Origin of the sequence: Streptomyces sp. NPDC093586, assembly GCF_044764905.1 — a bacterium.
In the GTDB taxonomy this organism is placed as follows: Bacteria; Actinomycetota; Actinomycetes; order Streptomycetales; family Streptomycetaceae; genus Streptomyces.
In genome coordinates, this window is the sequence record NZ_JBIWJA010000030.1 from 1 (window position 1) to 57671 (window position 57671).

Sequence of the window (57671 nt, forward strand, 5' to 3'; positions counted from 1 at the left end):
GGGACGACCGTCGCGATGACCGCGGTGGGGACCGTCCTCCCTTCCGCCGCGACGACCGCCGTGACGACCGCGGTGGCTTCGGCCGGCGGGACGACGACCGTGGTGGTTACCGTCGCGACGACAGCCGTGGCGGTGACCGCGGTGGGTTCCGTGGGCGCGACGACCGTGGAGGTCGCGGGCCCCGTCGCGACGACCGCGGTGGGCGTCCGGGTGGCTTCCGTGGGCGCGACGACCGGCAGGGCGGCGGTGGCCGTTTCCGCGAGGAGCGCGACCGCGACCGGGAGCCGATCAAGCGGCTGCCGATCCCCGAGGACGTCACCGGCGACGAGATCGACAAGGACGTCAAGCAGGAGCTGCAGAGCCTGCCCAAGACGCTCGCGGAGGACGTCGCCAGGAACCTGGTGATGGTCGCCCGGCTCATCGACGAGGACCCCGAGGCCGCGTACGGCTACTCCAAGGTGGCCCTGCGACTGGCGTCGCGCGTCGCTGCCGTGCGGGAGGCGGGCGGGTTCGCCGCGTACGCCAACCAGAAGTACGCGGAGGCGCTCGCCGAGTTCCGGGCCGCCCGGCGAATGACCGGTTCCGTGGAGCTGTGGCCGGTCATGGCCGACTGCGAGCGCGGTCTCGGCCGGCCGGAGAAGGCGCTGGACATGGCCGGTGCCCCCGAGGTGCAGAAGCTGGACAAGGCCGGACAGGTCGAGATGCGGCTCGTGGCGGCCGGCGCCCGGCGTGACATGGGGCAGCTGGACGCGGCCATCGTGACGCTGCAGAGTCCCGAGCTGGCCTCCCACTCCGTGCAGCCCTGGACCGCGCGGCTGCGGTACGCCTACGCCGACGCGCTGCTGGCCGCCGGCCGGGAGCAGGAGGCGCGGGAGTGGTTCGCCAAGGCCGTGGAGTCCGACCGGGACGGCAGCACGAACGCCTCCGACCGGCTCGCCGAGCTGGACGGGGTGGAGTTCGTGGACGCCCTTGACGAGCGCGAGGACGACGGCGTGCGCGAGAGCGACGTGGACGGCGAGAACGCAGAGGAAGCCAAGGAAGCCAAGGAAGCCAAGGGCTCCGAGGACGGCGAGAAGGACTGACGTCCATCCAACATGAGGAAGGGGCGGGACCGTGTACACGGTCCCGCCCCTTCCTCATGCCCGGTCACAGGTCCAGCGCGCGCAGCACCAGGCCCGAGGCCGGCTTCGGGCCGAACGACGTCGACTTGCGGGGCATCGTGACGCCCTGCCGGGCCAGGTCGCGGACGACCTCCTCGCGCACGGGGTGCATCAGGACGGCCGTACCGCCGTCGCGTTCCGCCTTCTCGACCGTGGCCGCCGCGTCGTGGATGTACGAGATGTGTGCCGCCGAGTCCTCGGGGATGTGCCAGACGTGGGTGAGGAGGGTTGCGTGCAGCACGGTGGCGTCCAGGGTGCGCCAGGCCTCGGGGCGGTCGGTGGGGACCGTGCGGGCCAGCAGGCCGGTGTCCGGCCGGTCGACGAGGTGGAAGGCGCCGTCGCCGGCGAGCAGGAAGGCGTTGCCCGCACCGGCCGCCTCCGCCAGGGCGGCCATGGCCTCGGGCAGGGACGCCTCCAGGCGCCGGACGCGGAAATGGCCGTCCAGGGCCGCCACCGCGTCGCTCACCGGCAGTCCGTGCAGCAGGCGGTGGATGGCGCGGACCCGCAGCGGATAGCGGGCCGTGTCGACCAGGAGGACGAGGCCGTGGTCCCAGGGGCTGGGGGAAGGGTGCTCCGCGCGGAGCCTGCGGTAGGTCGCCCAGCGGTGGTGGCCGTCGGCGATCAGGGCCTGGTGCTCCGCGAGCTCGGCCCGGACGCGGGCCACGTCGTCGGGATCGGTGAGCGACCACAGGCGGTGGCGGAAGCCGTCCTCCGTGGTCGTCGACAGGAGCGGCGGCCGTCCGGCGGCGCGTTCCACGACGGTGGTCGTCGCGGCCGTCGCGCCGTTGCCCCGGTAGGTCAGCAGGAGCGGCTCGAGGTTCGCAGAGGTGGCCCGCATCAGTGCCGCGCGGTCGGCGACGATGTGCGGCATGACGTCCTCGTGCGGCAGCACCACCCGGTCCGACGGGTCGGACACCCGCAGGGCCCCGATGATGCCGCGTTGCAGCAGGCCGGCGTCGCCGCGTTGCTCGTACACGTACAGGCCCGGATCCGCGTCGGCGGTGAGGACGCCCTCGGAGCGCCAATGGCGCAGCGTGTCGGCGGCCTGCGCGTTGCGGGCCTCCGGTGTGGCGGCCTGGGGCAGGATCAGCCGGACGATGTTGTACGGATCGGCGGACTCGAGGTGGAGCAGTCCGTCGGGGCGGACCACGACGTCGTACGGAGGGGACGTCACGGCGGCCAGGCTGCCGACCCGGTCGGGATCGTAACGGAGGCCGCGGAACGGGGTCAGTTCCAGGCCCCGGCGCGCCGTTGCTTCCGGGTGACCGGCAGTGTTCATCCCGGCATCGTACGTCTGTCGGTGGCATGGGGGATGATCGGGGGAAAGACGTCTGATGAGGAGCGATGTGCAATGAGCCGGAGCGTCAGGACGAGGCCCGACGGCAGTGGGCGGGACCTGAGCGAGGCGTACGACACGGCGCTGCTCGACCTGGACGGCGTGGTGTACGCCGGGGGGAACGCGATCGCGCACGCGGTGGAGTCCCTCGCCGCGGCCAGGTCGGGCGGGATGCACCTGGCGTACGTCACGAACAACGCGCTCCGGACGCCCCACGCGGTCGCCGAGCACCTGACCGAGCTGGGCATACCGACGGACGCGGACGACGTCATCACCTCGGCGCAGGCGGTGGCGCGGCTGATCGCCGATCAGGTGCCGTCGGGCTCGCGGGTGCTGGTGATCGGCGGGGAGGGGCTGCGCGTCGCGCTGCGCGAGCGGGGGCTCGTGCCGGTCGACTCGGCGGAGGACGACCCGGCGGCCGTGGTGCAGGGCTTCGGCGGGCCCGAGCTGCAGTGGGGGCGCTTCGCCGAGGCGTGCTACGCGATCGCGCGCGGTGTGCCGTGGTACGCCTCCAACACCGACCTGACGATCCCGGGCGCCCGGGGGATCGCGCCGGGCAACGGGGCGGCGGTGGAGGTCGTGCGGATCGCCACCGGGGCCGAGCCGCAGGTCGCGGGGAAGCCGTTGCCCCCCATGCACCGGGAGACGATCCTGCGGACCGGGGCGAAGCGGCCCCTGGTGGTCGGGGACCGGCTGGACACGGACATCGAGGGCGCGTTCAACGGGGACGTCGACTCGCTGCTCGTCCTGACCGGGGTGACGGACGGCGCCCAGTTGCTGGCCGCGCCCCCGCAGCACCGGCCGACGTACGTCGACGCCGATCTGCGCGGACTGCTCACCGGGCAGCCGGAGGTCACGGGAGACGAGGACGGCGGGTTCCGCTGCGGCGGCTGGACGGCGACCGCGGGCGCCGAGCGGCTGGAGCTGGAGGGCGAGGGCGAGGCGCTGGACGGTCTGCGCGCCCTGTGCGCGGCGGCCTGGACGGCGGGCGGGGAGAGCGCGTGCGCGCTGGACACGGGGAAGGCGCTGGCCCGGCTGGGGCTGTGAGCCGGAGGACCGGCCGGGGTCGGGCGACGGAGGACGGGGAAGGAGCGCAGCCGGGCATCGCCGTGGTGGCGTCCCGGGGATCGTGATCGAATGGCAGGGTAGGCTAACCTAACCGCGTGTTGGTCGACAGTCCCCCCGAACAGCGCGCGGAGACCGCTCCCGCGCCCCCGAGGCGCCGTGCGCTCCGCGCCGTCGGGCTGCCCGTCTCCGCGGCGATCCTGGTGCTGATCGCGATGACGAGCATCGCGGTCGGAGCCAAGGACCTGTCGCTGGCGCAGGTCTGGCACGGCCTGTTCCACGACTCGGGCACCTACGGCGACGTCGTGGTGGGCGAGCGGCTGTCGCGGACCGTGCTCGGTCTGCTGGCCGGCGCCGCGCTCGGCCTCGCCGGAGCCGTGCTCCAGGCGCTCACCCGCAATCCGCTGGCCGATCCCGGCCTGCTCGGCATCAACGCGGGGGCCTCGGCGGCCGTCGTCACGGCCATCACCTTCTTCGGCGTCACCTCGCTGACCGGCTACGTCTGGTTCGCCTTCCTCGGCGCGGCCGGCGTCGGCGCGCTGGTCTGGTTCCTGGGCGGCAGCCGGGGGGCCACGCCGGTGCGGCTGGTGCTGGCCGGCACCGCGATCAGCGCCGCGCTTTTCGGCTACCTCCAGGCCGTCATGATCATGGATGACGCGGCGCTGGGCCGGATGCGCTTCTGGACGGTCGGTTCGCTGTCCTCGGCGACGAACGGGACCATCAAGGAGGTCCTGCCGTTCTTCGCCGTCGGCACGGTCCTCGCCCTCGCCCTCGCCCGGTCGCTCAACGCCATGGAGATGGGCGACGACACCGCCAAGGCGCTCGGCGCCGACCTGAACCGCACGCGGGCGCTGTCCATGCTCGCCGCCACCGTGCTGTGCGGGGCCGCGACCGCCGCCTGCGGGCCGATCGTCTTCGTCGGCCTGATGGTCCCGCACATCGTGCGTTCCTTCACCGGACCGGACCTGCGGTGGATCCTGCCGTACGCCGCGATCCTGTCGCCCGTGCTGCTGCTCGGCGCGGACGTCCTCGGCCGGATCGCCGCGCGGCCCGCGGAGCTCCAGGTCGGCATCGTCACCGCGGTCCTCGGCGGACCGGTCTTCATCTTTCTCGTACGACGGCGGAGGACGGCCCAGCTGTGAAGACCCAACGCGCTGTACGCGGCCCGGGAGGGCTCTCGCTGCGCCTCGACGTCCGGGCTCTGGTCGTCGTGGTCCTGCTGCTGGTCGTCGCGCTCGCCGCGAGCGTCCTGCTGATCGGGACCGGCGACTTCGAGATACCGGCCGGGGACGTGCTGAAGACTCTGGTCGGCGACGGGAACCCCGGCCAGGAGTTCATCGTCAACGAACTGCGCCTGCCGCGGGTCCTGGTCGGGCTGCTGGTCGGCGCCGCGCTCGGACTGGGCGGCGCGCTGTTCCAGGCCATCTCCCGCAACCCGCTGGGCAGTCCGGACGTGCTCGGTCTCGGCCAGGGGGCGACGGCCGGCGCCCTCGTGATGATCGTCCTGTTCTCCGGGACCGCCACCCAGGTCACCCTCGGTGCGCTCGCGGGCGGCCTGGTGACCGGCGCCGGCATCTATGTGCTCGCCTGGAAGCGGGGTGTGCACGGCTACCGACTGGTCCTGGTCGGCATCGGCATGTCCGCGATCGTCACGGCGGTCAACGGTTATCTGATGACCCGCGCCGACATCGTCGACGCCGCCCGTGCCGTCGTCTGGATGACCGGGTCCCTCGACGGCCGTGACTGGGCCCAGGTCTGGCCCCTGCTGGCGCTGTGCGCGGTGCTCGTGCCGCTCGTCCTCGCCAACGGCCGGGCGCTCAGGCTGATGGAGATGGGCGACGACGTCTCGTACGCCCTCGGGGTGCGCGTCGAGCGTGTGCGGATGCTGCTGATGGTGGCCGCCGTGCTGCTCACCGCCGCCGCGACCGCCGCCGCCGGACCGGTCAGCTTCGTCGCGCTCACCGCGCCGCAGCTCGCCCGGCGCCTGACCCGCTCGCCCGGCCCCAACCTGCTGCCGTCGCTGTGCATGGGCGCCGCCCTGCTCGTCGGCGCCGACTGGGTCTCGCAGCGGGCCTTCGGCGCCGGTCAGCTGCCCGTGGGCGTGGTCACCGGCGTCCTCGGCGGCGTCTACCTGCTGTGGCTGCTGGTCACCGAGCGCAGGGCGGGCCGGATATGAGCGCCGGCGCCCACGCCACCAGCGGGCCGAACAACCGAAGGAGCACCGTGAACCGTCTGTCCGCCGAGAACGTCACCCTCGCCTACGACCAGCGGGTCATCGCCGAGCAGCTGTCGGTGGAGATACCCGACAACTCCTTCACGGTGATCGTCGGCCCCAACGCCTGCGGCAAGTCCACCCTGCTGCGCGCCCTGTCGCGGATGCTCAGGCCCACCCGGGGCCGGGTGCTGCTCGACGGGTCGGTCATCCAGTCGATGCCCGCCAAGCAGGTCGCGCGGACCCTCGGCCTGCTGCCGCAGTCGTCCATCGCGCCCGACGGCATCACCGTCGGCGACCTGGTGGGCCGCGGCCGCTACCCGCACCAGGGCCTGCTGCGCCAGTGGTCGGCCGAGGACGAGCGGGTCGTCCAGGAGTCCATGGCCCAGACCGGTGTCGCCGAACTCGCCGACCGCTATGTCGACGAACTCTCCGGCGGCCAGCGCCAGCGCGTGTGGATCGCCATGGCGCTCGCCCAGCAGACCCCGCTGCTGCTGCTCGACGAGCCGACGACGTACCTGGACATCCAGCACCAGATCGACGTCCTGGACCTGTGCGCGGAGCTCCACGAGACCCAGGGCCGCACCCTGGTGGCCGTCCTGCACGACCTCAACCACGCCGCCCGGTACGCCACCCACCTCATCGCCCTGCGCGGCGGGAAGGTCATCGCCGAGGGCGCGCCGAACGACATCGTCACGGCGGAACTGGTCGAGGAGGTCTTCGGACTGCGGTGCCAGGTCATCGACGACCCCGAGACGGGCACGCCGCTGGTGGTGCCGGCCGCCCGCAAGGCACGCGTGACCGGCGGCGCCGCGCGCGAGAAGGTGTCGGCGGCGGAAGCCCCCTGAGGGCGGCTACAGAAGCTTCCTGAGGCGGAACAGGTCGCGCAGCCCCGCCTCCAGCCTCACCCGGCCCGAGCCCCAGGCCTTGGCGAAGTTCAGCTCGCCGTCGACCAGGGCCACCAGGTCGTCGCCGGTCATCGCCAGCCTGATCTCGGCCTTCTCACGCGGCGGCCCCTGGCGGGTCTCGCGCACATCGATCCGGCCGTCCGCCATGCGGCCCGCGAAGGTGACGTCCAGGTCGGTGATGTGGCAGCTCACCGAGCGGTCCAGCGCGGTCGCCGACCGCACGTCCCCTTCGGCGCCGCGCATGTTGTCCGAGAGCTTGTCGAGTGCGGCACGGCACTCCTCAGTCGTCGCCATCGGGACAGACCGTACCGCAGCGGTTCGCGGTAGCGTCGACGCATGAGCGACGCAGTCCTGCAGACGGGGTTCCAGGAGGCCGGCGAGGCCGCCGTCGGCGCCGCGGCCGGGCACCAGGAGGCGGCCGACGCGCACGACCCGGCCGCCCCCGCCCCGCTGGGCGTCCCCCGCGCCCCCACCGGCGACGCCGAGGTGGACGCCGCGCTGCGGCGCCTGGCCGACGCCGACCACCTCGCCACGGACCGGCACGTCGAGGTGTACGAGGATGTACACCGGGGGCTGCGCGACGCGCTCACCGCGCTCGACGCCCGCCCGGGTCCCCCGGCGCCCCCATCCACGTACATCCCTAGGAGCTGAACCGAACGTGGCAGGAGTCGCACGCCGCCGTCTCGACGCGGAACTGGTCCGCCGCAAGCTGGCGCGCTCGCGCGAACACGCCAGCCAGCTGATCGCCGCCGGCCGGGTGAGCGTCGGCAAGACCGTCGCGACCAAGCCCGCCACCCAGGTGGAGACCGCCGCGGCCATCGTCGTCACCCAGGACGACAGCGACCCCGACTACGTCTCGCGCGGCGGTCACAAGCTCGCCGGCGCCCTGGCGGCGTTCGTGCCGCAGGGTCTCGTCGTCGAGGGGCGGCGCGCGCTCGACGCCGGCGCCTCCACCGGTGGCTTCACCGACGTCCTGCTGCGGGCGGGCGCCGCGCACGTCGTCGCGGTGGACGTCGGATACGGGCAACTCGCGTGGTCTCTCCGGCAGGATGAACGCGTCACCGTCAAGGACCGTACGAACGTACGTGAGTTGACGCTGGAGGCGATCGATGGAGAGCCCGTGGACCTGGTCGTGGGGGATCTGTCCTTCATCCCGCTCGGGCTGGTGCTGCCCGCCCTGGTGCGGTGCACGCGGCCGGACGCCGACCTGGTGATGATGGTGAAGCCGCAGTTCGAGGTGGGCAAGGAGCGGCTGGGCAGCGGGGGAGTGGTACGCAGTGCGCAGCTGCGGGCCGAGGCCGTACGGGGGGTCGCCCACCGGGCCTGGGAGCTGGGGCTCGGTGTGAAGGGGGTCACCGCCAGTCCGCTGCCCGGTCCCTCCGGGAACGTCGAGTACTTTCTGTGGCTGCGGGCCGGGGCGGGGGAACTGGATCCGGCCGACGTTGACCGTGCAGTGGCGGAGGGGCCGCGTTGACACAGAACCGAGCTCGTACTGTTTTCCTGCTCGCCCACACCGGGCGGCCCGCGGCCGTCCGCAGCGCCGAGCTGGTGGTCAAGGGGCTGCTGCTGGCCGGCATCGGTGTGCGGGTCCTGGAGGCCGAGGCGCGCGACCTGCCGCTGCCGGGCGAGGTGGAGCTGGTCGGGGAGGCCACCCCGCAGTGCCTCGACGGGTGTGAGCTGCTCATCGTGCTGGGCGGTGACGGGACGCTGCTGCGCGGCGCCGAGTTCGCCCGCGCCTCCGGGGTGCCGATGCTCGGCGTCAACCTCGGCCGGGTCGGCTTCCTCGCGGAGGCCGAGCGGGACGACCTCGACAAGGTCGTCGACCGGGTGGTGAACCGGGCCTACGAGGTCGAGGAGCGGATGACCGTCGACGTCGTCGTGCACCGCAACGGCGACATCGTGCACACCGACTGGGCACTGAACGAGGCCGCCGTGCAGAAGGCCGGCGCCGAGAAGCTGCTCGAGGTCGTGCTGGAGATCGACGGCCGGCCGGTGACGGGGTTCGGCTGCGACGGCATCGTGCTGTCGACGCCGACCGGATCGACGGCGTACGCCTTCTCGGCCGGCGGACCGGTGGTGTGGCCCGAGGTCGAGGCGCTGCTGATGGTGCCGATCAGCGCGCACGCGCTGTTCGCGAAGCCGCTGGTGACCTCGCCGGACTCGGTGCTCGCGGTGGAGGTGCTGCCGCACATCCCGCCGGGCGTGCTGTGGTGCGACGGGCGGCGGACGGTGGAGCTGCCGCCCGGGGCGCGGGTGGAGGTGCGGCGGGGGGCGGTACCGGTGCGGCTGGCCCGGCTGCACCACGCGTCGTTCACGGACCGGCTGGTGGCGAAGTTCGCGCTGCCGGTCTCCGGGTGGCGCGGGGCGCCGCACTAGTGCCGCGGCAGGCGACGTTCGCCCGGTGAGGAGCGGCGTCCGGTGCGTGCTCCGGGGGTCCCCCGGCCGGAGGCTGGGGGAGTGCCGGCCGGAAGCCCTCGTACTGTGGACGTACTCGGGCTTTCGGCAGGTGCGGCGAGTGGGGGCACCCCTCCGGGGGAGCATGCCGGGCGTCGCGACGGGACGCGCGTCTCCTGTCGCGACACCAGGCAGCGCCCCGATCCCCGCGGTGGCGGGGAGCACCGTGTCCGGAACTCTTCCCGTACGGACACGGCCGGATCATCCCCGCCGCAGCGGGGAACATCCGTTCTGCGGGTGGCTCGCCGAGAGGTCACGGCCTGCGGTGGCCCCGGTCGGGTGGGGCGACGTCGCACAGCAGGGCCGAAACCTCGTATGGTCGGGTGCGTGTTGGAGGAGATGCGGATACGGTCGCTCGGGGTCATCGACGACGCCGTTGTCGAGCTGTCGCCCGGGTTCACCGCTGTCACCGGTGAGACGGGCGCGGGCAAGACCATGGTGGTCACCAGTCTGGGGCTGCTGCTGGGTGGGCGCGCGGACGCGGCGCTGGTGCGGATCGGGGCCAAGAACGCGGTCGTCGAGGGGCGGATCGCCGTGCCCGAGGACGCCGCGGCGGTCGTGCGGGCCGAGGAGGCCGGGGCCGAGCTGGACGACGGAGCCCTGCTGATCAGCCGTACCGTTTCCGCCGAAGGGCGTTCGCGGGCGCATCTGGGCGGGCGGTCCGTGCCCGTGGGGATGCTCGCCGAGCTCGCCGACGAGCTGGTGGCCGTGCACGGGCAGACCGACCAGCAAGGGCTGCTCAAGCCGAACCGGCAGCGGCAGGCGCTGGACCGGTACGCGGGTGACGCGGTCGCCGTGCCGCTCGCCAAGTACGCCGGGGCCTACCGTCGGCTGCGGGCGGTCGTGTCGGAGCTGGAGGAGATCACCACGCGGGCGCGCGAGCGCGCCCAGGAGGCCGATCTGCTGCGCTACGGCCTCGACGAGGTGGCGGCCGTCGAACCGCGGGCCGGCGAGGACGTGGAGCTGGCGGAGGAGGCGGAGCGGCTGGGGCACGCCGAGGCGCTGGCGTCGGCCGCGACGGTCGCGCACGCCGCGCTGGCGGGTGATCCCGAGGATCCCGAGGGCGTGGACGCGGCGACGCTCGTCGCGGGCGCGCAGCGGGCCCTGGACGCCGTGCGGTCGCACGACCCGGCGCTCGCCGCGCTCGCCGAGCGGATCGGCGAGGTCGGGATCCTGCTGCGGGACGTGGCCGGGGACCTGGCGGGGTACGCCGGCGACCTGGACGCCGATCCGCTGCGGCTGGCGGCGGTCGAGGAGCGGCGGGCCGCGCTCACCGCGCTGACCAGGAAGTACGGCGAGGACATCGCCGCCGTGCTGGCCTGGGCCGAGCGGAGCGCCGCGCGGCTGACCGAGCTGGACGGCGACGACGAGCGGATCGCCGAGCTGACCGCCGAGCGGGACGCCCTCCGGGCGGAACTGGGCGGACTGGCGCAGGCGCTGACCGACGCGCGCACGGAGGCCGCCGAGCGGTTCGCCGCCGCGGTGACCGCCGAGCTGGCCTCGCTCGCCATGCCGCACGCGCGCGTGTCGTTCGCCGTCCGGCAGACCGAGGACCCCGAGGGCGTGGAGGTCGGCGGACGCACGGTCGCGTACGGGCCGTCGGGCGCCGACGAGGTGGAGCTGCTGCTCGCCCCGCACCCGGGCGCGCCGGCGCGGCCCATTGCCAAGGGCGCCTCCGGCGGTGAGCTGTCGCGGGTGATGCTGGCGGTGGAGGTCGTGTTCGCGGGGACCGACCCGGTGCCGACGTACCTCTTCGACGAGGTCGACGCCGGGGTCGGTGGCAAGGCGGCGGTGGAGATCGGGCGGCGCCTGGCGCGGCTCGCGAAGACCGCGCAGGTCGTCGTGGTCACGCATCTGCCGCAGGTGGCCGCGTTCGCCGACCGGCAGCTACTGGTGGAGAAGACGAACGACGGCTCGGTGACCCGCTCCGGCGTGAAGGTCCTCGAGGGCGAGGAGCGGATCCGGGAGCTGTCCCGGATGCTCGCCGGCCAGGAGGACTCGGAGACGGCCCGCGCCCACGCGGAGGAGCTGCTCGCGACCGCACGGGACGACGCGTAGGGGGCGTCGTCCCGCTGACGCCGGTGCGGTGGTCGGCATCGTGCCGGAGGAGTTGCCGGACACGGTGGCCGTCGGGTCGCCCGCTCTTCGCGGGGGCCGCTCCGTGCGCGGGTGTCGCGTCGGCAGGCCTGCTGGACGGCAGGCGACCGTCACCACGCCGGCGCACGGCGCATGGCGGCCGTCGGCCGCCCGGATTTCGCAGCGGGTGACTCCGTGCGCGGTGCTTCGGGCACGGACGACCGTAGGCGGGCGGAGCTTCACGGGTGCCGGCCCGGCGGGTTCCGTGCCGCCCAGTGCCCGCGGGCGTTCGGCGGGAGACGCCCATAGGGGGTCACGTAGGGTGGCCGGATGATCAACTCCAGCCGCCGGACCGGTGCCTCCTTCGCCCTCGCCGCAGCCGTGGCCCGGACCGGCCTGACCGCGCTGCGTGCCACGGCGCCGGGCGGCCGGGCCCGCTGGGAGCGGACGAACCACGCAGGGAGGGCCGTCGGGCTGTACGCCGGGCCAGCGTCCGCCGTGGCGGCGGCCGTGGGGGCGGGACGGGTGGGGCCCGCCGCCGGTCTGGCCGTGCTCGCCGCCGGGGCCTGCGGGGCCTACGACGACGTGGTGGGGGCCCAGGACCCCAGGCGCGGGTTTCGGGCGCATCTGACGGCGCTGCGGGAGGGTGAGGTCACCAGCGGGGCGGTGAAGCTGTTCGGGATCTGCGCGGCCGGGCTCGCCGCGGGGTCGGTGATGAAGGAACGGCCGCTGGACAAGGTGCTCGCGGGTGTCGTGATCGCCGGCGCCGCCCACTTCGTCAACCTCGTGGACGTACGCCCCGGCAGGGCCGCCGCGGTGGTCCTCGCGCTCGGGGCGCCGGGGCTGCTGAAGCAGGGTCCCGGAGCGGAGACGGCCGCCGCCGCGATGGGGGCCGCCGCGGCCGTCCTGCCCGACGACCTCACCGGGCGCACGATGCTCGGCGACACGGGGGCGCACGCGCTGGGCGCGGCCCTGGGCGCCGCCGTCGTGCACGGCAACGGCAGGGCGGGCCTCGCCGCGCACGCCGTCGCGCTGGTGGCCGCGACGGTGTGCGGGGACCGGGTGAGCGAACTGGCGCGTCACTCGTGTGAGTGAATCGACCCTGTTCCGTTGCCCCCGTGGTCGCGTGCGCGCGGGGTTCGTCGTTCCCGGAACACCCGTGCGTGCTGGCATCCTTGACGGCGCACCGCGCAGGAAACCGCGCGGCACGCCCCGACCGCACCATCCTTCTGTACGTTCTTCGTGACCGTCCCCGCCGAACCAGGAGTCTCGGGACACGTGACCCCCGTGAGCAGCCACTCACCGCTCGGCCGGCCGCCGCTGCGCACCGTGCAGGTGCTGGGCGGAGGCAATGCCGGCAGCAGCGCGCACGTGCGCTCGCTGGCCGCGGGGCTCGTCGCGCGGGGCGTGGAGGTCACGGTGTGCGCCCCCGCCGAGGCGGAACGCACCTACGACTTCACCGGCACCGGAGCCGACCACGTGCACGTGCCGCGCAGCAGCGACCCCGTCTCCGTGGCGGCGCTGCGAGCGGTGTGCGCCGACGCCGACGTGGTGCACGCGCACGGGCTGCACGCCTCCTTCCGTTCCGTGCTGGCCCTCGGCGGGCGCCGGGTCCGTACCCCGTTCGTCGTCACCTGGCACGACCGGGCCCACGCCGAAGGGGCGCGCGCCCATCTGCTGCGGGTACTGGAGCGGCGTGTGATGCGGACCGCCACCGTGGTGCTCGGCGCCACCTCGGACCTGGTCGACCGGGCTCGGCTGACCGGCGCGCGGGACGCCCGGCTCGGGCCCGTCGCCCTGCCCGGCCGGCCCCGGCGGACCGCCGGGCCGGCGGACCCCGACCGGACGCGCCCGAAGGTTCGGGCCGAACTCGGCGCCGTCGGGCGCCCGTTGCTCATCGCGGTCGGCTCCCTGGAACCGCACCGGGGATACGACGTCCTGCTCGACGCCGCGCGCGCGTGGCGTCGGCTCGACCCCGTGCCCCTGGTCGTCGTCGCCGGGGAGGGCCCGCTGCGCGGGGAGTTGCAGCGGCGGGTCGAGGACGAGCAACTGCCGGTGGTGCTCCTCGGCCGCCGTGACGACGTCCCCGACCTGCTGGCGGCGGCCGACCTCGCGCTGCTGCCGCACCACCGGGGGGCGGGACGTTCCGTTCTCGCCCAGGAGGCCCTCCACGCGGGGCTGCCGCTCGTCGCCGGCGCCGCCGACGGCATCCCCGAACTCGTCGGCGACGCCGCCGAACTCGTTCCGCCCGGGGACGCCGGGGCACTCGCCGGCACCGTCGCCGGGCTGCTCGGCGACGCCGCGCGCCGGGAGGCGCTGCGCGAGGCGGGCGTACGGCAGGCGGCGACCTGGCCGACCGAGGACGAGACGGTCGCCCAGGTCCTGAGCGTCTACGACGAACTGACCCGGCCCATGCCGCTGCGCTAGCCGCCCTCTCCTACGGCACGTGCCGGCGCGCCCGCAGGGCCAGACTCAACGCCAGGACGGTCTGCGGGTCGTCGAGGTCCGTGCCCAGCAACTCCCCGATCCGCGCCAGCCGGTTGTACAACGTCTGCCGGTTCAGGTGGAGTTCGCGCGCCGTCTCCGCCTTGCGGCCCGCGTGCGCCAGGTACGTCTGGAGGGTGGGCAGCAGGGGAGGCTTGGAGCGGTCGTCGTGGTCCAGGAGGGGGCCGATCGCCCGGCCGACGAACGCCGCCAGGTCCGGGTGGTCGCGCAGCCGCCACAGCAGCAGGTCGATGTCGAGGCGCCGGGCGTCGTACCACGGCCGGTCGTCCAGGCCCTGGGCCGCGGCCGCCGTCTCCGCCGCGTGCCGCAGACCGGCCGACGCCGCCGCCCAGCCGCCGGCTACCCCGACGACCACGACCGGCGGATGCGCGCCCGGACGCCGCATCCCGGCCCGCTCGACGCCCGCCCGCAGCGCCGCCGCGACCCGGTCGGCGACCGCCGTCCGCTCCGACTCCGCGCGCAGTCCCAGCAGCAGCGGCACCCGGCCCTCCACCGGCCGTACGCCCAGCAGCACCGGCACGCCGACCGCCGCCAGCTCCTCGGCGACCGCGCGCGCCAGCACCGCCCAGCCGCCGCCGGCCGGGGCGAGGGCGTCGCCGAGCCGCATCACCACCGGCAGCAGCGGGCTGTCGCCCGGCTTGAAACCGAGGACGCGGGCCTGCGCCGGGGCGTCCTCCGGGGTGATCCGGCCCTCGGCGAGGTCGGTGAGGAAGTCGCCCCGCCCGCGCGCCGCCAGCTCCTCCTCCTGCCGTGCCTGCATCAGCACCACGGCGAGGATGCCGGCCGCCCGCTCCGCTGCCATCCGGTGCACCGGCGCCAGCGGGGACCGTACGGGCAGCAGGACCAGCCGGGCGCGCACCGAACCGGCGCCGGGGCCGCCGCCGGGCACGTCCACCAGGACCGAGCCCGTCGGGGGCGGGGTCCGCTTGTGCCGGCCCCGCAGCCCCTCCCAGACCTGGAGCGGGTCGGCGCCCTCGGGTCCGGAACCGGCGGCGTACAGCAGGCGGCCGTCGGCCGTCTCCAGGAAGACCGGGTTGTCACCGAACTCGGCGAGGATGCCGAGCACCTGGGGCACCCCGCCGCCGCCCAGGAGGGCCCGGGTGCAGCGGTGGTGCACTTCCTCGGCCCGCTGGAGCAGCGCGTAGTGACCGTTGACGATCTCGGTGTGGATCTCCTCGGTGACCGTCACGAACGGCACCTCGCGGTGCAGCTGGACCAGCGGCAGCCCGGCCGCGCGGGCGGTGTCCACGAGGGTCGCGGGCAGCCGGGTGAAACGCGGGCCCAGCTCCACGACCAGGGCCGCGATGCCGCGCTCGGCGAGCGTGCGGACGAAGGCCCGCTGCTCGGCGGGGCGGGTGCCGAGGCCGTAGCCCGTGGTCAGCAGGAGCTCGCCGCCCTTGAGGAGGGAGGCGATGTTGGGCACCTCGCCCGCGTGCACCCAGCGCACGGTGCGGTGCAGGCGGTCGGCGGCGGCGAGGACCTCCGGGAGGCCGCTGCGGAGGCCGGGGAGTTCCAGGGCGCGCTGCACGGTGATGCCCGTGGGCGGGGGTGCGGCGTGGGCGGTCATGCAGCGGACGGTACTTGGAGGTGCGCCTCGGGCACATCCGCGGTGGCCCGGTGCGGGGTGGGGCGTCCCGGTGACGACGTTGCCGGGGCGCCCGGCGCGGGGACGGGGCGCGCGGCCCGGCGCTGCCGGGGTGCCTCCCCCCGGAGGGGGTGCCCCCAGCGCCCACCCGTGCCGCACTGGGGGTACCTCCCAGGCCGTTCAGGCGTTGGGGGAGGCATGACTGCCCGCAGCTGCACCTGTGTCGTGTGGGTTTCCGGTAACTGACGCCCTGTTAGGTCCTCTGACCTGGGGCTTTCTGATCCATTTCTACCGTTGTGTCGGTGGCTTCGTCCCGTGGCGCTGTCGTTCTCCTCAGAGTGAAGGGATTCGGCGAATTTCGTGGGAGACGGGCCGGCACAGCGCTCCACTTGGCCATTCGGAAACATGGCCGACTCGGCCGGACTCAAGGCCGGGTCAGCCCGGCTTGACCGCCAGCGTCGCAAAATAGTTCGACATGTATTGAGCGGATGCGTTGGATTGGTGCGGCGCTTCCGCGAAGCCGGTGAGGACGAACCCCGCGGCGAGTTGTCCGCCGATCTGGTCAGTGAGGGTGTGGCTGTATTCAAGAGCGGCATCCGCGCCGAACTTCGTGGCGCGTTCCTCGGCGGAGTACTGCGTGACATCGCTGTAGGGCAGCTTGTGCGCGACGACCATCTCGCCGCGCTCGTCGAGCGCCTCGTGGTCGAACAAGTACACATCAGGGTTGAGGAAGCCCGCGAGCAGGGTTCCGCCCGGTCGCAGGACGCGGAAGCACTCACGCCACACCAGTGCCAAGTCTGGTACGAACAGGTTGGAGACCGGATGGAATACGACGTCGAACGTCGCGTCGCCGAAGGCGCTGAGGTCGCGCATGTCGCCTAGAACGGTGCGCAGCTCGAGTCCGTCGCGCGCCGCCACCATCTGGTCCTGGCCGAGCTGGCGGGGTGAGTTGTCGAACACGGTGACCCGCGCCCCTGCGGCGGCGAGGATCGGACCCTGCTGGCCACCGCCGGAGGCCAGGCACAACACGTCCTTGCCGGTCAGGTCCGTCGGCAGCCAGGAGCGGTCGACCGGCTCACGCCCGATGAGAACGATCGACCAGTCGCCCATGCGGGCGCGCTCGACATCCTCGGCACTCACCGGCCTCGTCCACTCGCTGCCCTCTTGGACATACTTGTCCCAGGCTGCCCGATTGTGGGCAACGGGGTCGACAACAATGTCCTGCACGTTTAACTCCCTGCGACAGCCGAGCGGACACCTGCGATACTGACAGTTCGGTGCCGCTAGCCAACACGATTGCAGGGTGCGGGCTCAACTGAATTATCGGGCATCGAGGTTTCCAGGGGTTCGACGGGTGGTCGCGCGGCGGGTGCGTAAGCGCTGGTTTCCGGGGTTGCGGGAATTCGGGCGGCGGCCCGCTGCGCCGCTGCGGTCAGTGAGTAATAGGTGCGTCGGCGTGCGGAACCTGGCCGTTCGGCTCGGGATTCGAGGCGGCTTGTGAGCCAGCCGACTGCTTCCAGGGGATTGAGCTGTTTGTAGGCGGTATGGAATGGAATTCCCGTGGCGGTGTGAATCCGGACTGCGTAAGTTTCCTGGTTGTCGTCAGAAAGTAGGTGGTGTAGGAGGGGCTGCAGAGGCGAAGGGACGCTCAGGTGCCAAATCGGCGTGCCTGGGTGCAGAGTGGTCAGTGCTGCGTGTGCACCATCAATGGTTCTGGCTGCAGTAGTCAGGACATCTCGCCCTGGCATGGGCTCGATGTCGGAGCCGAGGCTGTGACGCATGATTTCCTGGACGCGACTGTCCTTGAGGTGTTGCAAGAGCGTCGTCCCGCGGTCGGTTGGACGCTGGGATCTGTGGCGGCCGGGTCGGTAGAACAGTTGAGCGCCGATGTCGCGTTCCGGTTGGTCGAGCTGGAGAGCGAGAACGGACTGGACGGCGCCCCTCTCCAAAGGCAACGGTGTCGCACGCAGAAGGACGCCATCTCGAACAACCAGTCCCTGCGGTAGCCGGCGAGGAAGCGGACGTTCTCCAGCTCATGAGGATCCGGTTCGCTCCAGACCTCGTAACGCCGCCCGCGGGAGGCGACCGCCGCACGAGTCCACGCGCACGCGAACGCGACCTTCGGCCGTTCCAGTCGATGCCGAGGCTTGACATCCACGAGCACTGGCCCGTCATCGGTCAACAGCGGATAGTCCGGGACGTGCCGCCGCAGCCTGCCCTCCACCACTGCCTTGAGCAGGAAAGGCTGAGCGACGACCTGCCGGACGTCCGGAGCGAAGTCCGCGAACAGCAGCCGTGCCGGCTCCAGCCGCGACTCGTAGATCACGTGGTCGCGTACCGTCGCCGCCCAGTACGTGTCCGAGGGGTGCTGCCGGCCCTTGTACCGGCGAAACGTCCGCCACGGCTGTGCGTGGCGCAGGAGATCGAGCGGCGCGGACGCCCATTCCGAGTCCTCCACCACGCACTCGTCGGCCTGCCGGACACTCACCCGCGCCGACGCAGCCGAATCTGTCGTGCTCACCGGGCCCCCAGCCCTGCGTTCTCCACGGCGGCCTGATCGGCCCGAACGCTGCCGGCATGCCCCGGTCGTCCGCGTTGATGACGACCGGGACGGTCCGGTGCACGAAGAGGGGAACTGCTCGAGTCAGAGGCATGAATCCCGCTCACCTGTCGTATCCGACACGGCTACGACAGCCCCGCGCGGAATCCGACACGGGGAACGGGATCCCACAGTGCGTCAGCCCCCGTAGGCTCCGCTCGCCGTCAGGCGCAGGGCCGTGTCAATCAGGGGCACGTGGCTGAAGGCCTGCGGGAAGTTGCCGACCTGGCGCTGCAGGCGCGGGTCCCACTCCTCGGCGAGCAGGCCCAGGTCGTTGCGCAGGGACAGCAGCTTCTCGAAGAGCTTGCGCGCCTCGTCCACCCGGCCGATCATCGCCAGGTCGTCGGCCATCCAGAACGAGCAGGCGAGGAAGGCGCCCTCGTCACCGGGCAGGCCGTCGACGCCCTCGTCCTTGCCGTCCGTCGGGTAGCGCAGGATGAAGCCGTCCGACGTGGACAGCTCCCGCTGGATGGCCTCGATGGTGCCGATGACCCGCTTGTCGTCCGGCGGCAGGAAGCCCATCTGCGGGATCAGCAGCAGCGAGGCGTCCAGCTCCCGGGAGCCGTAGGACTGCGTGAAGGTGTTGCGCTCCTCGTCGTAGCCCTTCTCGCACACGTCCCGGTGGATGTCGTCGCGCAGCTGCTTCCAGCGCTCCAGCGGGCCGTCCGCGTCGCCGGACTCGATCAGCTTGATGGTGCGGTCGACGGCGACCCAGGCCATCACCTTGGAGTGCACGAAGTGGCGGCGCGGGCCGCGCACCTCCCAGATGCCCTCGTCCGGCTCCTGCCAGTGGTCCTCCAGGTAGCGGATCAGCTTCAGCTGGAGCACGGAGGCGTAGTCGTTGCGGGCCAGTCCCGTCATGTGGGCCAGATGCAGGGCCTCGGTGACCTCGCCGTACACGTCCAGCTGGAGCTGGTGGGCCGCCCCGTTGCCGACCCGGACCGGCGTGGAGTTCTCGTAGCCGGGCAGCCAGTCCAGCTCCGCCTCGCCGAGCTCGCGCTCGCCGGCGATGCCGTACATGATCTGCAGGTTCTCCGGGTCGCCGGCGACCGCGCGCAGCAGCCACTCGCGCCAGGCGCGGGCCTCCTCGCGGTAGCCGGTGCGCAACAGCGAGGACAGGGTGATCGCCGCGTCGCGCAGCCAGGTGTAGCGGTAGTCCCAGTTGCGGACGCCGCCGATCTCCTCGGGCAGGGAGGTGGTCGGCGCGGCGACGATGCCGCCGGTGGGGGCGTACGTCAGCGCCTTCAGCGTGATCAGGGAGCGGATCACGGCCTCGCGGTAGGGACCGTGGTACGTACAGTGCTCGACCCACTCGCGCCAGAAGTCCTCCGTCGCCGTCAGCGACTGCTCGGGCTCCGGCAGCGGTGGCGGCTGCTTGTGCGAGGGCTCCCAGGAGATGGTGAACGCGATCCGGTCACCCGGAGCGACCGTGAAGTCCGCGTACGTGGTCAGCGCCTTGCCGTAGGTCTCGGCCTCCGTGTCGAACCACACGGAGTCGGGGCCCGCGACGGCCACCGTGCGCCCCTCGTGCTTGTGCACCCACGGCACGACCCGGCCGTAGCTGAACCGCATCCGCAGTTCCGAGCGCATCGGCACCCGGCCGGAGACGCCCTCCACGATCCGGATCAGCTGCGGGGCGCCGTCACGCGGCGGCATGAAATCGGTCACGCGGACCGTGCCGCGCGGGGTGTCCCACTCGGATTCCAGGATCAGCGAGTCGCCGCGGTAGCCGCGCCGCGTGGCGGTGGGCGGCTGGGTGCCGGGGGCGTAGGCGGGTCCGAGCCGCCAGAAGCCGTGTTCCCCGGTGCCCAGCAGACCGGCGAAGATGGCATGCGAGTCGAAGCGGGGCAGGCACAGCCAGTCGACTGTGCCGTCCCGGCAGACCAGGGCAGCGGTCTGCATGTCTCCGATGAGTGCGTAGTCTTCGATGCGCCCGGCCACGTGCAACTCCAGTCGAACGGCCACGTCACCCCGCGTGGGGGCGGTCGCTAGTGCGGTCAAGGGGGGTTTGTCATGCGTCGTTGAACCATGAAGCAAAGCAGCCGTCCGGCCGTGAAGCCAAACGCTGCGCCGCAAATGACAATTGTTGCTCAACGAACTGACGAGCTCTCGTTGTTCCGGCGCTGACGGGCGGGGGTGGTGCCGTGTCGCCGGGCGGGCTCGGCAGCGAACGTCCGAGCAGGATACGACGCACGCTGATGATCCGTGTGCCCCTCCGGGCAACGCTCCTGCGCCGAACGGGTGATCGCCGGGTGAGAATCCGGCGGGCCGCGCGTGTCCGTGTCCGTGTGGACGCGGAGCGTGGCCGGAAGCCGTCGCTCTCCGGCGCTGATACGCTGGTAGCCCGTGGACCGGTGGGAGAAAAACCCCGGAACCGCAGCGACGGCGCCGCCGACGACAACCCGGGACGACCGGACCGTACGACGGACGCACCGCACTCCAGATCGCGACCACGGGAGCCCCCTCTTGGCCATGCCGCCCAAATCCTCGACGACCAAGCACATCTTCGTCACCGGGGGTGTCGCCTCCTCGCTCGGCAAGGGACTGACCGCCTCCAGCCTCGGCATGCTGCTCAAGGCACGGGGCCTCAGGGTCGTGATGCAGAAGCTCGACCCGTACCTCAACGTCGACCCTGGCACGATGAACCCGTTCCAGCACGGTGAGGTCTTCGTCACCAACGACGGCGCCGAGACCGACCTGGACATCGGTCACTACGAGCGCTTCCTCGACCGCGACCTGGACGGCTCCGCCAACGTCACCACCGGCCAGGTGTACTCGACGGTGATCGCCAAGGAGCGGCGCGGCGAGTACCTGGGCGACACGGTGCAGGTCATCCCGCACATCACCAACGAGATCAAGCACCGCATCCGCCGCATGGCGACGGACGAGGTGGACGTCGTGATCACCGAGGTCGGCGGCACGGTCGGCGACATCGAGTCGCTGCCGTTCCTGGAGACCGTCCGCCAGGTCCGGCACGAGGTCGGCCGCGACAACGTCTTCGTGGTGCACATCTCCCTCCTGCCCTACATCGGCCCCTCGGGCGAGCTGAAGACCAAGCCCACCCAGCACAGCGTGGCCGCCCTGCGCAACATCGGTATCCAGCCGGACGCGATCGTCCTGCGCTGCGACCGTGAGGTACCCACGGCGATCAAGCGCAAGATCTCCCTGATGTGCGACGTCGACGAGGCGGCCGTGGTGGCCTGCCCCGACGCCCGCTCGATCTACGACATCCCCAAGGTGGTCCACACCGAGGGCCTGGACGCCTACGTCGTCCGCAAGCTGGACCTGCCGTTCCGCGACGTGGACTGGTCGACCTGGGACGACCTGCTCGACCGCGTACACAACCCCGAGCACGAGATCGTCATGGCCCTGGTCGGCAAGTACATCGACCTGCCCGACGCCTATCTCTCGGTCACCGAGGCGCTGCGCGCGGGCGGCTTCGCCAACCGGGCCCGCGTGAAGATCAAGTGGGTCACGTCCGACGACTGCAAGACCCCGGCCGGCGCCAAGGCGCAGCTCGGCGACGTCGACGCCATCTGCATCCCAGGCGGTTTCGGCGACCGCGGCGTGCTCGGCAAGGTCGGCGCGATCAAGTACGCCCGCGAGAACAGGATCCCGCTGCTCGGCCTGTGCCTGGGCCTGCAGTGCATCGTGGTCGAGGCCGCGCGCAACCTGGCCGGCATCACCGACGCCAACTCCACCGAGTTCGACCCCGCCACCGCCCACCCGGTCATCTCCACGATGGCCGAGCAGCTGGACATCGTGGCCGGCGAGGGCGACATGGGCGGCACGATGCGGCTCGGCATGTACCCGGCCAAGCTGGCCGAGGGCTCCATCGTGCGCGAGGTGTACGACGGCAAGGAGTACGTCGAGGAGCGCCACCGTCACCGCTACGAGGTGAACAACGCCTACCGCGCGGAACTGGAGAAGAAGGCCGGCATCGTCTTCTCGGGCACCTCTCCGGACGGCAAGCTCGTCGAGTACGTCGAGTACCCGCGCGAGGTCCACCCCTACCTGGTCGCCACCCAGGCGCACCCGGAGCTGCGCTCGCGCCCGACCCGCCCGCACCCGCTGTTCGCCGGGCTGGTCAAGGCCGCGGTCGAGCGGAAGACGGCGAAGTAGCACACCGGTTGTACGGTGGCCGGGACGTGTCCATCCAACAGGGCGCGTCCCGGCTTCTTCTCGTACGTCTGGAAGGACAGGGCATGACGGGCACGACCATCAAGGACACCCCCGAGGAGTGGGAGGTCCGGGCCACGCAGACTCCCTTCCGGGGCAAGAAGACCTCCGTCCGCACGGACGAGGTGGTCATGCCCGACGGTTCCGTGGCGAGCCGCGACTACCAGGTCCACCCCGGCTCCGTGGCCGTCCTCGCCCTGGACGACGAGGGCCGGGCGCTGGTGATCCGCCAGTACCGGCACCCGGTGCGCGAGAAGCTCTGGGAGATCCCGGCCGGCCTGCTCGACGTGCCCGGCGAGAACCCGCTGCACGCCGCCCAGCGCGAGCTGTACGAGGAGGCGCACGTCAAGGCCGAGGACTGGCGGGTGCTGACCGACGTCTACACCACCCCCGGCGGCTGCGACGAGGCCGTGCGGATCTTCCTCGCCCGGAACCTGTCCGAGGCCGACGGCGAGCGCTTCGAGGTCGAGGACGAAGAGGCCGACATGGAGCTGGAGCGGGTGCCCGTCGCGGACCTGGTCCGGGGGGTGCTCGCGGGCGACCTGCACAACAACTGCCTCGTCGTGGGCGTGCTCTCGCTGGTCGCGGCGGAACACGGCGACGGGCTGGACGCGCTGCGCCCGGCCGAGGCACCGTGGCCGGCCCGCCCGTTCGAGGCCTGACGGCGGGTTCCGGGCCCCGGGTGGCGCCCGCGCGCCCCCGAACGGCCCTGAGTGGCGCTCGCACAGCCCCTTGCGGTGTGACGATCGGTTGATCCGATCAGGGGATGCGTCCGCCGTGCTCCACCCGGTACGTAGCACAGCGTGAACTAGGCTCGGGAAACGCCCGAACCGGAGTTCCGGCGGGCGCCGGCGTGCGGTGGGATCGGGAGCGTGGCCCGTGACGGATCAGGCGGTGGACACGGACGGTGTACGGCTGTCGGGCGGCCCTGCCGAGGAGACTCGGTTCCTGGGCCGCACCCGCGAGCTGAAGCAGCTGCGGGCCGACATCGAGCGAGCGGGCCTGGACACCCTCTCCGGCCGCAAAGCCCCCCGCGCGCGCGTGCTGCTCATCGCGGGCAGGCCCGGTTCCGGCCGCACCGCGCTCGCCGAGGAGCTCGTCGCCCAGGTCGCCGACCGTTACCCCGACGGGGTGCTGCGGGCCCGGCTGACCGAGCCGGACGGCAGGCGCGTGCCGGTCGCGCGCCTCGCCCGTGACCTGCTCACCGAACTGGACCGCCCCACCCCGCCCGGCGCCTGCGCGGACGACCTCACCGCCGCCCTGCGCGAGGCGCTCACCGACCGCCGGGTCCTGCTGCTGCTCGACGACGCCGCCGACGCGGAGCAGGTCGACGCCCTGCTCCCGGACAGTCCGGACTGTCTGGCCGTCGCCGTCTCCGGGGGTCCGCTGACCGGCATCGCGGACGTCCGCCCGTGCACGCTGGGGGGTCTGGACACCAAGTCGGCCGTGGAGCTGCTGTCCCGGTTCACCGGCTCGGTCCGCATCACCGTCGACCCCCGGGCCGCCGAGCAGCTGGCCGAGGTCTGCCAGGCACAGCCCGCCGCCCTCGTCCTGGCCGGCGGCTGGCTCGCCGCCCGGCCCAAGGCGGCCGTCGCCGACCTCGCCCGGCAGGTGCACGCCGAGGACGACCGGGGAACGCCGCTCGGCCGCGTCTTCCGCCTCGTCCACGCGTCGCTGCCCGGCCCCGCCGCCCGGATACTGCGCCTGCTCTGCCTCGCCCCGGCCGGCCTGGTCGACCCGCACACCGCGTCCGCGCTCGCCGGCTGCTCCGTGGGCGACGCGCGCGCCGTCCTCGACGAGTTCGTCGCCCTCGGCCTGCTGCACCCGGTCGGCTCCGCGCTGCCGCAGTACGAGGTCCCCGGCTGCCTGCACCCCCTGCTGAAGGCCCTCGCCGACCGGCACGACCGGCCCGCCGAGCTCCAGCTGGCCCGCGCCCGGATGCTGGAGCGGACGGTGCGGTTGCTGCAGTCGTGCCGGGCGATCACCGAGACCGACAGCGCGCAGGCCCGCGAGAGGCTCGACGGCATGCCGCGGGCCCTGCGCTTCCCCACCCCGAGGGCCGCCGCCGACTGGCTGCGCGCCCGTCGGCCCGCCCTGCTCGCCGCGGCCCGCCTCGCGGTCGCCGACGGGGAGCTGGACACCCTCGCCCGCAGGCTGATGTCCCAGCTGGTGCGGGCCATGGTGGCCCACTTCGGCACCCAGGCGGCGGCGCCCGACCTGTACGACGTCCACCGGCTCGTCCTCGACGTGGCCGAGCGCCGCGACCTGCCCCGGGAGAAGGCGGCGGCCCTGCTGAACCTGGGCGACCTGGACGCCCGCACCGGCCGCACCGCCGAGGCGCTGGTGCGCTACCGGGCCGCGCTGGACTCCGGGCGCGTGGCGGACGACCCGTACGCGACCGGCCGCGCGATGGAATCCGTAGGCGGCGCCCACCTGGAGCTCGGGGACTACGACCGGGCCGCCGACTGGTTCGGCCGGGCCCTCGCCCAGCGGCTCGCCCGGGACGAGCGCGCCGACGCCGCCCGGATCTACGGCCGCATCGCCACCGCCCACACCTACGCCGGCCGCTACGGCGAGGCGGTGCGCTCCTGGCGTGCCGCGGTCGCCGGGTACCGCAGGACCGGCGATCTCCCGGCCCACGCACGGGCGTTGAGCGAGCTCGCCCGGGTCCAGGAGTACGCCGGGCGGCCCGAGGAGTCGCTGCGCACCTGCCAGGAGGCCGTCGAGTGGGCGCGCCGGGCCGAGGACGTCCGGCTCCAGGCCGCGCTGCACCTCAGGCTCGCCGACACGCTCGACCGCCTCGGTGATCCCACGGCTGCGGGCCTGTACCGGGACACGGCCGAGCGCATGTTGAGGGAAGAAGCGGCTGATGCCTGCGAAATCCGTAGCACACCCGATGAAGATTGATGCTTTGAAAGGCTAGACAGCGGGAACACCTTCATTAGACTGGCTCTGCCGCACTTTCTCCTGCGGTCTACCCCGGTGTGCCCGAGCCTGAGCGGGTATGCCTTGTAATAACCCCATTCTCTGAGCCAAGGACCGTGATCCACGTGAAGGTCGGCATTCCCCGCGAGGTCAAGAACAACGAGTTCCGGGTGGCCATCACCCCCGCCGGCGTGCATGAGCTGGTGCGCCACGGTCACCAGGTCTTCGTCGAGCGCGACGCCGGCGTCGGCTCCTCGATCCCCAACGACGAGTACGTCGCCGCCGGCGCGCGGATACTCGACACCGCGGACGAGGTCTGGGCCACCGCCGACCTGCTGCTGAAGGTCAAGGAGCCCGTCGCGGAGGAGTACCACCGCCTCCGCAAGGACCAGACGCTCTTCACCTACCTGCACCTGGCCGCCTCGAAGGAGTGCACGGACGCGCTCATCGAGTCGGGCACCACCGCGATCGCCTACGAGACGGTCGAGCTCCCGAACCGCGCCCTGCCGCTGCTCGCCCCCATGTCCGAGGTCGCGGGCCGCCTGGCCCCGCAGGTCGGCGCCTACCACCTGATGGCCGCCAACGGCGGCCGCGGCGTGCTGCCCGGCGGCGTCCCCGGCGTGCTGGCCGGCAAGGCCGTCGTCATCGGCGGCGGCGTCTCCGGCTGGAACGCCGCGCAGATCGCCATCGGCATGGGCTTCCACGTGACCCTGCTCGACAAGGACATCAACAAGCTCAAGGAAGCCGACAAGATCTTCGGCACGAAGATCCAGACCGTCGTCTCCAACGCCTTCGAGCTGGAGAAGGCCTGCCTGGAGGCCGACCTCGTGATCGGCGCCGTGCTGATCCCGGGCGCCAAGGCCCCGAAGCTGGTCACCAACGAGCTGGTGTCCCGGATGAAGCCCGGAAGTGTCCTTGTCGACATCGCGATCGACCAGGGCGGCTGCTTCGAGGACTCCCACCCGACCACGCACGCCGAGCCGACCTTCCCGGTGCACGGGTCGGTGTTCTACTGCGTCGCCAACATGCCCGGCGCGGTGCCGAACACCTCCACCTACGCGCTGACCAACGCCACGCTGCCGTACATCGTGGAGCTGGCCAACCGCGGCTGGGCCGAGGCGCTGCGCCGCGACCCCGCGCTGGCCAAGGGCCTCAACACCCATGACGGCAAGGTCGTCTACAAGGAGGTCGCCGAGGCCCACGGCCTGGAGCACGTCGAGCTGGACTCGCTGCTCGCCTGAGTCCCGGCACGAACCGCCGGCCGCCGCCGACCACCGTCGGCGGCGGCCGGCGGCCGGTGGAGCGGCCAAGTCGTCGACCGGCAAAGGCGATACGTCAACATCGCCGTCAACCCCACACGCCCGGCCGGACCTTGCCCGACAAGGTCCGGCCGGGTGTGTGTATGGTCACTTTGCGATTCTCGGTCAACTCGCCTCGAACGTAACGCTTCAACCGATTCGCGCACCGGTGAAACCTGCTGTGCGACGGCCGTACGCCCTTGACAGGGGGATGTTTCATTGCCGACACATCGGGCCGGGTCCGGCGGATTGTGTTGCTGCGGACGGCCGACACGCCATAGAGTCGCCGAACGTCGGCATGGTGCCACGCTGACCTGTCTAGAAGTTTCCTGGTCACCAAGGAGGTAAGACGACTTGTGAATGAGTCGACATTTACTCCCGGGGGTGGTCAACCAGGAATGCCTGCACGGGCCCACGGCCCCGGGCGTCTCGAGGCTGTCGGCTCCGTCGCTGTACGCACCTTCGCAGCCGCCCACCAGAGTCCGCAGGCGACTCGGACAGCACACATGAGTATGGATGGCCAACACGTGAACGCCATGGCCGGCGACGGAAGTGGCGCGCCCCACAACCAGTTCGCCGTCTACGACGAACTGCCCGAGGGGCACTTCTACGACCCCGACGCCGAATACGAGCCCGACCCCGAGTACGCGGCCACGCTCGCGCCCGACGCGGCCCGTCAGCGCCGTGAGCGCATCGGTCCGACCGGGCGCCCGCTGCCGTACTTCCCGATCCCGGGTCCGCTGACCGATCACGGCCCGGCGAAGATCATCGCGATGTGCAACCAGAAGGGCGGCGTCGGCAAGACCACGTCGACCATCAACCTGGGTGCCGCGCTCGCCGAGTACGGGCGCCGGGTGCTGCTCGTCGACTTCGACCCGCAGGGCGCGCTGTCGGTGGGTCTCGGTGTCAACCCGATGGAGCTCGACCTCACCGTCTACAACCTGCTCATGGAGCGGGGCATGGCGGCCGACGAGGTGCTGCTGAAGACTGCGGTCCCCAACATGGACCTGCTGCCCAGCAACATCGACCTGTCGGCGGCCGAGGTGCAGCTGGTGAGCGAGGTCGCGCGCGAGTCCACGCTGCAGCGGGCGCTGAAGCCGCTGATGGACGACTACGACTACATCGTCATCGACTGCCAGCCCTCGCTCGGCCTGCTGACGGTCAACGCGCTGACCGCCGCGCACAAGGTGATCGTGCCGCTGGAGTGCGAGTTCTTCGCGCTGCGCGGTGTGGCGCTGCTGACCGAGACCATCGAGAAGGTCCAGGAGCGGCTCAACCCCGACCTGGAGCTCGACGGCATCCTCGCCACGATGTACGACTCGCGCACGGTGCACAGCCGTGAGGTGCTCGCGCGGGTCGTCGAGGCGTTCGACGACCACGTCTACCACACGGTCATCGGGCGCACGGTCCGCTTCCCGGAGACCACGGTCGCCGGTGAGCCGATCACCACGTACGCCTCCAACTCCGTCGGTGCCGCCGCCTACCGCCAGCTCGCCAGGGAGGTGCTCGCCCGGTGTCACGCCGAGTGAGTCTGCCGGGGGCCGACGAACTCTTCCGCACGACAGGGGGAACGGCGCTCCAGGCGTCCACCCCGCGGCGGCCGGCGGGCGGCGACGCCCGGGTACCGGCTCCGGCGGGGGAGAGCGACCGGGCCGCCGAGGACGCGCCGCAGTCGGTGCCCGCCCAGGGCGGCGACGGCGAGGGCGCGGAGCACGCGGCGGCGGGCGTGGACCCGGCCGGTGAGTCGCGCAGCCGGGGCGCGGAGCGCTCGGCGCGGCGCCCCGGCTCCGGGACGGACGCGCAGGAAGGTTCTGCCGCCGCCCAGCCCCGCAAGCGCGGCCGGACCGCCTCGCGGCGTCCCAGCGGCCGTGAACGGCACGACGAGAAGATCACCGTGTACGTCTCCGCCGAGGAGCTCATGGATCTGGAGCACGCCCGGCTGGTGCTGCGGGGCGAGCACGGGCTGGCCGTGGACCGCGGCCGGATCGTCCGCGAGGCGGTCGCCGTGGTCCTCGCCGACCTGGAGAGCCGCGGGGACGCCAGCATCCTCGTACGGCGGCTGCGCGGGCGCTAGCGGTAGCCTGCCGGGGCCATGACCTCGAACGACGCTTCCCGCCCCGGTGCCCCCGCCGGCCGTCGGCGCACCCTGGGAAGGGGACCGGGGACGCCACGGGTGGCCCCGCCCGCGGAGACGACGCCCGGCACCGAGCGGGTGGCCCCCGCCGGGTCCCGTCCCGCGGAGACGGCGTCCGCGGCGGAGCCGGTTCTCGGGGCCCCGGAGACCTCCCGTACGGCAGCCGAGCCGGACGCGGCGCACGCCGGTCGGAAAGCCGCCGCGCAGGAGGACCCGGAAGCGCCGACGAGCGGGCCGCCGGAGGCCACCGGGGTGGAGGACTCGTCGTCGGGCGGGACGGCGTCCCGTGCGGCAGCCGGGCCGGAGGCCGGGACGAGGGCGTCCGCCACCGCTTCGGAGGGTCCCGGGCCGGGCAACGGCCCGAGCCCGTCACCGGAGGCCCGGGAGCCCGTGCACGCGGCCCCGGCGGCCTCGCCGCCGCGCGGGCCCGAGGCGTCGCCGGCACCCGGCGCGGCGCCCCACGGTGCCCCCGAGGACGCGGGCGACGGGGTCTTCAAGGTCCGGCTCGCCAACTTCGAGGGGCCCTTCGACCTGCTCCTCCAGCTCATCGCCAAGCACAAGATGGACGTCACCGAGGTCGCGCTCTCCGAGGTGACCGACGAGTTCATGGCGCACATCCGGGCGATGGACCCGGACTGGGACCTGGACGAGACGACCGAGTTCCTGGTCGTCGCGGCCACCCTGCTCGACCTGAAGGCGGCCCGGCTGCTGCCCGCCGCCGAGGTGGAGGACGAGGCCGACCTGGCGCTGCTGGAGGCCCGCGACCTGCTCTTCGCGCGGCTGTTGCAGTACCGCGCGTACAAACAGATCGCGGAGATCTTCAACGGGCGCCTGGAGGCCGAGGCCCGCCGTCACCCCCGTACCGTCGGCCTGGAACCCCACCACGCCGCGCTGCTGCCCGAGGTCGTCATCAGCATCGGCCCCGAGGGGTTCGCCGAACTCGCCGTGAAGGCGATGCGGCCCAGGCCGCAGCCGCAGGTGTACGTCGAGCACATCCACGCGCCCCTGGTCAGCGTGCAGGAGCAGGCCCGGATCGTCGTGGCCCGGCTGCGGGAGCTGGGCGAGGCGAGCTTCGACGTCCTGGTGGAGGACACCGAGGACACCCTGACCGTCGTGGCCCGTTTCCTGGCCCTGCTGGAGCTGTACCGGGAGAAGGCCGTCGCGCTGGACCAGGAGACCGCGCTCGGCGATCTGCTGGTGCGCTGGACCGGCGGGGACGGCGACGCCGGGCCGGCGGTGACCGACGAGTTCGACCGGCCGCCCGGGGAGAACGGGAAGACCGAGGAGGAGCGGGCATGAGTGACGAGACCACGGCGTTTCCGGACGGGCCGGGTGACGTCGCCGCCCTCGACCTCAGGCCCGCCCTCGAGGCCGTCCTCATGGTCGTCGACGAACCCGTGACCGAGGAGCACCTCGCGAAGGTCCTCCGGCGGCCCCGGCGGCAGATCGCGGACGCGCTGCGCGAGCTGGCCGACGAGTACACCGCCCAGGGCCGCGGCTTCGAGCTCAGGTTCGTCGCGGGCGGCTGGCGCTTCTACACCCGCCCCGAGTACGCCGCGGCCGTCGAGGGCTTCGTCCTGGACGGGCAGCACGCCCGCCTCACCCAGGCCGCGCTGGAGACCCTCGCCGTGGTCGCCTACCGCCAGCCGGTCAGCCGCAGCCGCGTCTCCGCGGTGCGCGGTGTGAACTGCGACGGCGTGATGCGCACCCTCCTGCAGCGGGGTCTGGTGGAGGAGGCGGGCACGGAACCCGAAACAGGTGCGATCCTGTACGTGACGACGAACTACTTCCTGGAGCGGATGGGCCTGCGCGGCCTGGACGAGCTCCCCGAGCTCGCGCCCTTCCTCCCGGAGGCGGCGGCGATCGAGGCCGAGACGCTGGAAGGGGTCCCGTCGTTCGATCCGGACGCCCCGGATTCCGAGGACGCAGACGACAAGACGGAACTTTGATGCGAAGCAGCAGCGGCAGGAACAGCAGCGGAAACAACGGCGGGAGCCGTGGTGGCAACAGCGGCGGCCGCGGCGGGAGCGGCGGTGGCCGCGGCAACTACCGCGGCGCCGGTAACAGCCGCGACGACAGGCAGGGCGGCCGTCCGAAGAGGCCCCGCCCGGAGGAGCGGCGCTACGACGTGGGCCCCGGCGCCACCCAGGACGGCCCGAAGTCGGGACGCGGCCCCGCGGCCCGCGGTGGCGCGAAGGGCGGCCCGAAGAAGCCCCTGCAGCGTGGGCGCAGCGTCCCGGCCACGTCCCGCGAGTACGAGACGCGGGCCGAGGAGCGCAACCGCGAGCGGTACGCGGGCAAGAAGGACGTCAGGCTGCCCAAGACCTTCCCGGGCGCCGAGCAGGAGGGCGAGCGGCTGCAGAAGGTCCTCGCGCGCGCGGGCTACGGCTCCCGGCGGGCCTGCGAGGAGCTGATCGAGCAGGCGCGCGTCGAGGTCAACGGCGAGATCGTGCTGGAGCAGGGCAAGCGGGTCGACCCGGAGAAGGACGAGGTCAAGGTCGACGGCCTGACCGTCGCGACGCAGTCGTACCAGTTCTTCTCGCTCAACAAGCCCGCCGGCGTCGTCTCCACCATGGAGGACCCGGAGGGCCGGCAGTGCCTCGGTGACTACGTCACCAACCGCGAGACCCGTCTCTTCCACGTCGGACGGCTCGACACCGAGACCGAGGGTGTCATCCTGCTCACCAACCACGGCGAGCTGGCGCACCGCCTGACCCACCCGAAGTACGGCGTGAAGAAGACCTACCTCGCGCACATCGTGGGCCCGATCCCGCGCGACCTCGGCAAGCGGCTGAAGGACGGCATCCAGCTGGAGGACGGGTACGCGCGCGCGGACCACTTCCGGGTCGTGGAGCAGACCGGCAAGAACTACCTGGTCGAGGTCACCCTCCACGAGGGCCGCAAGCACATCGTCCGCCGGATGCTGGCGGAGGCGGGCTTCCCCGTGGACAAGCTCGTGCGCACCGCCTTCGGCCCGATCACGCTGGGCGACCAGAAGTCGGGCTGGCTGCGCCGGCTGTCCAACACGGAGGTCGGGATGCTGATGCAGGAGGTCGACCTCTAAGGGATCCGGGGCTTCCAGGGCTTCCAGGGCTTCCAGGGCTTGTGACGGGCGGCCACCCCCTTTTATAGTCTCAGTGACTATTAAGGGGGTGGCCGCCCGTGCTCGGCTACGACAAGCACGCCTTCGAGCCCTTCGCCGTCACCGTCGACCTCGCCGTCCTCACGCTCCGCGCGGGCGCGCTGCACGTGCTGCTCGTCGAGCGGGGACAGGAGCCGTACGCCGGCCGCTGGGCCCTGCCCGGCGGTTTCCTGCTGCCCGAGGAGTCGGCGGAGGCGGCGGCCCGCCGCGAGCTGGCCGAGGAGACGGGCCTCACGGACGTGACCGGGCTGCACCTGGAACAGCTGCGGACCTACAGCGAGCCGGACCGGGACCCCCGGATGCGGGTCGTGTCCGTCGCGTTCACGGCGCTGCTGCCCGACCCTCCCGAGCCGCGCGCCGGCACCGACGCCGCCGAGGCCCGCTGGGTCCCGTACGACAGGGCCCGCGGCCTCGCCTTCGACCACGACCGGATCCTGGCCGACGCCCGCGAACGCGTCGGCGCCAAGCTCGAGTACACCTGCCTGGCCACCGCCTTCTGCCCGGCCGAGTTCACGCTCGGTGAGCTCCAGCAGGTCTACGAGACGGTGTGGGGGACCGCGCTCGACCGGCCCAACTTCCGGCGCAAGGTCCTCGCCACCCCCGGCTTCGTCGAACCGGTCCCCGGCGCCGCCCGCCTGACCGGAGGCCGCGGCAAACCGGCCGCGCTGTACCGCGCCGGCCCGGCCACCGCCCTGCACCCGCCCCTGCTCCGCACCCCTCGGGAAGGACGCCCCGCATGACCACGACCACCGTCACCAAGCGCGCCGCCACCGGCGCGCTCACCGGACTCGCCCTCGGGGACGCGCTGGGCTTCCCCACCGAGTTCAACGACGTCCCGTCGATCCTCGCCAAGTGCGGCCCCTGGCGTCGGATGGAGCTGCCCCGGCCCGCGATCGTCACCGACGACACCCAGATGACGCTGGCGCTGGGCAAGGGGCTGCGGACGGCGATGGACCGGGGACCGCTCGGCCCCAAGCGGATGGAACGGCCGGTGCGCGAGGAGTTCGTCGACTGGTACCAGTCGCCGGAGAACAACCGGGCGCCGGGCAACACCTGCCTCCGGGCCTGCAACCTCCTCAAGAACCCGGACCGCCCCTGGCAGGACGCCAGCCAGATCCACTCCAAGGGCTGCGGCGCCAACATGCGCGTCGCTCCGGTCGGGCTTGCCCCCGGACTGAGCGACGAACAGCGCGCCGGCGCCGCCCAGTTGCAGTCCGCGCTCACCCACGGGCACCCCACCGCGCTCGCCGCCTCCGACCTCACCGCGCACGCCGTACGACTGCTCGCCGAGGGCGCCGAGCCGACCGGGCTGGTCGGGCTGCTGCGGTCGTACGCCTACGACAACCGCACCCGCTACCACGAGCGCTGGCTCGGCGACCTGTGGACCCGCGCCCAGGACCCCACGCCCGAGCACTTCATCGCCCGCGGCTGGGACGAGTGCCTGGCGGTACTCGACCGGCTCCAGCACGCGGTGCGCACCGTCTCGCCGGAGACCGACCCGTGCCTTGCGGTCGGCGAGGGCTGGATCGCCGAGGAGGCCATGGCGGCCGGGCTGCTCTGCTTCCTGCTCTTCGTCGACGAGCCGCTGACCGCCCTGCGCCGCGGCGCCTGCACCTCGGGCGACTCCGACTCCATCGCCTGCCTCGCGGGCGCCTTCGCGGGCGCCCACCTGGGCGCCGACGCGTGGCCGGCCGAGTGGGCCGACCGCATCGAGTACCGGGCCGACCTGCTGGAGCTGGGGATGCTCTGGGACGCCTGAGCCGGAGGACGTCAGCCCCGCCCGGCCCCCTCCAGGGCCGAGGCGCGGCGGGTGCGGACGAGGAAGTCCTCCACGCGGTGCCGGTCCGGTTCCTCGGGCAGCGGGCTGCGGCGGACGGCCTCCTCGCCCTCCTCCGCCAGGCGGGCCATCCGGGACTCCACCTCCGGCCAGGGCACCTCGCCCCGCCTCACGGCGAGCAGCGCCTCGCGCCGGTCGCCGACGTCGACGGTGAGGGTTCCCGTGCGCAGCAGGTCGCGGGCGGACTCCAGCAGCCGCAGCAGGTGCATGGCGTGCTTCCAGCGCGGGGCGCCGTGCGTGCGCACGTCGGCGTCCAGCTCGCGGCGCCGGCCGTGGGCGATGGGGGCACCGCCCGCGCGAGCGAAGCCGAGCGTGGGGGAGGGTGAACGTCGCGTGGACCCGGCGGGACAGGAACGCCCCGCGCAGGGCGAGGAGTTCACGGCCGGTCTCGTCGGCGTACTCCACGAGCGGGGAGTACAGGCACTCCAGGATGTTCGGGTTCGCGCGCAGCGCCAGCTCGCAGAAGCGCTCCAGCTCCCAGCCGAACTGCTCCTCGGCCGGCCCCTCGACGTGGGCCGGCGGCTTCTCGAAGCGCCAGAACAGCGGGGTCGGGGCGAGGAAGACGCCCCGACGGTCCGTTTCGCTGTCCTCCGTCGCCAGGCCGAAGGCGCGCGACCCCATGACACAGGCGTAGATCGTGTGGTCGCGTACCAGCGTCTCGGGATGCATGCCCGGGAGCGTACGTCGGCCTCTCACACCAGGCGGACCGAATTTCCCTCCACGGTGATCCGCTTCTCGGGCAGCGGCTTCGTCGCCGGGCCCCGCTCCACCGCGCCGTCGGTGATGGCGAACCTGCTGCCGTGGCAGGCGCAGTCGATGGTGCCGTCGCGCACCTGGGACACGATGCAGCCCTGGTGGGTGCAGACCGCGGAGAAGGCCTTGAAGTCGCCCTTCTCCGGCTGGGTCACCACGATCTTCTCGGCGTCGAAGATCTTGCCACCGCCGACCGGGATGTCACTCGTCGGGGCCAGCTCCCGCCCCGGCGGGGCGGTCGGGGAGCCGGTGTTCCCGGCTCCGCCCCCGTCCCCACCCCCTCCGCCGCAGCTCACGGCGAGCGTCGCCGCGCCCGTGCAGAGAAGGACCGTACGGCGGGTCGGACTGTGCGTCATGTCGTCGCTCCGGGAGTGAGGGGGATGAGAGGGTGGTGGCCGGGGCCGGGACCAGCGTCTCAGGAGGCGGGCGCCGGGCACCGGCCCGGCACGGGCTGACTACGCTGGACGGACCAAGAGCCGAACGCACGTCAGCAAGGAGCATCGCCGTGGCGGTACGAGCGGTCCGGGGCGCCGTCCAACTGGAACGGGACGAGGCCGGGCACATGAACGAGCGGGTCGCGGCCCTGCTGACCGCTGTCCTGGAGCGCAACGGGCTGACCGGCGACGACCTGATCAGCATCTGGTTCACGGCCACGCCCGACCTGCACAGCGACTTCCCGGCCGCCGCCGCCCGGGGGCTCGGCATCACCGACGTCCCGCTGATCTGTGCCCAGGAACTGGACGTCGAGGGCGCCATGCCGCGCGTCGTCCGGATCCTCGCCCACATCGAGTCCGACCGGCCCCGCGCCGAGATCGCCCACGTCTACCTGGGCGCCGCCGCGGCCCTGCGCAAGGACATCGCCCAGTGAGAACCGCACTCGTCATCGGCACCGGCCTCATCGGCACCTCCGCCGCCCTCGCCCTGACCGCACGGGGCGTCGTCGTGCACCTCGCCGACCGGGACCCCGAGCAGGCCCGTACCGCCGCCGCCCTCGGCGCCGGCACCGACGAGGCCCCCGAAGGGCCCGTCGACCTCGCGATCGTCGCCGCCCCGCCGGCCCTGGTCGCCGACGTGCTCGCCGACGCCATGGGGCGCGGGCTCGCCCGCGGCTACATCGACGTGGCCAGCGTCAAGGGCGGCCCCCGGCGCGAACTGGAGGCGCGCGGGGCCGACCTCTCCGCGTACATCGGCACCCACCCCATGTCCGGCCGTGAGAAGTCCGGCCCGCTGGCCGCCACCGGCGACCTCTTCGAGGGCCGCCCGTGGGTGCTGACCCCGACCCGGGACACCGACACCGAGGTCCTCAACCTCGCGCTGGAACTGGTCTCGCACTGCCGGGCCGTGCCGGTCGTGATGGACGCCGACGCCCACGACCGCGCCGTGGCGCTCGTCTCCCACATGCCCCACCTGGTCTCCAGCATGGTCGCCGCCCGCCTGGAGCACGCCGAGGAGGCCGCCGTACGGCTGTGCGGGCAGGGCATCCGCGACGTGACCCGGATCGCCGCCTCCGACCCCCGGATGTGGATCGACATCCTCTCCGCGAACCCGGGGCCGGTCGCCGACCTGCTCGGCGACGTCGCCGCCGACCTGGAGGAGACGGTGCGGGCCCTGCGCTCCCTGCAGTCCTCCGACGACGACAAGCGCCGCGAGGGCAGCGCCGGCATCGAGGCGGTCCTGCGGCGCGGCAACGCCGGCCAGGTCCGGGTCCCCGGCAAGCACGGCTCCGCGCCGCGCGTCTACGAGACCGTCGTCGTCCTCATCGACGACCAGCCGGGACAGCTCGCCCGCATCTTCGCGGACGCGGGCCGGGCCGGCGTCAACATCGAGGACGTGCGGATCGAGCACGCCACCGGGCAGCAGGCCGGCCTGGTGCAGCTGATGGTGGAGCCGAAGGCCGCCGCCGCGCTGACGGCGGCCCTGAAGGAACGGGGCTGGGCGATCCGGCAGTGACGCACGAGGCCGCGCGGGATCAGGCGCCTGTCGGAGGGGCCCCGCCGACCCAGTAACCTGGTGCGGGACGCGCTCGCGTCCCGCACACCACCCACCGCACCGCACCAGGAAGGTGTCCCCTCGTGGAGAACGGCGCCGCCCCGACCGCCCCGGCCGTGATTGTCGCCATCGACGGCCCCTCCGGCACGGGCAAGTCGAGCACGTCGAAGGCCGTCGCCGCGCGGCTCGGCCTGAGCTACCTGGACACCGGCGCCCAGTACCGGGCGATCACCTGGTGGATGGTGACCAACGGCATCGACATAGCCGACCCGCACGCCGTCGCGGCCGCGGCCGGCAAGCCCGAGATCGTGTCCGGCACCGACCCGGCGGGCCCGACCATCGCGGTCGACGGAGTGGACGTGGCCGGCCCGATCCGCACCCAGGAGATCACCTCCAAGGTGAGCGCGGTCAGCGCCGTCCCCGAGGTGCGGGCCCGGATCACCGAGCTGCAGCGCACCATCGCCGCCGCCGCCGAGCGGGGCATCGTCGTCGAGGGCCGCGACATCGGCACGACCGTGCTGCCCGACGCCGACCTGAAGATCTTCCTGACCGCCTCGCCGGAGGCCCGCGCCGCCCGGCGCAGCGGCGAGCTCAAGGACGCCGACGTGCAGGCCACCCGCGAGGCCCTGATCAAGCGGGACGCGGCCGACTCCAGCCGCAAGACCTCGCCGCTCGCCAAGGCGGACGACGCGGTCGAGGTGGACACCACCGACCTCACCCTCCCGCAGGTCATCGAGTGCGTCGTCACCCTCGTCGAGGAGAAGCGGGCGGGTAAGTGACCTCACCCTCCGTCCCCTCCGAGAAGGGCGCCGAGGTCGGGCGGCGCATCGGCGTCGGCCTGATGTACGGCCTGTGGAAGCCGCGCGTGCTCGGCGCCTGGCGGGTGCCCACGACCGGCCCGCTGATCTTCGCCGTCAACCACGCGCACAACATCGACGGCCCGATGGTCATGGGCGTGGCGCCCCGGCCGACGCACTTCCTGATCAAGAAGGAGGCGTTCGTCGGACCGCTCGGGCAGTTCCTGACCGGCATCGGCCAGCTGAAGGTGGACCGCCACTCCACCGACCGCGCGGCCATCGCCCGGGCGCTCGGCGTGCTGGAGAGCGGCGGCGTGCTGGGCATCTTCCCGGAGGGCACCCGCGGCGAGGGCGACTTCGCGTCGCTGCGCGCCGGCCTCGCCTACTTCGCCCTGCGCGGCGGCGCCCCGATCGTCCCGGTCGCCGTCCTGGGAAGTTCCGAGCGGCCCGGACGGTTGATAAAGGCACTACCGCCCCTGCGCTCCCGCGTCGACGTCGTCTTCGGCGACCCCTTCGACGCGGGCGACGGCAGCGGACGACGCACCCGCAAGGCGCTGGACGAGGCGACCGAACGCATCCAGAAGCAGCTCACCGCGCACCTGGAAAACGCCAGGCGGCTCACCGGCCGCCGGGCGACACTTCAGTAGTGGACCACCGGCACAGGGCCGGCCCACCGATCACCACGATGAACGAGGTACGGACTTCATGAACGACGACATCCACTCCGAGGGTTCGGGCGAGGAGCACGACCACGGGGCGCTTGGCGACGCCGAGTACGCGCAGTTCATGGAGCTCGCCGCGGAAGAGGGCTTCGACCTGGAGGAGGTCGAGGGCGCCATCGAGGCGGCCGGGCACGGCCCGCTGCCCGTCCTCGCCGTCGTCGGCCGTCCCAATGTCGGCAAGTCGACCCTGGTGAACCGCATCATCGGCCGCCGCGAGGCGGTCGTCGAGGACAAGCCCGGTGTCACCCGCGACCGCGTCACCTACGAGGCCGAATGGGCCGGGCGCCGCTTCAAGGTCGTCGACACCGGCGGCTGGGAGCAGGACGTCCTCGGCATCGACGCCTCCGTCGCCGCCCAGGCCGAGTACGCGATCGAGGCCGCCGACGCGGTCGTCTTCGTCGTGGACGCCAAGGTCGGCGCCACCGACACCGACGAGGCGGTCGTACGGCTGCTGCGCAAGGCCGGCAAGCCCGTCGTGCTGTGCGCCAACAAGGTGGACGGCCCGAGCGGCGAGGCGGACGCCTCCTACCTGTGGTCGCTGGGACTGGGAGAGCCCCACCCGGTCTCCGCGCTGCACGGCCGCGGCACCGGCGACATGCTGGACAAGGTCCTGGAGGCCCTGCCCGAGGCTCCGGCCCAGACCTTCGGCACCGCCGTGGGCGGCCCGCGCCGCGTGGCCCTGATCGGCCGGCCCAACGTCGGCAAGTCGTCGCTGCTGAACAAGGTGGCGGGCGAGGAGCGCGTCGTCGTCAACGAACTCGCCGGCACCACCCGCGACCCGGTCGACGAGCTGATCGAGCTCGGCGGCAAGACCTGGAAGTTCGTCGACACGGCGGGCATCCGCAAGCGCGTCCACCTCCAGCAGGGCGCCGACTACTACGCCTCGCTGCGCACCGCGGCCGCCGTCGAGAAGGCGGAGGTGGCCGTCGTCCTCATCGACGCCTCCGAGTCCATCTCGGTACAGGACCAGCGGATCGTCACCATGGCCGTCGAGGCGGGCCGCGCGATCGTCGTCGCCTACAACAAGTGGGACACCCTCGACGAGGAGCGCCGCTACTACCTGGAGCGGGAGATCGAGACCGAGCTCGGCCAGGTCGCGTGGGCGCCGCGGGTGAACGTCTCGGCGCAGACCGGACGGCACATGGAGAAGCTCGTCCCGGCGATCGAGACGGCGCTGGCCGGCTGGGAGACCCGCGTTCCGACGGGCCGGCTGAACGCCTTCCTCGGCGAGCTGGTCGCCGCCCACCCGCACCCGGTGCGGGGCGGCAAGCAGCCGCGCATCCTGTTCGGCACGCAGGCGGGCACCAAGCCCCCGCGGTTCGTGCTCTTCGCCTCGGGCTTCATCGAGGCGGGCTACCGGCGTTTCATCGAGCGCCGGCTGCGGGAGGAGTTCGGCTTCGAGGGGACGCCGATCCACATCTCGGTGCGGGTGCGCGAGAAGCGCGGCGCGAAGAAGAAGTAGCGAAGAAGCCGCGATGAGCGACGAGAAGGGGCGGTCCCGGCCGGGACCGCCCCTTCTCGTCGCTCATCGCGCTCAGGCGCCCCTGCGTGGGGCCGGCGGCAGCGCGGCCGGGACGTGGCGCATCGTCCCGGTGCCGTGCGGTCCCAGCTGGCCGACGCGCTGCCACGGTGACTGCTGGCCGAGCCGGGTGCTCTGGGCGCCCACGCTGTAGGCGTTGTAGCCCCGGCCGCGGGACATGTCCCGGAACCCGGTGAACTCCAGCTCCTCCTCGCCGCTGCGATCCCCCGGCAGCGAGCGGAAGGACCTGACGTACTCGGCGTAGAGCGCGTCGTAGATCGGCGTGGCCGAGGGGCCACCGTGGCGGTGGGAGGAGTCGTATGCGTGCACGTATGTCCAAACGACCCCGGGCCGGAAGGGATGCGGCCCGGGCGGCGGTCACCCGAGGCCGGTGATCAGGTCCCGGCCAGGGGCAACGCGGCGGCGACCAGCCGGCCGTGCGCCGCCGCCCTGTCCAGTGCCTCGCGCAGCAGGTCCTCCCGGGGCTGTCGGCCGATCGTCCCGACCGGCGCCGCGAACATCAGTACCTGCTGCTGCTTGGTGGCCGCCGCGCGCCAGCCCTCGGTGACCTGGAGGGGCTGGTGCGCCTGCCACCAGGCCACCGGTCGGCCGCCGTTCGTCCCCGGCTGGAGCACCGCGTGCAGCTGGCCCATGGCGAGCAGCACCGACCAGCCGTGCAGCACGGCGGGGGCGGTGGACAGCTCGGCGACCGGCATGAAGCCCTGCTCGATGAGCAGCGGCAGGAAGTCGTCGCCGGTACCGGTGGTGCCGGGCCGCACGATGGGGGCGGTCGGCTCGACCACGAGGGCCGGGTGCAGCTCGTCGGTGAGCAGGACGAGCCCGCTGGTGACGCCCAGCACGGCCTGCTCGGGCGCAGCGGTCTCCGGCTGCGGCTGCGGCTGCGGGTGGGCGGAGTCGCTGTTGATGGACCTCACGGCCCCCTGGAGCTGTTCCTCGGTCACCCTGACGACCTGTGAGGGCAGACAGCCGGCGTGGGCGAAGGCGAGAACGGCGGTCTCGTCCCCGACGAAGAGAACGGTGCTGGTGCGCTCCTGCTCACAGTCGCCCGGAGTGCGGCAGGACGTGCAGTCGTAACTGCCCGGGGTGGACTCCCCGACGAGCAGGCGGTCGGCTTCTTCGTCGCCGATCTCGGCGCGTACGTCGTCGCTGACGTCGAGCATGCGCGGCACGGGTGGCTCCCTCGGGATGCGGTACGTGGCCGGGTCGGGTGGCCCCCGGCCCGTGGTCCGGGGTGGGTCCCCGGCTCATGCTGAAGACAACGGGCGATCCGCGGTGGTAGTCACGCCCCGCGGCGAACGGAATCGAACCGCCCGGCGCCGGGGCCGGGGTGGCCACGGCGCCGCTCAGTGACTGCCAAGTGCGTTCCTCGGCAGGAGAGTTGGCGGGAAGTGACGAGCCGGAGATCGCTGGATCGGCAGGTCGACACATCAGGAAATCGGCGAATGAACCGGGTGACCGAAACAGTTCGGCGCGCGGCACGTCCCCCGCGCCTCGATCGGCCACGTGGCCGTACGCCACCCGGCGGGGCGACCTCACCGTCCGCAGCCGGCTGCGCGCACCGCACGCCGATGCGGCCGGGCCGCGCCTCGCGGACGACGGGCCGACCGTACGGGGCCGGGACTACGGCACCCGGCTCGCCGCCGGGGCCCGCCGTACCCGTCCGCCCGGCTGCTGGGCGACGTCGTCGGCATGCGAGCCCGTCCTCCTCTTCCCCGGCGCGCGGACACACGGCACGGCCCCGTGGAGACCGTCCCTGCCGCGCGCGGACAACGGCCTGCCGATGTACGCCATCGCGCTGACCGGCCGGCGGTGGCGGGCACGAGCCGTCCGCGACCGCCGGCGGACTCGCCCAGTGGGCCGCAGCTGATGACGACGGGCTTCGGCGAACAGCTGAGCACAGTGTGTGTTTTCTGTGTCGGCACTCGGTCCTCGCGTGCTTGTTCGGTCCCGCCCGGAGGAAAGGGAACGAAATCACCGGGGCGCTTCGGAGTCTTTTCTCGTTCGCTTATTCGAGGGGGCGGTTCGGCGCTCCGGAATTACACTCGCGGACTTCGTAAAGGCGTGTGGAATCGTCCGTTCGGGTGACAGAGTTCGGTCAAAGCACACGGTGATCCTGTGACGGAAGTGTGACTGTGGGGGCTTCCGTGACCTGTGATACGGACCTGGGCTTCCCCGTCCGTGGGGCAGGGCATAGCGTGGTGACATGGCACCGATTCCGACACCGCCCGCCGAACCCCAGGACAGTACGGACGCCTACGTCGGCCTCGACTCCGGGGCAGCCGAACGGCTCGCGCGCGAGCGGGGGTGGTCGACGGTGCGGTCGCTGGAGCCGGGGACGGTCATCACCATGGAGTACCGCGTGGGCCGGCTCAACTTCGAGGTGAGGGACGGCCGCGTGGCCCGTGCCTGGAAGGGCTGACACACGCCGACGGCCCCGGCCCTCCTGGGAGGACCGGGGCCGTCGTGCTGCGGGGGAAGGCCGTGCGTACCGGCCCCCGCGTGCCCGTGGGCGGTCAGCCGCCGGACAGCGGCCGTGCCGCCGGGGCCGTGCTGCGCGGGTGGCGGTCGGCGTGCGGTGGACGGCGGCTGCCCGCCGGGGTGATCGGCGTGCGGTCCGAGCGGGTCGTGTGCGGGCCCGGGGCCAGGTACACCGGGGCCCGGGTGCGGGGCGCGGCGACCGGTTCGCGCGCCGGGGCCTCGTCCCGGCCGGTGACGGGGTGCGCGAGCACCACGGGGGCGGCGACCGGCTGCTTCGCCGGCCCCACGCGGCCGCGCCGGGCGGCCCACCGGTCCCGCAGGCCGAGGACCCAGGTCTCCGTGCGGCCGATCAGCGGCTCGCACCACGGCAGCGCCAGCAGGATCAGCAGCCCCGCGGCCCAGCCGAGGAGCACGTCGCTGAGCCAGTGCGTACCGAGGTAGACGGTGGACATCCCGACCCCGAGGGAGGTGACCGCCGACAGCGCCGACAGCCAGCGCCGGGCCCTCGGCGTCGATGCCAGGTAGGCCAGGATTCCCCAGGTCACCACGGCGTTCGCGGTGTGACCGCTCGGAAATATATCGCCGTCGCGCCACATCTCGTTCGCGCCGATCGTGGTCGCGTAGTGCGGTCCCAGCCGGCCCATGCCGATCTTGGCGGCGCCGACGGTGATGTTCAGCAGCAGCAGGGAGGCGCCGAGCGCGAGCAGCGGCCGCAGGGTGTGCTGCCGCCAGGACCGCCAGCCGAGCCAGGCCGCGACCATCACCGCCGTGGGGCCGCGCTGGCCGAGGACCACGTAGTAGTCGACGAACGCGTGGATCTCCGGCCACTGCTGGTAGGGCCGGAAGAACATGACCTGCCAGTCGAGCCGGACCAGCCACGAGGTGATCACCACGGCCCACACGATCGCGACGTAGAACGCGAGGGTCCCCGAGAACAGCGCAATGCGGTGCCGGCTCATCTCCGGCACATCTAGGTGGGCCGGTCGTTCCGGCTCCCGGTCGAGTCTCGCGAACACCCGGTCCAGACGGGTGAGGTTCCGTTCGGTACGCACCCAATCGACGTTACAGCGAGTGAGGAGTGATCCCCGCCGAATCAACGGCTTTGTGATGACGATGTGATGTGGGATTCCTCTCAGGGAGTGGTCTATTTCCGAGGAATCCGCAATCCGTCCGGCCGTGGACCTCAATTCCTTTGATCGGCCCGGTCGACGGTTTTATCGTGCTTATGAATGGGTTCACCGAATACCGGTGCGGAATTTTCCCGGCGCTCCTCGGGCGAGCGGACCCGGTCAGGGCGGGCCGGAGCCGTTCAGCCAGAACGCGCCGTACCCGGCCGACAGGACGGCGAGGCCCGCGACCACCAGCACCGCCCTGGAGGTCCGCGGCCGGGCCAGGGCCAGGGCGAGCGGCAGCAGCAGGGGGAAGGCGGGCAGCAGCAGCCGGGGCTTCGAGCCGAAGTAGCTCGACGCGCACAGGGCGAGGGCGGTGACGATCCCCGAGTACACCAGCAGCGCGAGCGGCTGGCGCTGCCGTACGCAGACGACGTACAGCCACAGCAGCAGGGCGACCCCGGCGATCAGGCCGGCGCCCGCCAGGGCCGACGGGAACGAGGTGAGCTTCCCGCCGACGAACCGGGCGAAGGACACGCCGCCGTCGAAGCCGTTGCGCCAGCCGGCCTGGACGTCGAGGTAGCCGAGCGGGCCCCGGCCGGTGCGGTGGCCGACCCACAGGACGTATCCGGCGGCGCCCAGGGGCGCGAGGAGCATGCCGAGCGCGCGTCGCACGCCCTCGGCGGGGGCGCGCGACGTCCCGAGGGCGCCGTCCGCGACAGCCTCGCTCCGGTTTCGCACGAATGCCGCGATCGCCGCCGCCCACACCGCCGCCGCCACCGCGAGACCCACCGGCCGGGTCAGTCCGGCCAGCGCGGCCAGCGTCCCCGCCGTCACCCAGCGCCCGGTCAGCACCGCGTACAGCGACCAGGCGGCGAGCGCCGTGAACAGGGACTCGCTGTACGCCATCGACTGCACGATCCCGACCGGGAGCACGGCCCAGAGCAGCACCGCGCACACCGCGGGCCGACGGCCGCACACGTGCTCCGCCACCGCGAAGATCCCCCAGGCCGCCGCGAGCGAGGCCGACAGACTCACCGCGAACCCCGCGTCGGCGTACGACAGCGGACCCACCGCCGCGCCCAGCCGCTCCAGCCAGGGAAGCAGGGGGAAGAAGGCCAGGTTGGAGTGGACGTCGCCGTTGGGCAGCCGCACCTCGTAGCCGTATCCCAGCTCGGCGACCCTGGTGTACCAGAGGGAGTCCCAGCGGGCGGTCAGCAGCGTGTACGCGCTCTTGTCGCGCGCGGCGCTCCACAGGGCCAGGGCGGCCAGGCCCAGGGCGCGGACGGCCGCATAGCCGAGGAGGGCCGGGGCGGCCCGGCGCAGGGCACCGGGGCGGCCCGCGACCGCGCGCGTTTCAAGATCGCTCACGGGCTCGATTATCCGTCGGGCACCCGGCGTGGCGGCCGGCCGGGGGTGGCGGCCCGCCGGGTGTCCGGCAGCGGTGGTGGCGCACGCCACACAGGTCACGCGGGATGTGTGAGCCCGACCACGCGGGTGTGCGACGGACTGGCGTACGCTGGCGAGTCACTCGCGTTCCGTTGCACGGCCCGGAGACCCCGCTCCTCTCCGGCCGAGCCGCAGGGGAGTCCCCGCCCCGCGCGGCCCGCCGGACGCGAGGGGAACATCTTGGAGGTACGTGCATGTCCGGGACGACCACGGCTGCCGCCACGCTGCGCCGCCGGGCGGCCGGGGCCGGTGCCCACCGCTGGGTGGTCCTCGTCGTCCTCTGCGTCAGCCTGCTGCTCGTCGCCGTCGACGCCACCGTCCTGCACGTGGCGGTCCCCGCCGTCACGGAGGACCTGAGGCCCGGCGCGATCGAACTGCTCTGGATCGTCGACGTCTACCCCCTCGTCTGCGCCTCGCTGCTGATCCTCTTCGGCACGCTGGGCGACCGGGTCGGCCGCAGACGGATCCTGCTCCTGGGGTACGCGCTCTTCGGCGTCGCCTCCGCGCTGGCGGCCCTCGCCGAGAGCGCCCAGGTCCTGATCGCGGCCCGCGCGCTGCTCGGCGTCGGCGGGGCGATGATCATGCCCGCGACGCTGTCGATCCTGCGCCAGGTCTTCCCCGACCGGCGGGAGCGGGCACTGGCCATCGGCATCTGGAGCGCCGTCGCCGCGGTGGGCGCGGCGATCGGGCCGCTGCTCGGCGGCTTCCTGCTGGAGCACTTCTGGTGGGGCTCGGTCTTCCTCGTCAACATCCCGCTGATGCTGGTCAGCCTGCCGGTGGGGCGGCTGCTGCTGCCCGAGTCGAAGGGTGACGGCACCGGTCCCTGGGACGTCGTCGGCGCGCTGATGGCGGCGACCGGGCTGTTCGGGGTCGTCCTGGGCGTGAAGCGGCTCGGCGGCGGCGAGCCGGTGGCGAGCGTGTTCACGGTACTGCCGCTGGTGGCGGGTGCGGCCCTGCTGGCCGGCTTCGTCCGGCGTCAGCGACGCCGGACGCATCCGCTGGTGGACCTGCGGATGTTCCGGCGGCCCGCGTTCAGCACGTCGGTGGGCTGCATCGTGCTGGCCATGCTGGCGCTGGTGGGGCTGGAGCTGATCGCGGCGCAGTACCTGCAGCTGGTGCTCGGACTGTCACCGCTGCAGACCGGGCTGCGGCTGCTGCCCCTGACCTTCGCGGCGATGGCGGCGGGCCTGGCGGGGGCGCGCCTGCTGCGGCGGTTCGGGCCGCGCCGGACGGTGTGCGCCGGATTCTGTCTGACGGCGGTGGCGGTGCTGCTGCTGACGGCGATGGGCCGGGCGGACGACAGCACGCTGCTGCTGTCCGGGTTCGTGCTGCTCGGCTTCGGTCTGGAGACGACGCTGTTCGGGGCGTACGAGTCGATGCTGAGCGAGGCGCCGCCGGAGCAGTCCGGCGGCGCGGCGGCGATCGGCGAGACGTCGTACCAGCTCGGCGCCGGGATCGGGATAGCGCTGCTGGGCAGCGTGATGAACGCGGCGTACGGGCCCGGGCTGACCGGCGGCGTTCCCGGGGTGCCGGCGTCGGCGTCGGCGGCGGCGGGGCACTCGCTGGGGGAGGCGTACCAGGTCGCCGTGCAGATCGGGGGGCCTTCGGGGGCGGCGTTGCGGCGGGCCGCGGGCGACGCGTTCGTGCACGGACTGCATGTGACGTTGCTGGTGAGCGCGGGGCTGTTGCTGTTGGGGGCGGTGATGGCGCTGCGGTTGCCGCGGGTGATGCAGTGCGAGGGGGAGGCGGTGGAGGTGCCCGCGCCTCGGGACGCCGTGGAGTCACGCGTCTCCGTGTGAGCGGACCGTCTCCCGCCCACGCACCGCTCGTTCACCGCCGACCAGGAGATGGACGTCGCCCGTGGGGCCTGGGCGCCGTCGGCGGCTTGCGGTGGGGGCGAGTGGGCGTGAGCGCGTGGTGCGCGGGTGGGGGAGCATGGTGGACGTGCGGGGCGTCGCGTCGTAACGTCGGCGTGCAACCGTGACTAGCAGCGCTAGTTTTGACCGTCCCGGAGGGTGTTCCATGGCCTCGTCCCCGAAGTCGCCCGCGTTCGACCCCGTCGATCCCCTCGGCATCGACGACCTGCTGGAGCCGGAGGACCTGGCGATCCGGGACACCGTGCGGGGCTGGGCCGCCGACCGCGTGCTGCCGCACATCGCCCAGTGGTACGAGAAGGGCGAGCTGCCCGGCATCCGGGACCTCGCCCGCGAACTCGGCTCCATCGGCGCGCTCGGCATGTCGCTGGAGGGCTACGGCTGCGCCGGTGCGACCGCCGTGCAGTACGGGCTGGCCTGTCTCGAACTGGAGGCGGCCGACTCCGGCATCCGCTCGCTGGTCTCCGTGCAGGGCTCCCTCGCCATGTACGCGATCCACCGCTTCGGCAGCGAGGAGCAGAAGCGGGCCTGGCTGCCGCGCATGGCCGCCGGCGAGGTCATCGGCTGCTTCGGCCTGACCGAGCCCGACCACGGATCCGACCCCGCGAACATGCGCACCCACGCCGAGCGCGACGGCGGCGACTGGGTGCTCAACGGCCGGAAGATGTGGATCACCAACGGGTCGGTGGCCGGCGTCGCCGTCGTCTGGGCTCAGACGGAGGACGGCATCCGCGGCTTCCTCGTCCCCACCGACAGTCCCGGTTTCTCCGCCCCCGAGATCAAGCACAAGTGGTCCCTGCGGGCCAGCGTCACCAGTGAGCTCGTCCTCGACGACGTACGGCTGCCCGCGGACGCCGTGCTGCCGGAGGCCACCGGCCTGCGCGGACCGCTCAGCTGCCTCTCGCACGCCCGCTACGGCATCGTCTGGGGCGCGATGGGCGCGGCCCGCAGCTCCTTCGAGGCGGCCCTGGAGTACGCGACGTCGCGGGAGCAGTTCGGGCGGCCCATCGGCGGCTTCCAGCTGACCCAGGCCAAGCTCGCCGACATGGCGGTCGAACTGCACAAGGGGATCCTGCTCGCCCATCACCTGGGGCGGCGGATGGACGCCGGCCGCCTGCGCCCCGAGCAGGTCAGCTTCGGCAAGCTCAACAACGTGCGCGAGGCCATCGACATCTGCCGCACGGCCCGCACGATCCTCGGCGCCAACGGGATCTCCCTCGAATATCCCGTGATGCGGCACGCGACGAACCTGGAATCGGTGCTCACCTACGAGGGCACCGTCGAGATGCACCAGTTGGTGCTGGGCAAGGCGCTCACCGGTCTCGACGCCTTCCGGTGAGGCTCGGGCGGGGGGGCGGGGCCGTGGTGCGCGGCCCCGCCTCAGCTCTGGTTGAAGAAACCGTCCGACCGGTGCGCGGCCGGATCGCCGCTGATCACCTGGGTGTCGGCCGGGCTCAGCAGGAACACCCGGGTGGACACCCGCTCGATCGAACCCCGCAGACCGAAGATCAGCCCGGCCGCGAAGTCCACGACGCGCTTGGCGTCGGTGGCCTCCATCGCCGTCAGGTTCATGATGACCGGGACACCCTCCCGGAACAGCTCGCCGATGGCGCGGGCGTCCCGGAAGCTGTCCGGGGTGACCGTGCCGATCCGGCGGTCCTTCTCCTCGGCGACGTCCGAGGCCACCTCCACCCGCGGGTCCGTGACCCAGGCGTCCGGGGACTCGGTGCCCTCGGAGTAGTCGTCGTCGTAGTAGCGCTCGTCATCGTTGTCGTCGACGAGGCCGAGCCACGCACTCGCCTTGCGTACCGATCCCATGGACGCCTCCTCTCACAGCGGTCTTTCGTGCCTTCCGCATCCCTATGGTCATCCATGATGCGGACGTCGCGCCAAGTGGATAGACGCCGCGCGGGGGGTTTGTGACGGTACTGGTGCACAGCGGATCCGTCGAGAGTCCTTGTGTCCCAAGGGCCGTTTCCCAAACGGATGCTGACCGTGAGTGAAATATGATTCTTCCCGGCGGACGGGTGAGCGGGGGTGCGGACGGGTGAACGCGGCTGTCGGTACGATGCCGCAGCTCAGCGTCGTACGAACCCACGGGGGAATGTTGTGTTCGGAATCGTCAGGCCTTGCAGGCACCGGCTCGGAGAGAGCCTCACCGGTCAGTGGATGGCGCATTTGTGCGGGTTGTGTCTCGCGCTGCGCAAGGACCACGGACAGTTCGCGCGAATCGTGACGAACTATGACGGCCTGCTCATATCAGTGTTGACGGAGGCTCAGGCCGAGCGGGGCGGCACGGGTGCCGGCCGGCGTACGGCGGGGCCGTGCCCGTTGCGCGGGATGCGTACCGCGTCCGTCGCGCACGGCGAGGGTGCCCGGCTCGCGGCGGCCGTCTCCCTGGTGCTGGCCTCGGCGAAGGTCCGCGACCATGTCGCGGACGGGGACGGGCTGCTGGCCCGCCGGCCGGTGGCCCGCGCCGCCCGCCGGGTCGCCGCCGGCTGGGACGCGGCCGGCCGCCGCAGCGGCGGCGCCGTCGGGTTCGACACCGCCCTCCTGGTCGACGCCGTGGACCGGCAGGTCGGCATCGAGATGCTCGCGGGGCCCGGGACGCCTCTGCTCACCGTCACCGAGCCGACCGAGACCGCGACCGCCGCCGCGTTCGCCCACACCGCCCACCTCGCCGGACGGCCGTACAACGCCGAGCCGCTCGCCGAGGCGGGGCGCCTGTTCGGCCGGCTCGCCCATCTCCTGGACGCCGTGGAGGACCAGGAGGCCGACGCCGCGTCGGGCGCCTGGAACCCGCTCACCGCCACCAACACCCCGCGCACGGAGGCCCGCCGGCTGGCCGACGACGCCGTGCACGGGATACGGCTGGCGCTGCGCGAGGCCGAGTTCACCGACGGCCGGCTGGTGCACCGGCTGCTGGTGCACGAGTTGGGCACCTCCGTCGACCGCGCCTTCGGTACCCCCTCCTGCGCCCACGGCAGCCACCCGTACGCCCCGCCCGGCGCCCCGGGCGGCCCCGGTGCGCCGATGCCTCCGGAGCCGCCGCACCGTGACCGGCGGGGGCTGCTCGCGGGGTGCGCCGTGTGGCTGGGGCTGGCCTGCACGTGCCAGATGTGCTGCGGCACGTTCGAGGACCCCTGGAGCCGGCAGCGCAGGGACGGGCTGTGCCGCAGCTGCGACTGCAGCAACTGCAGCAACTGCTGCGATTGCTGCGACTGTTGCAGCAACTGCGGTGACTGCTGCGACGGGTGCTGCTGCGACGGCTGCGGGTGCGACTGCTGAGCGGCCGTCAGTCCTTCAGCTCGGGGGGCGAGATCTGTGACCTGGCGATCGCCGACTGGGTCGTCCCCCATTTCTTCAGGATCCTGTCGTACGTCCCGTCGGCGATGAGCCCGTTCACCGCGGCCTGGAGCGCGGGCGCCAGCGCGGATCCCTTCTTGAGGGCGAAACCGACGTCCAGGCGGTGGAACTCGTTCAGGAACTTCAGGTCCCGCTGGTGCGCGACCGCGTAGCGCAGGCCGTTGATCGTGGACATCACGATGTCGCTGCGGCCCTGCTGGAGGGACGACCACAGGGCGCCGGGCTCGCTGTAGGTCTGCACCTCGTAGGCCTTCTTCCCGGCGTCCGCGCACCGGTGCCTGTTCTCCTCCAGTGTGGCCTCGAAGGTGGTGCCGGCGCCGGTCGCCACCTTGAGCCCGCACAGCTGCGCGAGGTCGGTGACCTCGGACAGGTCACTGTCCTCGCGGGCGGCGAAGCCCTGGCCGTCGTTGATGTAGGTGACGAAGTCGATGGTCCTGCGCCGCTCCTCGGTCACGCCGAAGTTGGCGGCGCCGATGTCGTACTTGCCGCTGTCCAGGGCGGGCAGGATCGCCTCGAAGGAGGCCTGCTGTGTGCTGAGGCGCACGCCGAGCGCCTTGGCGACGGCGTGCGCGAAGTCGACGTCCTGGCCGGTCAGCGTCTTGCCGTCGGTCAGATAGGTGGTACCGGGCGGGGTGCCGCCGACGCTGACGGCGAGGGTGAGGTCCCCGGTGCCGGGCGGCAGCAGCTTCGCGGCGGCCGCGTTCCTCCCGACGCCGGAGAGGACGTCCGTGGTGGGGATCGCGTCGGAACCGGCCGCCGCGCCCGCGACGTCCGCGGCGGGATCGCCGGAGCCGCACGAGGTGAGGAGCAGCGCCGCCGAGGCGATCAGGACGAAAGGCGTGAAGAGTCTTTTCCGGGCACGCGTGGGCGTACGCATGGCAGTGGTCTCCTGGGAACGGAAGAAGGCAGGGGGCGGCGCGAGGGGAGGGGCGCTCGTGTGAAGGCGTGAAGAGAGGAGGAGCAGACGGGAAGCCCCGGGAAACCCGACGGAATCGGGTGATCAGGGCAGGCAGAGGGGTCGGCTCAACAGGAAGAGGACCACACGCGACCGAAGTCGATGTGGGAGCGCGTGACCAGCCACTGCTGTGGATGCATGGGCCAAGTGGAACAGGCATCCGGTTCCGCGTCAACGACTTGAGACACGCGGCTCACAGTGTGGACAGCCTTGACAGCGGGCCGAAACCGCCCCGTACTCTCGGCGCACGGCTCTGCTGAGGGGCTCGGCCGTGTGAAGGCACCACCCACCGTGTCCGACTGACTCGATGTCACGGAGCCTTCGCATGTCCTCCGACACCCTCGACCGACCCGCCGCCGTCCCGGACGCCCCGGACAAGGCGGACGTCCCGCGGATCGTTCCGCAACGCCGCATCGGCCAGTGGACGGCCGCCGTCGCCGTCCTCGTCCTGCTCGCACTGGCCGTCAACTCCGTCCTGCGCAACGACGCCTTCCAGTGGGACGTCGTCGCCGACTACTTCACCTCCGACGCCGTCCTGCGCGGCCTGTGGCTGACCCTCTGGCTGACCGCCGTCGTCATGCTCCTCGGCTTCGCGCTCGGCACGCTGCTCGCCGCGTTCCGGCTCTCGGCCAACCCCGTGCTGCGCGCGGTGAGCTGGGGCTACGTGTGGCTGTTCCGGTCCATACCGATCCTGGTGCAGCTCCTGCTGTGGTTCAACATCGGCGCCCTGTACCCGCGGGTCCTCGGCGTGCGGACCGTCGACCTGCTCGGACCGGTCACCGTCGCCATCATCGGCCTGACCCTGCACGAGGCCGCGTACGCCGCCGAGGTGGTGCGCGGCGGCATCCTCTCCGTGGACCGGGGCCAGATCGAGGCCGCGCAGGCCCTCGGCCTCGGCCGGTGGCGCCGATGGCGGCGGATCGTGCTCCCGCAGGCGATGCGCTCCATCGTGCCGCCGGCCGGCAACATGCTGATCGGCACCCTCAAGGGCACCTCCATCGTCAGCGTCATCGCCGTCCAGGACCTGCTCTACTCGGTCCAGCTCGTCTACCACCGCACCTACCAGGTCATCCCCCTGCTGATGGTGGCCACCGTCTGGTACACCGTCGTCACCTCGCTGCTCGGCGTCGGCCAGTACTACGTCGAGAAGCGCTACGCGCGCGGCACGGAGCGCACCCGATGACCCGGCCCGCGCTGGTGATCGTCGGTGCCGGACCGCGCGGCACCGGCCTGCTGGAGCGCATCGCCGCCAACGCACCCGAGCTGTACGGGGACGCGGGCCTCGACATCCACCTCGTGGACCCGCACCCGCCGGGCGCCGGGCGTATCTGGCGCGAGGAGCAGTCACCGCTGCTGTGGATGAACTCGCACGCCGAGGACGTCACCATGTTCACCGACGAGACGGTGGAGATGGCCGGGCCCGTACGGCCGGGCCCCACCCTGCACGAGTGGGCGGGCCTCGACGGCCGCACCTTCGCCGGCCGCCGCGTGCAGGGCGCGTACCTGCGCTGGGCGTACGAGCGCGCCGTGGCCGCCCTGCCCTCGGGCTTCGTGGTGTACCACCACGCCCGGCGCGCGGTGCGGGTCGACGGCCCGCGCGAGGGGCGCCAGCGGGTGTGGCTCCAGGGCCGGACCCTCCCGCTCCTCGCCGACCTGGTCGTCCTCACCCTCGGCCACCTCGACGCCGAACCCGACGACGAGCAGCGGGACCTGGCGGCGTACGCCCGCGCCCACGGCCTGGTTCACCTCCCGCCGGACTTCACCGCCGACAGCGACCTGTCCGCGCTGCGCCCCGGTGAACCCGTCCTCGTGCGCGGCTTCGGGCTGGCCTTCGTCGACCTGATGGTGCTGCTGACCGAGGGCAGGGGCGGCCGGTACGACGGCGGCACGTACGTGCCGTCCGGGCGGGAGCCGGTGCTGTACGTCGGCTCGCGGCGCGGGGTGCCGTACCACGCCAAGATCGGCTACGGCTGGACCGGCGACCGGCCCCCGCTGCCGCGGTTCTTCGGGCCCGCCGAGGTCGACGCGCTGCTCGCCCGGCCGGACGGCTACGACTTCCGGCGGGACGTGTGGCCGCTGGTCGAGAAGGAGCTGGGCTTCGCCCACTACCACCGGCTGTTCACCGCCCACCCCGAGCGGGTGACCGCCGACTGGCCCGCCTTCGAGGCCCGGTACGCCATCGCGGACCCCGGCGAACGCGCCGCTCTCGTCGCCGCCGCAGTGCCCGACCCCGCCGACCGGCTCGACCTCGCCGCCCTCGACCGGCCCCTCGACGGAGTGCGCCACGGCACGCACGACGAGCTCCAGGAGGGGCTGCGCCGCTACGTCGAGGACGACCTGCGACGCCGGAACGACCCGGACCACAGCCCCGACCTGGCCGTCTTCCTCGCCCTGCTCTCCGTCTACGGGCAGCTGGTCCGGCTCGGCGACGTCGGCGACTGGTGGCACGGCTTCTTCAGCCACCTCGCCTCCGGCCCGCCCGCGCCCCGGCTGCGGCAGTTGCTCGCGCTGAACCGGGCCGGCGTGGTCCGCTTCCTGGGCGCCGGCATGACGGTCACCGCCGAGGACGGCGTCTTCCGGGCGTCCGGCGCGAGCGTGCCCGGCTCCGCCGTGGAGGCACGGGCCCTGGTCGAGGCGCGGCTGCCGCACCCCACCGTCGAGCGGGCCCGCGACCCGCTGCTGCGCGCCCTGCACACCGACGGGGCCGCCGCCACCCCCGACGGCCTGCTGGCCGTCGACCGGTCCGACGGACGGGTCCTGGACCGGTCCGGCCGTCCGCACCCGCGGCGGTTCGCGCTCGGCCCGCACACCGACGCGCGCGGTTCCGGCGCCTTCACCCGGCCCCGCACCGGCGGGGTGGCGTTCCGGCAGAACGACGCCACCGCACGGGCCGTGCTGGCCTTCCTGCGCAGCCCCGCCGGTCCCGCGGCGGGCCCCCACCCCCAGCTCGAGGAGTCCACGCGATGAGCGTCATGGTCGACATCAGGTCCGTCCACAAGAGCTTCGGCGCCCTGGAGGTCCTCAAGGGCATCGACCTCACCGTGCGCGGCGGCGAGGTCACCGTGATCCTCGGCCCCTCCGGCTCGGGCAAGTCCACGCTGCTGCGCACCGTCAACCACCTGGAGAAGGTCGACCGGGGCGCGATCAGCGTGGACGGCGCCCTGATCGGCTACCGGCGCACCGGCGACCGGCTGCGCGAGCTGCCCGAGCGCGAGGTGCTCAGGCAGCGCACCCGGATCGGCTTCGTCTTCCAGAACTTCCACCTCTTCCCGCACCTGACGGTCCTGGAGAACATCACCGAGGCGCCGGTCTCCGCGCTGAAACGGCCCCGCCGCGAGGCCGCCGAGGCCGCGCGTCGGCTGCTGGACCGGGTGGGCCTCGCCGACAAGGCGGACGCCTACCCCCGCCACCTGTCGGGCGGACAGCAGCAGCGGGTGGCCATCGCACGGGCGCTGGCCCTGGAGCCGAAGCTGCTCCTGTTCGACGAACCGACGTCCGCGCTCGACCCCGAGCTGGTCGGCGAGGTCCTCGACGTCATCAAGGACCTGGCCCGGCAGGGCACCACCATGATCGTCGTCACGCACGAGATCGGCTTCGCCCGCGAGGTCGCCGACACCGTGGTGTTCATGGACGACGGCCGCATCGTCGAGCAGGGTCCGCCCGGTGACGTACTGGACCGCCCGCGCCACGCGCGCACCCGGGCCTTCCTCTCCAAGGTCCTGTGACCTCCGCCCGCTCTCTGCGAGCCCCACTGACACCGCTTGCCGGAAAGGGTTCTTCCGCATGACCTCATCCCACGGCCGGCGCCGGCTGCACCTGGCCGCCGCCCTCGACCAACGGTCGGTGTACGACGCCGGCTCCTACGTGGCCGCGGCACGGCTCGCCGAACGCGGCGCGCTCGACTTCGTGACCCTGGACGACGGCTTCGGCCGCCCCGGCCCCGACGCGCTCGCCGTCCTGTCCCGGGTCGCGCCCGCCACGCGGCGCGTCGGCCTGGTCCCCACCGTCACCACCACCCACACCGAGCCCTTCCACGTCCAGGCCGCCGTGGCGACCCTCGACTGGGTCAGCCGCGGCCGGGCCGGCTGGCGGATCGGAGTGTCGGCCACCGAGGGCGAGGCCCGCCTCTTCGGTCGCCGCCACGCCGCACCCGCCGACGTCCTGTGGCAGGAGGCCGGCGAGGCCGCCGACGTGGCGGAACGGCTGTGGGACAGCTGGGAGGACGACGCCGAGATCCGGGACGTGGCCACCGGCCGCTTCGTGGACCGGGCCAAGCTGCACCACGTCGACTTCACCGGCTCCCACTTCTCGGTCAAGGGCCCCTCCATCGTGCCGAGACCCCCGCAGGGCCACCCCGTGCGCGTCGTCGACGCCACCGAGGAACCCGCCCGCGCGGTCGCCGCCCGGTACGCCGACGTGGCCCTCGTCCGCACCGCGCACCCCGCCGAGGCCGCCGCCGCGCGGGCCGGCCTGCGGGCCTCGGCGGCAGCCCACGGCCGCGATCCCGACGCGATGCGCGTCCTCGCCACCCTCGACATCGACCTCGGGGACGGCGAGTACGCGGCCGAGCCCGGCCACGGCGGAGGCGGACCCCGGCCCACCCCGCGCGGCCCGCTGTACCGCGGCGGCCCCGTCGACCTGGCGGAACTCGTCGCCGCCTGGCACCGGGACGGCATCGTCGACGGCTTCCACCTCACCCCGGCCGAGCCGGGCCGCGACCTGGAACGGCTCGTCAACGGCACCGTCCCCCTGCTCCAGCACCGGGGTCTGTTCCGCACCTTCTACCCGGGCAGCACGCTCCGGGACCACCTGGGCCTCGCCCGGCCCGCCAACCGGTACGCCGCCGCGGCGGGAGGAGCGTCATGACCGTACGGAGGACGATGCACCTCGCCGCGCACTTCCCCGGCGTCAACAACACCACCGTCTGGGCCGATCCCCGCTCGGCCTCGCAGATCGAGTTCGCCTCCTTCGAGCACCTCGCGCGCACCGCCGAACGCGGCCTGTTCGACTTCTTCTTCCTCGCCGAGGGGCTGCGGCTGCGCGAGCACAAGGGCCGCATCCACGACCTGGACGTGGTCGGCCGCCCCGAGTCCCTGACCGTGCTGAACGCGCTCGCCGCCGTCACCGGGCACCTGGGCCTGGCCGCCACGGTCAACGCCACCTTCAACGAGCCCTACGAACTCGCCCGCCGGCTCGCCACCCTGGACCACCTCAGCGGCGGCCGGGCGGCCTGGAACGTGGTGACCTCCTCCGACGCCTTCACCGGCGAGAACTTCCGGCGCGGCGGCTTCCTGGACCACTCCGAGCGGTACACCCGCGCCGCCGAGTTCGTGACCACCGCCCGCGAACTGTGGGACTCCTGGATCCCCGGCGGCACCCCCCGCCCCTTCGCCCACCACGGACGGCACTTCGACATCGCGGGCGAGTTCGCCCTGCCCCGCTCACCGCAGGGCCACCCCGTGGTGATCCAGGCGGGCGACTCCGACGAGGGCCGGGAGTTCGCCGCGTCCTCCGCCGACGTGATCTTCACGAGGCACGGCGGCCTGGAGGCCGGCCGCGCCTTCTACGCCGACGTCAAACGGCGCCTGGCGAAGTACGGCCGGCGCCCGGACGACCTCAGGATCATGCCCGGCGTCACCGTCGTCCTCGGGGACACCGCCGCCGAGGCACGGGAGCGCGCCGAGGAGATCCGCCGGCAGCAGGTCTCCCCGCAGACCGCGATCCTGACGCTGGAGCAGGTCTGGGGCGTCGACCTGTCCGCGTACGACCCCGACGGGCCGCTGCCCGACATCGATCCGGTGCCGGACCCGCAGCTCGGCCAGGGGCGGACCCGGCACGGCGACAGCACGGCGATCGCCGAGAAGTGGCGGGCCCTGGCGCAGGAGAAGGGGCTGTCCATCCGGCAGACCGTGATCGAGGCGAGCGCCCGGCAGTCCTTCGTCGGCACCCCCGAGGCGGTCGCCGCCGAACTGGAGGAGTCCGTGGCGCGGGACGCCGCCGACGGCTTCGTCCTCGTACCGCATCTGACCCCCGGCGGGCTCGACGAGTTCGTGGACCGGGTGGTGCCGTTGCTGCAGGAGCGCGGCGCGTTCCGCACCGCGTACGAGGGGGCCACCCTGCGCTCCCACCTCGGTCTGGCCGAACCGGTGTGGAAGGGTTGATCCCATGACGACGGACGCATCCGACGAGTGGAAGCGCTGGCACGAGCAGCGCGTGGCGACGGTCTCGGCGCCCTACGGGCCGCTCGCGCTGACCGGCACGTACTGGCTGGAGGACTGTCCGGACGGGCGGCTTCCGGACATCCCGGGGACCTGGGCGGCGGACGGTGACGCCGTGACGCTGACGGCCACCGGGGCGGACGGACTGACCGTGGACGGTCGGCCCCTGGACGGCACGGCACGCCTGACGGCGGATCCGGGACCGGCGAGCGCGGCCCGCGTGGCGCACGGCGAACGGCGCCTGGTCGTCCTGGTCCGCGAGGGCGTCTGGGGCGTGCGCGACTTCGACCCGGCCGCCGAGGCGCGGCGCGCGTTCCGCGGCATCGCGGCCACGCCCCACGATCCGCGCTGGTCGGTGCCGGGGCGCTTCACGCCGTACGACAGCGGGCAGCGCAGTGTGCGGGTGCCGAACGCGGACGGGCGGGAGCGCGGTCTCGGCCTCGGCGGAGAGCTGGCCTTCGCACTGGACGGCCGGCGGCACACGCTCCAGGTGACCGTGGAGGAGGACGGCTCGCTGTGGGCCGTGTTCGCGGACGCCACCAGCGGGAGCACCAGTTACCGCTTCCGGTTCCTGCGCCCCGGCGCGCCGGACGCCGAGGGGCGCACGACGGTCGACTTCAACCGCGCGCTGCTGCCGCCGTGCGCGTTCGCCGACCACTTCATCTGCCCCTTCCCGCCGCCGGGGAACACGCTGGAGGCCGCGATCGAGGCCGGGGAGCGCGAACTGCGCTGACGGAGCACGGGGGTCGGTGAAGACGGCCGGACGGTGGTCGAAGGCCGAAAGGCACTCTTGCGCCGACCGGCCGGTCGGCCGAATACTCCAACCTCAGCGCTTGTCAGGGGCACGGCGTGTCCGGAACCCGGACGTCCGGCCTCTGGCTGCGCCTCACGGGCCCCCGACCCCACAAGAGGGCCCCCGACTTCCCCCGTGGAGGAACGAAAAGTGAGGATCAAGCGCACCAACCCCCGCAGCGGCATCACGAGACGGACCCGGCTGATCGCCGTA

The 57671-nt window shown here is 73.0% G+C and carries 51 protein-coding genes and 1 pseudogene (1 of these 52 running past the window's edge); 38 read left to right on the plus strand and 14 right to left on the minus strand.

Translation table 11 applies throughout. The annotated features are described in order from the left end of the window. Positions 1-296 precede the first annotated feature (296 nt). Positions 297-1082 carry a tetratricopeptide repeat protein gene (locus ACIRFH_RS26455; RefSeq protein WP_403525867.1) on the plus strand — a complete coding sequence of 262 codons (786 nt, stop codon included), beginning with the start codon at positions 297-299 and terminating at the stop codon, positions 1080-1082. A gap of 64 nt (positions 1083-1146) precedes the next feature. Here ACIRFH_RS26455 and ACIRFH_RS26460 read toward each other — a convergent pair whose 3' ends face one another. Further along, the gene (locus ACIRFH_RS26460) at positions 1147-2439 is read right to left on the minus strand and encodes a DUF1015 domain-containing protein (protein WP_403525626.1); all 1293 of its coding nucleotides are present in this window, start codon (positions 2437-2439) and stop codon (positions 1147-1149) included. 72 nt (positions 2440-2511) lie between these two features. Between ACIRFH_RS26460 and ACIRFH_RS26465 the strand changes: the two genes are divergently transcribed. The 4 genes from ACIRFH_RS26465 (at position 2512) to ACIRFH_RS26480 (ending at position 6621) form a co-directional block, all read left to right on the plus strand. Continuing rightward, complete coding sequence (locus ACIRFH_RS26465; RefSeq protein ID WP_403525629.1) at positions 2512-3543, plus strand: HAD-IIA family hydrolase; 1032 nt, start codon at positions 2512-2514, stop codon at positions 3541-3543. Between the two features lie 116 nt (positions 3544-3659). Then, positions 3660-4703 (plus strand): FecCD family ABC transporter permease, encoded by a 1044-nt coding sequence (locus ACIRFH_RS26470; RefSeq protein WP_403525632.1) that lies wholly within the window; start codon positions 3660-3662, stop codon positions 4701-4703. After that, on the plus strand, positions 4700-5737 hold the full coding sequence (locus ACIRFH_RS26475; protein ID WP_403525635.1) for a FecCD family ABC transporter permease: 1038 nt from the start codon (positions 4700-4702) through the stop codon (positions 5735-5737). Before ACIRFH_RS26470 ends, ACIRFH_RS26475 begins: the two co-directional genes overlap by 4 nt. Then, positions 5734-6621: an ABC transporter ATP-binding protein gene (locus tag ACIRFH_RS26480; protein WP_403525638.1), complete on the plus strand. Its 888-nt coding sequence runs from the start codon at positions 5734-5736 to the stop codon at positions 6619-6621. Before ACIRFH_RS26475 ends, ACIRFH_RS26480 begins: the two co-directional genes overlap by 4 nt. A 6-nt stretch (positions 6622-6627) precedes the next feature. On the opposite strand, the gene ACIRFH_RS26485 is transcribed toward ACIRFH_RS26480, so the two are convergent. Next, positions 6628-6975: an SCP2 sterol-binding domain-containing protein gene (locus ACIRFH_RS26485; protein WP_403525641.1), complete on the minus strand. Its 348-nt coding sequence runs from the start codon at positions 6973-6975 to the stop codon at positions 6628-6630. 42 nt (positions 6976-7017) lie between these two features. Between ACIRFH_RS26485 and ACIRFH_RS26490 the strand changes: the two genes are divergently transcribed. The 6 genes from ACIRFH_RS26490 (at position 7018) to ACIRFH_RS26515 (ending at position 13638) form a co-directional block, all read left to right on the plus strand. After that, complete coding sequence (locus tag ACIRFH_RS26490) at positions 7018-7332, plus strand: hypothetical protein (protein WP_403525644.1); 315 nt, start codon at positions 7018-7020, stop codon at positions 7330-7332. A 7-nt stretch (positions 7333-7339) separates the two neighbouring features. Next, the gene (locus tag ACIRFH_RS26495) at positions 7340-8155 is read left to right on the plus strand and encodes a hemolysin (protein ID WP_403525647.1); all 816 of its coding nucleotides are present in this window, start codon (positions 7340-7342) and stop codon (positions 8153-8155) included. Next, positions 8152-9057 carry an NAD kinase gene (locus ACIRFH_RS26500; protein WP_403525650.1) on the plus strand — a complete coding sequence of 302 codons (906 nt, stop codon included), beginning with the start codon at positions 8152-8154 and terminating at the stop codon, positions 9055-9057. Before ACIRFH_RS26495 ends, ACIRFH_RS26500 begins: the two co-directional genes overlap by 4 nt. Positions 9058-9450: 393 nt before the next feature. Further along, on the plus strand, positions 9451-11193 hold the full coding sequence (gene recN / locus ACIRFH_RS26505; RefSeq protein ID WP_403525652.1) for a DNA repair protein RecN: 1743 nt from the start codon (positions 9451-9453) through the stop codon (positions 11191-11193). 348 nt (positions 11194-11541) lie between these two features. Then, entirely contained in the window at positions 11542-12306 is a 765-nt protein-coding gene (locus tag ACIRFH_RS26510) for a hypothetical protein (RefSeq protein ID WP_403525655.1), read from the plus strand. 183 nt (positions 12307-12489) lie between these two features. Further along, positions 12490-13638 (plus strand): glycosyltransferase family 4 protein, encoded by a 1149-nt coding sequence (locus ACIRFH_RS26515; RefSeq protein ID WP_403525658.1) that lies wholly within the window; start codon positions 12490-12492, stop codon positions 13636-13638. Positions 13639-13648: 10 nt separating this feature from the next. On the opposite strand, the gene ACIRFH_RS26520 is transcribed toward ACIRFH_RS26515, so the two are convergent. The 4 genes from ACIRFH_RS26520 to ACIRFH_RS26535 all read right to left on the minus strand — a co-directional run bounded on the left by ACIRFH_RS26520 (position 13649) and on the right by ACIRFH_RS26535 (position 19841). Continuing rightward, complete coding sequence (locus ACIRFH_RS26520) at positions 13649-15283, minus strand: PucR family transcriptional regulator (protein WP_403525661.1); 1635 nt, start codon at positions 15281-15283, stop codon at positions 13649-13651. A 453-nt stretch (positions 15284-15736) separates the two neighbouring features. Beyond that, positions 15737-16528, minus strand: a complete 792-nt coding sequence (locus tag ACIRFH_RS26525) for a class I SAM-dependent methyltransferase (protein ID WP_403525663.1) — start codon at positions 16526-16528, stop codon at positions 15737-15739. 499 nt (positions 16529-17027) lie between these two features. Continuing rightward, the gene (locus ACIRFH_RS26530; protein WP_403525666.1) at positions 17028-17822 is read right to left on the minus strand and encodes a TnsA-like heteromeric transposase endonuclease subunit; all 795 of its coding nucleotides are present in this window, start codon (positions 17820-17822) and stop codon (positions 17028-17030) included. Positions 17823-18038: 216 nt separating this feature from the next. Continuing rightward, on the minus strand, positions 18039-19841 hold the full coding sequence (locus tag ACIRFH_RS26535) for a glycoside hydrolase family 15 protein (protein WP_403525870.1): 1803 nt from the start codon (positions 19839-19841) through the stop codon (positions 18039-18041). A 531-nt stretch (positions 19842-20372) separates the two neighbouring features. Between ACIRFH_RS26535 and ACIRFH_RS26540 the strand changes: the two genes are divergently transcribed. The 11 genes from ACIRFH_RS26540 to ACIRFH_RS26590 all read left to right on the plus strand — a co-directional run bounded on the left by ACIRFH_RS26540 (position 20373) and on the right by ACIRFH_RS26590 (position 33337). Then, entirely contained in the window at positions 20373-22022 is a 1650-nt protein-coding gene (locus ACIRFH_RS26540; protein ID WP_403525668.1) for a CTP synthase, read from the plus strand. Positions 22023-22105: 83 nt separating this feature from the next. Further along, on the plus strand, positions 22106-22741 hold the full coding sequence (locus ACIRFH_RS26545) for an NUDIX domain-containing protein (protein ID WP_403525671.1): 636 nt from the start codon (positions 22106-22108) through the stop codon (positions 22739-22741). 217 nt (positions 22742-22958) lie between these two features. Continuing rightward, positions 22959-24986 carry a tetratricopeptide repeat protein gene (locus ACIRFH_RS26550; RefSeq protein ID WP_403525674.1) on the plus strand — a complete coding sequence of 676 codons (2028 nt, stop codon included), beginning with the start codon at positions 22959-22961 and terminating at the stop codon, positions 24984-24986. Positions 24987-25120: 134 nt separating this feature from the next. Then, positions 25121-26245 (plus strand): alanine dehydrogenase, encoded by a 1125-nt coding sequence (ald, locus tag ACIRFH_RS26555; protein WP_403525677.1) that lies wholly within the window; start codon positions 25121-25123, stop codon positions 26243-26245. Positions 26246-26700: 455 nt separating this feature from the next. Further along, a complete protein-coding gene (locus ACIRFH_RS26560) occupies positions 26701-27831 on the plus strand; it encodes a ParA family protein (protein ID WP_403525680.1) in 1131 nt (376 codons plus the stop codon). Beyond that, positions 27816-28376, plus strand: a complete 561-nt coding sequence (locus tag ACIRFH_RS26565; protein ID WP_403525683.1) for a hypothetical protein — start codon at positions 27816-27818, stop codon at positions 28374-28376. Before ACIRFH_RS26560 ends, ACIRFH_RS26565 begins: the two co-directional genes overlap by 16 nt. An 18-nt stretch (positions 28377-28394) precedes the next feature. Beyond that, complete coding sequence (locus ACIRFH_RS26570) at positions 28395-29735, plus strand: segregation/condensation protein A (RefSeq protein WP_403525685.1); 1341 nt, start codon at positions 28395-28397, stop codon at positions 29733-29735. After that, positions 29732-30385 (plus strand): SMC-Scp complex subunit ScpB, encoded by a 654-nt coding sequence (gene scpB, locus ACIRFH_RS26575; protein ID WP_403525688.1) that lies wholly within the window; start codon positions 29732-29734, stop codon positions 30383-30385. The genes ACIRFH_RS26570 and scpB overlap by 4 nt, the downstream gene beginning before the upstream one ends. Continuing rightward, on the plus strand, positions 30385-31500 hold the full coding sequence (locus ACIRFH_RS26580; RefSeq protein ID WP_403525691.1) for a pseudouridine synthase: 1116 nt from the start codon (positions 30385-30387) through the stop codon (positions 31498-31500). The genes scpB and ACIRFH_RS26580 overlap by 1 nt, the downstream gene beginning before the upstream one ends. Positions 31501-31598: 98 nt before the next feature. Next, complete coding sequence (locus tag ACIRFH_RS26585) at positions 31599-32318, plus strand: NUDIX domain-containing protein (RefSeq protein WP_403525694.1); 720 nt, start codon at positions 31599-31601, stop codon at positions 32316-32318. Then, complete coding sequence (locus ACIRFH_RS26590; protein ID WP_403525696.1) at positions 32315-33337, plus strand: ADP-ribosylglycohydrolase family protein; 1023 nt, start codon at positions 32315-32317, stop codon at positions 33335-33337. Before ACIRFH_RS26585 ends, ACIRFH_RS26590 begins: the two co-directional genes overlap by 4 nt. Before the next feature lie 11 nt (positions 33338-33348). Here ACIRFH_RS26590 and ACIRFH_RS26595 read toward each other — a convergent pair. Beyond that, positions 33349-34084, minus strand: a pseudogene (locus tag ACIRFH_RS26595) (DNA polymerase beta superfamily protein). 23 nt (positions 34085-34107) lie between these two features. After that, positions 34108-34524: a Rieske (2Fe-2S) protein gene (locus ACIRFH_RS26600; RefSeq protein ID WP_403525699.1), complete on the minus strand. Its 417-nt coding sequence runs from the start codon at positions 34522-34524 to the stop codon at positions 34108-34110. Positions 34525-34673: 149 nt separating this feature from the next. Here ACIRFH_RS26600 and aroH point away from each other — a divergent pair, with 149 nt between their 5' ends. The 5 genes from aroH to der all read left to right on the plus strand — a co-directional run bounded on the left by aroH (position 34674) and on the right by der (position 39138). Further along, positions 34674-35036, plus strand: a complete 363-nt coding sequence (aroH, locus tag ACIRFH_RS26605) for a chorismate mutase (protein ID WP_403525702.1) — start codon at positions 34674-34676, stop codon at positions 35034-35036. Then, a complete protein-coding gene (locus tag ACIRFH_RS26610; RefSeq protein ID WP_403525705.1) occupies positions 35033-36118 on the plus strand; it encodes a prephenate dehydrogenase in 1086 nt (361 codons plus the stop codon). The genes aroH and ACIRFH_RS26610 overlap by 4 nt, the downstream gene beginning before the upstream one ends. 122 nt (positions 36119-36240) lie before the next feature. Next, positions 36241-36936, plus strand: coding sequence for a (d)CMP kinase (cmk, locus tag ACIRFH_RS26615; protein WP_403525708.1), 696 nt, complete (start codon positions 36241-36243; stop codon positions 36934-36936). 62 nt (positions 36937-36998) lie between these two features. Next, the gene (locus tag ACIRFH_RS26620; RefSeq protein ID WP_403525873.1) at positions 36999-37601 is read left to right on the plus strand and encodes a lysophospholipid acyltransferase family protein; all 603 of its coding nucleotides are present in this window, start codon (positions 36999-37001) and stop codon (positions 37599-37601) included. Positions 37602-37659: 58 nt separating this feature from the next. Next, positions 37660-39138, plus strand: coding sequence for a ribosome biogenesis GTPase Der (der, locus tag ACIRFH_RS26625; RefSeq protein WP_403525711.1), 1479 nt, complete (start codon positions 37660-37662; stop codon positions 39136-39138). Between the two features lie 72 nt (positions 39139-39210). On the opposite strand, the gene ACIRFH_RS26630 is transcribed toward der, so the two are convergent. Next, on the minus strand, positions 39211-39525 hold the full coding sequence (locus ACIRFH_RS26630; RefSeq protein ID WP_403525714.1) for a hypothetical protein: 315 nt from the start codon (positions 39523-39525) through the stop codon (positions 39211-39213). Between the two features lie 65 nt (positions 39526-39590). Continuing rightward, positions 39591-40385 carry a hypothetical protein gene (locus tag ACIRFH_RS26635; protein ID WP_403525717.1) on the minus strand — a complete coding sequence of 265 codons (795 nt, stop codon included), beginning with the start codon at positions 40383-40385 and terminating at the stop codon, positions 39591-39593. Positions 40386-41419: 1034 nt separating this feature from the next. Here ACIRFH_RS26635 and ACIRFH_RS26640 point away from each other — a divergent pair. Next, positions 41420-41635 carry an I78 family peptidase inhibitor gene (locus ACIRFH_RS26640; protein ID WP_403525720.1) on the plus strand — a complete coding sequence of 72 codons (216 nt, stop codon included), beginning with the start codon at positions 41420-41422 and terminating at the stop codon, positions 41633-41635. Between the two features lie 94 nt (positions 41636-41729). Here ACIRFH_RS26640 and ACIRFH_RS26645 read toward each other — a convergent pair whose 3' ends face one another. After that, complete coding sequence (locus ACIRFH_RS26645; protein WP_403525723.1) at positions 41730-42746, minus strand: phosphatase PAP2 family protein; 1017 nt, start codon at positions 42744-42746, stop codon at positions 41730-41732. A gap of 237 nt (positions 42747-42983) precedes the next feature. Beyond that, complete coding sequence (locus ACIRFH_RS26650; RefSeq protein ID WP_403525726.1) at positions 42984-44174, minus strand: mannosyltransferase family protein; 1191 nt, start codon at positions 44172-44174, stop codon at positions 42984-42986. A gap of 272 nt (positions 44175-44446) precedes the next feature. Here ACIRFH_RS26650 and ACIRFH_RS26655 point away from each other — a divergent pair, with 272 nt between their 5' ends. Next, positions 44447-46051, plus strand: a complete 1605-nt coding sequence (locus tag ACIRFH_RS26655; RefSeq protein WP_403525729.1) for an MFS transporter — start codon at positions 44447-44449, stop codon at positions 46049-46051. A gap of 223 nt (positions 46052-46274) precedes the next feature. Then, positions 46275-47465, plus strand: coding sequence for an acyl-CoA dehydrogenase family protein (locus ACIRFH_RS26660; RefSeq protein ID WP_403525732.1), 1191 nt, complete (start codon positions 46275-46277; stop codon positions 47463-47465). Positions 47466-47506: 41 nt separating this feature from the next. On the opposite strand, the gene ACIRFH_RS26665 is transcribed toward ACIRFH_RS26660, so the two are convergent. Next, a complete protein-coding gene (locus ACIRFH_RS26665; RefSeq protein ID WP_403525735.1) occupies positions 47507-47944 on the minus strand; it encodes a cell division protein SepF in 438 nt (145 codons plus the stop codon). 291 nt (positions 47945-48235) lie between these two features. On the opposite strand from ACIRFH_RS26665, the gene ACIRFH_RS26670 reads away from it, so the two are divergent. Further along, on the plus strand, positions 48236-49414 hold the full coding sequence (locus ACIRFH_RS26670) for a DUF5685 family protein (protein ID WP_403525738.1): 1179 nt from the start codon (positions 48236-48238) through the stop codon (positions 49412-49414). A 7-nt stretch (positions 49415-49421) separates the two neighbouring features. Here ACIRFH_RS26670 and ACIRFH_RS26675 read toward each other — a convergent pair whose 3' ends face one another. Beyond that, complete coding sequence (locus ACIRFH_RS26675) at positions 49422-50369, minus strand: ABC transporter substrate-binding protein (protein WP_403525741.1); 948 nt, start codon at positions 50367-50369, stop codon at positions 49422-49424. A 403-nt stretch (positions 50370-50772) separates the two neighbouring features. Between ACIRFH_RS26675 and ACIRFH_RS26680 the strand changes: the two genes are divergently transcribed. From ACIRFH_RS26680 to ACIRFH_RS26710, 7 genes are all read left to right on the plus strand, one after another. Next, positions 50773-51630: an amino acid ABC transporter permease gene (locus ACIRFH_RS26680; protein WP_403525744.1), complete on the plus strand. Its 858-nt coding sequence runs from the start codon at positions 50773-50775 to the stop codon at positions 51628-51630. After that, positions 51627-53414, plus strand: coding sequence for an FAD/NAD(P)-binding protein (locus tag ACIRFH_RS26685; RefSeq protein ID WP_403525747.1), 1788 nt, complete (start codon positions 51627-51629; stop codon positions 53412-53414). The genes ACIRFH_RS26680 and ACIRFH_RS26685 overlap by 4 nt, the downstream gene beginning before the upstream one ends. After that, on the plus strand, positions 53411-54172 hold the full coding sequence (locus ACIRFH_RS26690; RefSeq protein ID WP_403525750.1) for an amino acid ABC transporter ATP-binding protein: 762 nt from the start codon (positions 53411-53413) through the stop codon (positions 54170-54172). The genes ACIRFH_RS26685 and ACIRFH_RS26690 overlap by 4 nt, the downstream gene beginning before the upstream one ends. Before the next feature lie 58 nt (positions 54173-54230). Then, on the plus strand, positions 54231-55313 hold the full coding sequence (locus ACIRFH_RS26695) for an LLM class flavin-dependent oxidoreductase (RefSeq protein WP_403525753.1): 1083 nt from the start codon (positions 54231-54233) through the stop codon (positions 55311-55313). After that, positions 55310-56608: an NtaA/DmoA family FMN-dependent monooxygenase gene (locus tag ACIRFH_RS26700; RefSeq protein WP_403525756.1), complete on the plus strand. Its 1299-nt coding sequence runs from the start codon at positions 55310-55312 to the stop codon at positions 56606-56608. The genes ACIRFH_RS26695 and ACIRFH_RS26700 overlap by 4 nt, the downstream gene beginning before the upstream one ends. A 4-nt stretch (positions 56609-56612) precedes the next feature. Beyond that, the gene (locus ACIRFH_RS26705; protein WP_403525759.1) at positions 56613-57398 is read left to right on the plus strand and encodes a DUF1684 domain-containing protein; all 786 of its coding nucleotides are present in this window, start codon (positions 56613-56615) and stop codon (positions 57396-57398) included. Between the two features lie 210 nt (positions 57399-57608). Next, positions 57609-57671, plus strand: the 5' end (the start) of a protein-coding gene (locus ACIRFH_RS26710; protein ID WP_403525762.1) for a S1 family peptidase. The gene runs 849 nt beyond the window's last position; 63 of the gene's 912 nt are visible here — the first part of the coding sequence; its start codon is at positions 57609-57611; its stop codon lies beyond the right edge, outside the window.

Bases quoted from the DNA above. Each gene is read 5' to 3' on its own strand.
- ACIRFH_RS26460 (WP_403525626.1), bottom strand. From the start codon at position 2,439: ATGAACACTGCCGGTCACCCGGAAGCAACGGCGCGCCGGGGCCTGGAA.
- ACIRFH_RS26465 (WP_403525629.1), top strand. From the start codon at position 2,512: ATGAGCCGGAGCGTCAGGACGAGGCCCGACGGCAGTGGGCGGGACCTG.
- ACIRFH_RS26480 (WP_403525638.1), top strand. From the start codon at position 5,734: ATGAGCGCCGGCGCCCACGCCACCAGCGGGCCGAACAACCGAAGGAGC.
- ACIRFH_RS26485 (WP_403525641.1), bottom strand. From the start codon at position 6,975: ATGGCGACGACTGAGGAGTGCCGTGCCGCACTCGACAAGCTCTCGGAC.
- ACIRFH_RS26490 (WP_403525644.1), top strand. From the start codon at position 7,018: ATGAGCGACGCAGTCCTGCAGACGGGGTTCCAGGAGGCCGGCGAGGCC.
- recN (WP_403525652.1), top strand. From the start codon at position 9,451: ATGGTCGGGTGCGTGTTGGAGGAGATGCGGATACGGTCGCTCGGGGTC.
- ACIRFH_RS26510 (WP_403525655.1), top strand. From the start codon at position 11,542: ATGATCAACTCCAGCCGCCGGACCGGTGCCTCCTTCGCCCTCGCCGCA.
- ACIRFH_RS26520 (WP_403525661.1), bottom strand. From the start codon at position 15,283: ATGACCGCCCACGCCGCACCCCCGCCCACGGGCATCACCGTGCAGCGC.
- ACIRFH_RS26540 (WP_403525668.1), top strand. From the start codon at position 20,373: ATGCCGCCCAAATCCTCGACGACCAAGCACATCTTCGTCACCGGGGGT.
- ACIRFH_RS26545 (WP_403525671.1), top strand. From the start codon at position 22,106: ATGACGGGCACGACCATCAAGGACACCCCCGAGGAGTGGGAGGTCCGG.
- ACIRFH_RS26560 (WP_403525680.1), top strand. From the start codon at position 26,701: ATGCCTGCACGGGCCCACGGCCCCGGGCGTCTCGAGGCTGTCGGCTCC.
- ACIRFH_RS26570 (WP_403525685.1), top strand. From the start codon at position 28,395: ATGACCTCGAACGACGCTTCCCGCCCCGGTGCCCCCGCCGGCCGTCGG.
- scpB (WP_403525688.1), top strand. From the start codon at position 29,732: ATGAGTGACGAGACCACGGCGTTTCCGGACGGGCCGGGTGACGTCGCC.
- ACIRFH_RS26580 (WP_403525691.1), top strand. From the start codon at position 30,385: ATGCGAAGCAGCAGCGGCAGGAACAGCAGCGGAAACAACGGCGGGAGC.
- ACIRFH_RS26590 (WP_403525696.1), top strand. From the start codon at position 32,315: ATGACCACGACCACCGTCACCAAGCGCGCCGCCACCGGCGCGCTCACC.
- ACIRFH_RS26600 (WP_403525699.1), bottom strand. From the start codon at position 34,524: ATGACGCACAGTCCGACCCGCCGTACGGTCCTTCTCTGCACGGGCGCG.
- ACIRFH_RS26620 (WP_403525873.1), top strand. From the start codon at position 36,999: ATGTACGGCCTGTGGAAGCCGCGCGTGCTCGGCGCCTGGCGGGTGCCC.
- der (WP_403525711.1), top strand. From the start codon at position 37,660: ATGAACGACGACATCCACTCCGAGGGTTCGGGCGAGGAGCACGACCAC.
- ACIRFH_RS26640 (WP_403525720.1), top strand. From the start codon at position 41,420: ATGGCACCGATTCCGACACCGCCCGCCGAACCCCAGGACAGTACGGAC.
- ACIRFH_RS26655 (WP_403525729.1), top strand. From the start codon at position 44,447: ATGTCCGGGACGACCACGGCTGCCGCCACGCTGCGCCGCCGGGCGGCC.
- ACIRFH_RS26660 (WP_403525732.1), top strand. From the start codon at position 46,275: ATGGCCTCGTCCCCGAAGTCGCCCGCGTTCGACCCCGTCGATCCCCTC.
- ACIRFH_RS26665 (WP_403525735.1), bottom strand. From the start codon at position 47,944: ATGGGATCGGTACGCAAGGCGAGTGCGTGGCTCGGCCTCGTCGACGAC.
- ACIRFH_RS26675 (WP_403525741.1), bottom strand. From the start codon at position 50,369: ATGCGTACGCCCACGCGTGCCCGGAAAAGACTCTTCACGCCTTTCGTC.
- ACIRFH_RS26680 (WP_403525744.1), top strand. From the start codon at position 50,773: ATGTCCTCCGACACCCTCGACCGACCCGCCGCCGTCCCGGACGCCCCG.
- ACIRFH_RS26685 (WP_403525747.1), top strand. From the start codon at position 51,627: ATGACCCGGCCCGCGCTGGTGATCGTCGGTGCCGGACCGCGCGGCACC.
- ACIRFH_RS26690 (WP_403525750.1), top strand. From the start codon at position 53,411: ATGAGCGTCATGGTCGACATCAGGTCCGTCCACAAGAGCTTCGGCGCC.
- ACIRFH_RS26695 (WP_403525753.1), top strand. From the start codon at position 54,231: ATGACCTCATCCCACGGCCGGCGCCGGCTGCACCTGGCCGCCGCCCTC.
- ACIRFH_RS26700 (WP_403525756.1), top strand. From the start codon at position 55,310: ATGACCGTACGGAGGACGATGCACCTCGCCGCGCACTTCCCCGGCGTC.
- ACIRFH_RS26705 (WP_403525759.1), top strand. From the start codon at position 56,613: ATGACGACGGACGCATCCGACGAGTGGAAGCGCTGGCACGAGCAGCGC.